Here is a 57,548-nt window from a genome sequence, read left to right on the forward strand (position 1 = left end):
GCGGTAATGCCCGCCCCGGTCTCGACAGCCACCGTGGCCCCGAGGGCAATGAACTTCTTCACGGTTTCCGGCGATGCCGAAACCCTGCTCTCCCCCGTCGCCCGTTCCCGAAGGACGGCGATCTTCACGGACAAAGCCATCATGAACTCCTGCGAACTATACGCGCGAAAGCTAGCTGCTCTGTACATTATCCAGCGCGCAGATCCGGGACACGCGAAGCCCTAGGCCCAGCGGTACTCCTCTGGCACAGGCCGGGCCATCGCCTCGGCAAAGGCGTCATAGCTCCATGGCCAGGTCAGCGGCACGCCGTCCTTGTCGAGATACCAACTGGTGCAGCCCGAGCCGAAGATCGTCTGCCGCGCCGCCTCGGTGCGGCGACGGTCGTAGTCGGCATGGGCTTCGGCTGTCGGCTCTACCGTCCGCGCTTCGCCCTGCAGTATCGGTTCCATCAACTGCGCCAGATAGTCCCATTGCCTCTCGGCGATATCGATGAGCGAGAAGTTGCCGACCGGCCCCGTCGGTCCGTTGAGCATGAAGAAGTTGGGAAAGCCGGGCAGCGTCACCGCGTAATGGGCAGTCGGTCGCTCCTTCCAGAAATCGTCAAGATCGGCCCCCTCTGCGCCCTTCACCGTCGTCGGCCGGATGAAGCGGTCGGCGCGGAAGCCGGTTGCCAGGACGATCACATCGAGCGGATGGAAAGTGCCATCCTTCATGCGGATACCTTCGGGTTCGACGCGCTCGATCTGCCCAACTTCAACATCGACATCGGGCTTCTGCACCGCGTCGTAATAGCTCCACGAATAGATCAGCCGCTTGCAGGCCGCCCGATAGTTCGGGCGCAGCTTCTCCCGCAGCGCCGGGTCGCGCACCGATTCCTCGAGGTTGCGGCTGCAAAGCTCCTCGATCTCGCGCATCGCCGGGCTGTCGGGATCGACGATGGCGGAATTGAAGCGGCGGATGCCGTTCCAGTAATCGTCACCGAACCGGATTGCATCGATGCGGTCGGGATCGGCGCGAAAGGCAGCGCGGTCTTCGTCCGAATAGGCGAACTGCTGCACGGGCATCACCCATTGCGGAGACCGCTGGAAGTGCACCAGGCTCGAGGCCACGTCGGCCAGCGCCGTCACGATCTGAACGCCGGTCGAACCGTTGCCGATGATCCCGATCCGCTTCCCTTCCAGCGCCACGCTGTCGTCCCAGCGCGCGGAGTGGAACATCGCGCCAGCGAAGCTTTCCTTGCCGGGGATTGCCGGATCGTTGATGTGATGAAGCACGCCTGAAGCTGCGATGACGATGTCCGCGCTGTCCTGGGCTCCATCGGCCAGGGTCACCTGCCAGCGAGAGCCATCCCATTCGCAGGCGGTGACTTCGTGGTTCAGCCAGATGAAATCGCGCACCGCAAAATCATCGATCACCTTCTCGAAGTAGGCCTTTATCTCGGGCCCCGGTGCATAGAATGCGCTCCAGTCGGCATGGGGCGCAAAGCTGTAGGTGTAGCAGTGCGCAGGCACGTCGCAGGTCAGGCCGGGATAGCGGTTCTCACGCCAGGTGCCGCCGATTGAACTGCCCTTTTCATAGACCACGAAATCGGTCTGCCCCGCCTCCTTCAGCCGGATGGCCGCCAGAATGCCGGACATGCCCGCACCGATCACGATGAAACGACGTTTTGCAGTCATAGCGATTCAATCCGGGACTTTAGAGTGTTGAGGAAACGGATCACCGAGCCGCCGTCAAGCGCACGGTGATCGAAGGAAAGCGATGCCCGGATCACTGGCCTGACTGCCATCGCCCAGTCCTCGCCATGACGGACGGCAACGGGCGCGCGCACGATCCCGGGCAAGCCGAGCAGGGCCACCTGCGGCGGGTTGAGCAGCGCCTCGGCCCGGATGACCGGGCCGATCGAGCCTGGATTGGAGATCGTGAAGGAGCCCCCTTCCATTTCCTCGGGACGCAGCTGGCCTGCACGGGCCCTTGCGGCAAGGTCGGCGATGGCCTGAGTCAGTCCAAGCGGGCTGAGGCGTTCGGCATGGCGGATGACGGGTACGACCAATCCATCCGCTGCGTCCACCGCTATGCCGAGATGCACCGAACGGAACGCCACCATCGCATCATCGCGCCAGTGCGCGTTGAGACGGGGATGCTCGATTAGCGCCGAGGTTGCCGCGTGCGCGATCAGGCCTAAAACGGATGTCCCCGCTCCCTGTGGCGACTTGCGAAACGCCATCAGCGCGCCAAGGTCGATCTCCATGTCCGCCGTCAGCGTCGGGATCGACGCGGCAAGCGACATGCGCTGGGCAATCGTGCGACGGCGCATCGTGTGCGGCACAAGCTCGCCGTCCTCGGCGACCGGTGCCGAAACGGCCGGCGGCAGTGGCGGCACCGCCGGAGCAGCGAGCGGCGCTTTCACCTGACCCGCATCGCGCGCGGCCAGCACGTCGCTGCCACCGATCTTTCCGCCAAGGCCTGTCCCGTTGACCTGAGCCAGATCGACACCGAACTGCGCGGCAAGCCGCCGGGCCAGCGGCGAGACTTTGCGTCCCACGGCCGCAGCACGCGGAAGTGGCCGAACATCGGCGGAAGGAACTGCACCAATCGCCGGAGTGCTGACGACGTTCGTTGGCTGCGCTGCCGAGACGTCTTTGGGCGCTGCGTCTTGCCCGAGCGCCTTGGCGATGGCCGTGGGCATGGTGCCTGGCGCGGCCCAGACGCCGACCTTGTCGCCAACCTTGAACTCCTCGCCTTCGCTGGCTGTTCGTTTCGCCAGAACCCCCGCCGCATCCGCCTCGACCTCGACGGTGGTCTTGTCGGTCTCGACTTCGTAGAGAATTTGCCCAACCTCGAACGTTTCGCCCTCGGCCACGCGCCAGTTGAGCAGGCGCGCGTTCTCGACCGAGCCCATGCGAGGAATGCAAAGGTCATTCAACATGGCGCGCACCTTCAGATCGCGGCCAGTCGACGCGCTTCGGCGGCGATGGCATCGACGGAGGGAATTGCCGCCTGTTCAAGCTCGGCGATCTGGCAAAGCGGAAAGTCCTTGGCTCCCAGCCTGAGTACCGGCGCTTCGAGATCGAAGAAGGCCCGCTCTTGGATCTGCGCGGCGATTTCCGCACCCGGCCCCGCAGTCCGGAAAGCCTCATGCACGACCATCGCGCGATGCGTGCGGGTCACCGATTCAAGCGCGTGGTCCCAATCCAGCGGGACAAGGGTCCGCAGATCGACGATTTCCGCGTCAATGCCCTCGCCCGCCAACCGCTCCGCCGCTTCCAGCGCGCGCGGCACCATGGAACCGTAGGTCAGGATGGTGAGATCCTGTCCGGCCCGGCGCGTCGCCGCCTTGCCGATGGGCACGACGAAATCGGGATCGAGTGGCACGTCCGACCGCGTCCAACCGAGCCCTTGCACCGAATGGAACAGGACGGGGTTCGGTTCGCGCAGAGCGGCCTTCATCAGGCCCTTGGCATCCGCCGCCGTCGAAGGAACGACGACCTTGAGCCCGGGGAAATGCATGCCCAGCACCTCGGTGCAGGACGAATGCTCCGGCCCCGCTCCGCCCATCGCACCGATGGGGAAGATGATGACGGCGGTCATCGGCACGTCGAGCCCGTGCATGTAACGCCACTTGGCCAGCTTGTGGTAGATTTCGTCGCCCGCGATCAGCGCGAAGTCGCCGAAACCCATGTTGATCACCGGCTTCATGCCGGCAATCGCGGCGCCCGCCGCAAGGCCGGCCTCGAAGGCCTCGGCAATGCCGCAATCGAGCACGCGATCCGTTCCGAATTCGGCGACCAGCCCCTTTTCCATCCCGAACCAGCCGCCGGTAACGACGCCCTGACCCATGATGAAGATGCTGTCGTTGCGGCGCATTTCCTCGACAAGGCCCAGCCCCATCGCCGCGTTGTAGCCCATCACCTCATGCGACATGGTAGAGATCCCTCTCGATGACCGACACATCGGCCTCGGGCGCGGCCTTCGCTGCTTCGTAAGCTGCGGCAACTTCGGCATCGGCCTGCTCGATGATGCGCGCGGCGGCGTTGCCGGAAAGGCGCGCCGCAAGAATGTCCACCGGGTCGCGATAGTCTTTCAGATAATCGGGATCGCGGTAGTGCTGGGGATCGCCGGCGTAGTGACCATGCTTGCGGGTAACCTTGGCCTCGATAAGCGTCGGCCCTTCGCCTGCCCGGGCCCGGGCCGCCGCTTCGCTGGTCGCTTCATAGACGGCAATGGCATCCTGACCGTCCACCACCACGCCCGGGATGCCATAGCCCTTGGCGAGGTTGGCGATATCCGCGCTTGCCGAAACCTGTTCGGTGCGGGTGCCCACCAGCAGACCGTTGTTCTCGCAGAAATAGATCAGCGGCAGCTTCCACGCCACCGCGTGCATCATGGTTTCATGGAATGTACCGCGCGAGGCGGTGCCGTCCCCGAAATCGGCAATGCTCACCCGGCCATCCTTGCGGATTTTCGAGGCCAGCGCCGAGCCCGCCGCGAGCGGATAGACCGAACCGAGCGTTGCTCCTTCGCCCATGATGCCAAGGCTATAGTCGGCCCAGTGCGGGACCCCGCCACCCTTGCCACGCGTCGCCCCGTTCATCTTGCCAAGAAGGTCTCCCAGGATCGGCAGCGGGTCCATACCCTTGCCGATGGCCCAGGCGCAGCCGCGGCCCTGATACCAGACGTAGTCGTCATGACGCAGCGCAGCAGTCGCGCCTATCGGGGCCGCCTCCTGCCCTTCGCCCGGATGCCACCAGCCGGAAAAGCGCTCCTCGCGCGTGTGGCGCAGCATCAATCGCTCGATGGCACGCGATACCGCCATGCGATGGAACATCTGCTCCAGCAGCGCAGATTCAGGCGCGGGCATCTTCACTCTCCCAGCTTGCAATCACGAAACGGCTTTCGCCCCGTTCACATGCAGCTTGGAAATACGCATTTCGTTAAAACTGTCAACATGGACCACATTTTGCGTAGCGATTCTTCGATCATCATAGCGCTTTATGATTGAGAAAGGCGCCAGACCTCGATATGTCGTCGCAAAACACATCCGCATCACGCGGGAGAGAACGATGTCGAGGCAATTTCTGTCATGAGTCAACGCAGTTACCGCCACCTCCTGAGTCCGGGCCGAATCAACAAGCTTGAACTCAGGAACCGCATCTTCTTCTCGCCGATGGGCTCCAATCTGGCGGAAGAGGACGGCTCGGTCGGAGAGCGTCTGCGGACGTACTACGTGGCGCGTGCGAAAGGCGGCGCTGCGCTGGTAACCATGGGGTCGGTCTCTGTCGGCTTTCCGGAAGGGGCGAGCAACTGGCGGCAGGAAGCGATCAGCGACGACCGTTTCCTTCCCGGCTTGAAGCAATTGGCCAACGAAGTGCACGAACATGGCGCAAAGCTCTGCGTCCAGCTCCATCACGGCGGGCTCGTGGCGATGACCGACATGCTCGACGGGCGTCCGGTTGCCTGCCCCAATCCGCCGCCAGCATCGAAAGACTCGGGCGATTTCCTCGATGTCATGCTGCCCGAGGAGCAGGCGAAGTTCTTCGAACCCTACGCCAAGATGGGCGAAGTCCGGTACAATTCGCTGGACGAGGCGGGCATCGACCACATCGTCGATCTCTTCGCCCGCGCAGCCGATCGAGCGGTGCGCGCCGGGATCGACGCGGTCGAGATCCACGCCGGCCATGGCTACATCTTCTCGACGTTCCTTTCGCCGGCTTACAACCATCGCACTGACGCCTATGGTGGCTCGGTCGAGAACCGTGCGCGCCTGCTGATCAGGACCATCCGGGCCGTGCGCGCCGCAGTGGGCCCCGACTATCCAGTGTGGATGCGGTTCGACAGTCAGGAATTCCTGATGGACTACGGGATCACGCTGCAGGACGCCGTCACCGTGGCCCGTCTTGCCGAGGAAGCGGGGCTCGACGCCATCCACGTTTCGGCGCACGGCGATGGCAATTACGGCCGGACCTATTCGACCGGCCACGCGACCGACATGCCCAACGGCTTTGTCGTCAACGCCGAAGCGATCAAGGCTGCCGTCTCGATCCCGGTGATCTGCCCCGGCCGGATCGAACCGGAGGACGCCGACCGCTTCATCGCGCAGGGCAAGCTCGATTTCGTCACGATGGGCCGCAAGCTGCTTGCCGATCCCGAGCTGCCCAACAAGCTCGCTGCGGGCAAGCCGGACACCGTACGCCCCTGCGTCTATTGCTACACCTGCATCAGCGCCATCTTCAATTCGAGCCACATCATGTGTGCGGTCAACCCGCTGACCGGACACGAGACCGAGCGCCAGCCGGTGCCGTCGCCGCGTCGCAAGACCGTGCTCGTCGTGGGCGGCGGGCCCGGCGGCATGGCGGCCGCGCGGGACCTGGCCGACAAGGGGCACAAGGTCATCCTGTGCGAGGCGACCGACCGTCTTGGCGGAACCGCGCAATTCGCCTCGGTGGCCTACGCCCCGAACCAGCGCATCGTGGACTGGCTCAAGCGCGAGATCGCCTCACGCGACATTGAAGTCCGCCTGGATACCCGCGCCACGCCTGATCTTGCCCGTTCGCTCCAGGCCGATGAAGTCGTCGTCGCCACTGGCGCGAGGCGCGACATGCCGCCCATTCCCGGAGCGGAGCGCAACTTCGTGTTTTCGGGCGATGACATGCGCAATCTTGTTCTCGGCCAGAACCTTGATGCTCTCGCTGCCAAGACCAGCCCGGGCACCCGTCTTGCGATGAAGCTGGGGAAGTTGACCGGCCTGACCAAGCGCCTGCCGCTGCTCCGCCTCGGTTCGAAGGCATGGATGCCGCTGGGCGAGCACGTCGTCATCATTGGCGGCGAACTGGTCGGGCTGGAACTGGCCGAATTTCTCGCCCATCGCGGCCGCAAGGTGACCGTGCTCGAGGAATCTCCCCGCGTCGGCAAGGGCATACCGCTCGTTCGCCGCTTCCGCGCGGTTGACGACTGCCACGACCTCGGCGTCGCAATGCTGACCGAGACGAACAACTTCCGGATTGGCGACAATGCCGTAACCTACAGCAACGCCCACGGACAGGAGCGGACCTTGCGCGCCGACACCGTCATCGTCGCAATGGGTGCCACCGGGGACGAAAGTCTTGCCGACCAGATGAAGGCCGCCGGGCTGCCGGTCCACGCCATCGGCGATTGCACGGGCGTCGGCTACATCGAAGGCGCGATGCGCGACGCGGCCTTGGCCACGCGGACAATATGACCGTGGACGCACCTCAGTCTTCTGATCGAAACGGCGGCGCTCTCGTCGCTGCGGTCTGCGTGGCGGGACCTGCACTCGTCGCGCTCATCCCGATGGCAGCGGCGCCCGCCCTTGTCGCCATGGCCGCGCATTTCGGGCAGAGTGCAGGCAGCGAGCTGTTCTCGCAGATCGTGATGACCTTGCCCGCCGCAATGCTGATCCTTGCCGCGCCGCTGGCTGGGATCCTGGCCAACCGCATCGGCCAGCGTGCGGTTCTGCTGGGTTCGCTTGTCCTCTATGTGATCGGCGGCGCCGGCGTACTTGCGATCACCAGCGAAACGGCGCTTCTCGCCTTGCGGCTGCTGCTGGGGATCGCAGGCGGGGGCGTACTGACGTCGAGCCTCGGACTGATCGGCGACCATTTCTCGGGCCATGCCCGTGAAAAGGTGCTGGGATGGGCCACCTCCTTGTCGTCGCTGCTCGCGGCGCTGGCGCTCGTCTTCGGCGGTTTTCTGGTGGACTTGGGCGGATGGCAGGCGCCGTTCGCTCTCTATCTGCTTGGCTTACCGACGTTGCTGATCGCCTTGCTGGTCATCCGCAACGTTCCCCGCCAAGTCCACCCAAAGGAAGAGAAAGGCGCGCTGGCAGAACTGGCGCGCATCTGGCCCTATTACCTGCTTCTGATCCTCCTCACGCTAGGCATGTTCACGCCTGCGATCCAGGCTGGCTTCCTGCTGGCTGAGCGCGGCATGGCCAGCGCGCAGATGATCGGCACGGTGATTGCCGCCACGTCGATCGTCGCGATGATCACAGCATGGTCCTTCGGCTACTTGCGCAGCCGCATCGGCCTTCACGGATTCCTCGTGATCGACGCCACCTCGATGGGCCTTGGCATCCTCATCATCGGCCTTGCAACACAGACATGGCAGGTCTTTGCCGGGTGTTGCCTTGTCGGCATCGGCGCAGGCATGTCGGAACCGGCCATCGCCTCGCTGATCTTTCGCAAGGCACCGCCCTTCGTCCACGCGGTGGCCATGGGCGTGATCGTCAGCGCGCTCAATGCCGGACAGTTCCTGAACCCCCTGGCTTTCGACGTTCTGCGCAACCTCGGCGGCCTGTCCAGCGCCTTCGTCGGCTTTGCCGTAGTACTCCTCGCCGCTGCGGCCTTTGTCGCACTGCGCAATCGCGGCGATCTCGTTGAAAGGACACCACAGCCATGACCCCTCGTTTCACCGGAAAGCGCGTGCTGCTTAGCGGCGGCGCATCCGGCATCGGCCGGGCCACCGCAGAGCGCTTCGCCGCAGAAGGCGCGCGGCTTGCCATCGGCGATGTCGACCTGGCGGGCGCGAATGCAGTGGCGGACACACTCGGCGGGGTGGCCTTTGCCTACGACGCGCGCGACCCTGCCGCCGCAGTGAAACTCGTCGATGATGCCACAGGTGCTCTTGGCGGCATCGATATCCTGCTCAACGTCGCAGGCATCATGGCGTGGGGACGGTTCGAGGAGACCGCGCCGGAAGTCTGGCAACGCACGCTCGACATCAACCTGTCCGGCCCATTCTATCTGATCCAGGCCGCAATCGGCCAGCTGAAGCATAGCAAGGGCAATATCGTCAGCGTGGCGTCGGCAGGCGGCCTGCATCCGGTCTATGGCACATCGGCATATGGCGTCAGCAAGGCCGGGGTCATTGCCGTCACCCAGGCGGCCAGCCTCGAGTTTGCCCGCTATGGCGTGCGGGTCAACGCCGTAGCGCCCGGGGGCGTCGCCACGCCCATGCACGAAAAATCGACCGCAGGCGGCGGCGTCGATCCGGCGATCTTCGCGGAAGCTGCGGGACGCAACATGCCCAAGCTTACCGACCGGCCCGCCTGCACGCCCGAGGAAGTGGCAGCGGCCATCGCCTACCTCGCAAGTGACGAGGCGCGCTACGCCACCGGCACCGTTCTGGTGCTGGATGGCGGGCAGATCACCGGCTGAGTCCGCATATGGACACGCGTCACCTCGTCGACCCCGAACTGCTGCCAGCCTTGGCACTGTTCCCGCCCTTCGACATCGCCGAACCGGGTCTTGAGAACCTGCGGTCAATGATGGATGGCCTTGCCCCAACGCCGGAATCCCTGGTCTGCGACGATATTGCCCTGCAGCGCATCACAGTCCCGGCATCCCCGGCCGGACCGGAGCTTGGCATCATCCTCCACCGACCGGTCGGCCAGACCGGCAGCCTGCCGTTATACTTCCACATACACGGCGGCGGCTTTGTCCTGGGCAGCGCGATCATGTCCTCGCCCGCAAACATCGTGCTGGCACGAGAGGTCGGCTGCGTCGTGGCGTCAGTGGACTATCGGCTGTCACCCGAAGTGACCGGGCAACAGCCGGTAGAGGACTGCTACCGCGCACTTTGCTGGCTGGCCGGGAACGCGCAGAGCCACGGCATCGATCCATCGCGAATTGCCATCGGCGGCGAAAGCGCTGGCGGCGGCCTCGCCGCATCGCTGGCCCTGATGGTGCGAGACAGAGGCACGATTGCGCTCGCTATGCAGATGCTGATCTGTCCGATGCTCGACGATCGCACGCAGGGGGACCATCCCCATTGCGGCGAGTTCGTCTGGACGGCCGAGGCCAATGCGGCAGCATGGGCGCTGCGCATTGGCAACGAGGACGTGGTGCAGGATCGACGGGGGTATATTGCCGCCGCTCGCGCCGACGATCTGCAGGGCGTGGCTCCCGCTTACATCGCTGTAGGATCACTTGACCTCTTTCTTGAAGAGGACATCGCCTACGCGCGGCGACTGGCTCGGGCGGGTGTCCCCGTCGATCTGCATGTCTATGCCGGCGGCTACCACGGTTTTGAGCTGGCAGCCGATGCCAGCGCCACCCGCAGGACGATGGAAGACCGTTTTTCCGTCCTGCGCCGTACATTTCAAGGAGATGGATCGTGACCGTTTTCGGGGCTGACTTGTGGGACCGCTTTACCCGCCGCATCGGCGAGGCCCAGGCAACGCTTGTCGCAGAAGGTGCGCCTCTCTCCCTGTTGGATCAGGCCGAAGGTGCGCGCTACCTCAGCCGCATCGTCAGGCTCGGCCTCGAAATGTACCTGGAGGGTGGTGATCCCGATTTCCCCTCCTTTGTTCTACCCAGCCACGAAACTGCCAAGTTGGGCGGCGACAACCCTGACAATCTCTACCTCTCGGCAACGATCCTCGGCGATCGCACCTATCGGCTCACAGGCAACATCGGCACGGTCCATTACCTGTCGATCGGGTCCAAGGCCAACCGCTATGCCATCGACGGCACCATGGCTTCTACCGGCGAACTGCAGAAGGAAGCGTTCGGCGCCGATGCCAACGGCGATTTCACCATTATCGCCAGCGCGACCAAGCCAGAGGGTGACGTTCCCTGGCTGCAGCTCGCGCCCGATTCCAACATTTTGCAGGTTCGGCAAACCTTTCTCCACCGCTCGGCCGAAGCGCCCGCCCGCTTTGCGATAGAGCGCATCAGCGAAGGCCCCGCGTTTCCGCCGCCGACAGATCCCCAGGCTATCGAACGGCGGATGATGGCTGCGGCAGATTTTGTGGTGAACGCCACGCGCATGTTCGCAAACTGGACGGCGATGTTCATGCCCTATCCCAACGAAATGCGCGATTGGGGCCAGGACATGTTCCACAAGGCCGGCGGCGATCCCGCCATCTTTTACGTTCACGGCTACTGGAAGCTGGCGCCGGGTGAGCGCCTCGTGATCGAGACCGCGGTGCCGGATTGCGAACACTGGAACATCCAGGTCGACAACTGGTGGATGGAGTCGCTCGACTACCGCTACCTGCCCGCCTGCATCAATGCCGGCAACGCAGTGCTCAATACCGACGGCAGCGTGCGCATTGTCCTGTCAGCGGAGGACCCGGGCGAGCCCAATTGGCTGACGACCCACGGCCATGGCGAAGGCCACCTGCTGCTCCGCTGGGTCCGTGCTACCAGCCATCCCATCCCGCGGCTGCACGTCGAGCGCGGGTGACGCCCGAGCGTTCGGGGGGACTTGCATCCCCCCACCTATGTTCAAAGTGGCAGGTAATCGCCCCCGTTGATGTCCAGCGTGGCACCGGTAACCGCCGACAGCGTGTCCGAGAGAAAGACCAGAATGCCCCTTGCGCATTCCGCATCGCTCGGCACCCGGCCCAGCGCCATGGTCGCGGAGATTTCCGCCTCGGCTTCGGCCACGCTTGGGCCGCCCCGCGCGGCCTCGCTCTCAAGCCAGGCGCGCGCGGGCGCGCTCATCGTCCAGCCGATGGCCGGCGTGTTGAACCGGATGCCCTTCGCTCCCAGTTCTGCCGCCAGGTAGCGCGTCAGCGAGGCCTGCGCCGCCTTGGTGGCCGCGTAACCGCCCTGATTGGGCACCACCTTGCGCGCCACCTGGCTGCCGACGTTGACGATCGAGCCTCCGCCTTGGGTCTCCATCTGCGGCACGACGGCTCGGATCATCCGGATCATGCCCATCACCGTCACCTCGAAGGCGCGCGACAGCGCATCGAGGTCGAGGTCGAGCACGGGGGCAAGGGTGCCCGGAAAATAGGCGCTGTTGACCAGCCCGTCGATGCGCCCGAACGCCGCAACCGTCTCCGCAGCGGCCCGGTCGCAATCGTTCTGCGACGTTATATCCGCACAGATTCTGATCGATTTCCGGCCCAGAGCGGCAATCTCGTCGGCCACTTCCGCCATGATTGCGTCCGTCCGCGAGACCATGGCCACGTTCGCGCCCGACCGCGCCGCCTCGACGGCAATGGTACGCCCCAAACCCGGGCCAATGCCCGTTACGATCACGATCTTCTCGGTCAGCACGCTCAGAATCTCCCATTGCCATATTCTGTGGGCAACAAATCGCAGGGACGCCAAGCAATGTCGACACGCAAAAAAGATATTTTTCTCTATACTTTGTCGTTTTGCGTATTTTTTCATCGGCAAAAGCCGGCCGCGCCGTGTTGATTCTCCAACAGGCATCGCATAGCGCTAGCTCAAGCAAAGGGAGCACCGGCCATTTCCAAAGTGCGGCTAGACGAACACGATGAAGCCATCATCGCCCTGCTCCGCGTCGATGGACGCATGGCGGTCCGTGATCTCGCGCGCGAAGTCGGTCTCAACGAGGCGACCGTCCGCGCCCGCATCCGCCGTCTCGAGCAATCACAGACGATGCGCGTGGTCGCGCGGCTTGATCTACCGTCGATCGGCTTTCCGTTCACGGCGCTGGTCGGCGTGCGCATCAGGGGGCGGTCGCTCGAAGATGTCTGCGCAGACCTGCTGAAGCTTGAACAGGTCCTTTCGGTCCTTTCCGTGATCGGTCGCAATGACCTTGAAATCCAGGTCATTGCCAAGACGATGGACGATCTCGACCACCAGTTGACCGACGTCATTCCGGCCATCGAAGGCATTGTCTCGCTGGAATCGGCGCTGGCGATGAAGGTCTACAAGTACATTCAGCCGTGGGGCCGTTTCGATGAAGCCGATTGAGCTCAACTCTCTCGACCAGCGCATTCTCGAACGCCTTTCGAGCGATGCCCGCGTCAGCAATCGCGAACTCGCGCGCGAACTGGGGGTTACCGAAGGCACGATCCGCGTGCGCCTCAAGCGGCTGACCGACGAGAACGCCATCCAGGTGGTCGCGATCACCAATTACGACCACATGATCGATCCCGTGGTCGCCTATCTGTGGATCGAACTCGATGCGAACTACCCCGCACGGCCGGTGATCGACGCACTCGTGGCAGAGCCCCAGATCACCTACGTTACCTCGCTGCTGGGCCGTGCCGATCTCATGGCCATCACGTGGGTTCGGGATTCCAGCCAGCTGGTCGAATACCTGCACAACCGAATCGACACGATCCCGGGCATCGCGCGCATTCACTACGAGCTGACCCACAAGCTCATAAAGCACGACTTCCGCACCACCAACATCGTCAAGTGATTACGCAAAACGTCGCTATATAGATGAATTTTGACGTTTTGCGTTGACATTCACGCCCGTCTGCCGACAATCGCTTCCGATAACGGAGAGATTGCATGACCGATGAGGCCAGCCGCCGCGCGCACCTGAAAGCCCAGTTCACGCGCCTGATAACCGCCTATGGCGAAAAGGATTTTGCCACCTTCGCCACCGGCGTTCATCCCGATGCCGAGTTCGACTGGCCTTACCTGCCCATTGCCGACTTCCCCGAACGCATGATCGGCCGCGACAACTTCATTGCCGCCTCGCGCGCCGGGATGGCCGATTGCGATGGCTATCATCACAAGATCGACCGCTTCTACGACATGGCCGATCCGGACATGATGCTGGTTGAATACCATTCCGGCACGGTGCTGCGCTCATCCGGTCGCCCTTATGCCAACAAGTACCTTGGCATCCTGCGGTTCGAGGGTGACCTCGTCGTCTACTGGCGCGAATACGTCAATCCGCTGCCGATCATAGACGCCTTCGGGCTGGGCTTCCGCAATGAAGCCGTGTCGGAAATGGGCGCATGACTGGTCCGGCGATCCCGACACAATGGGACAAGGAAGTCGACGTTCTGGTCGTCGGATCCGGTGCCGGAGCCATGGCGTCGGCACTGTTCGCATCGGATCGCGGGGCGCGGACGCTGATCGTCGAGAAGAGCGATCTCTACGGCGGCACAAGCGCGACATCAGGCGGCGGCGTGTGGATACCCGCCAGCGATTCCGCGCTTGAGCAGGGCCAGCAGGACAGTCCGGACGAGGCCTTCACCTACATCAAGGAACTGGTCGGCAACACCGTCGCCGATGGCCGCATCCGGGCCTTCGTCGAAAACGCCCGCGTGATGAAGCGCGAAATCGAGGCGCGCTCTGACCTGCGCTTCACCGCCATTCCCTATACCGACTATCAGGCCGAGAAGCCCGGCGGCAAGATGGGCTACCGCAGCCACGCCTGCAACACGATCCACGCCGATGACCTGTCGCCCGAGGATTTCGCCACGCTGCGCACCACGCACAAGTCGGCCATGCTGTTCGGCAAGATTCCGTGGACGATCATGGAATCTGCCCCGATGATCACGCGCGGCCCGGGCTGGAAAGGCACCATGGCGCGCGTGCTCTGGCGCTACTACGGCGACATCGCGCAGCGCCTGAAGAGCCCGCGCAGCCGCTTCATCGTGTTCGGCTCGGCCATCGCCGCCCATCTCAAGAATGCCCTCAACCGCAGTGGCGGCGAACTGTGGCTTCGCACCGCCCTCGTCGAACTGCTGCGCGGCCCGGACGGCGCCATTGAAGGCGCGATCGTCGCGCGCGAGGGCAAGCAGATGCGCATCCGCACACGCAAGGGCGTGATCCTCGGCGCAGGCGGCTTCGAGCGCAATCAGGCGATGCGCGACAAGTACCTTCCCGGCGACAGCCGCGAAACCTTCTCGGCCAGTCAGGAGAACAACACCGGCGATGCCATACAGGCGGGCATGCGCATCGGTGCTGCCACCGATCTGATGGACGAGGCCTGGTGGGCACCCACCGTCCGCGTTCCGGGCGAGGACACTGCGCGACCGCTGTTCTACGAGCGCGCCCTGCCCGGCTGCATCATCGTCAATCAGGCGGGCGAACGCTACATGAACGAGGCCCGCAGCTACGACATCGCAGGCAAGGCCATGATCGATGCCGACCGCCCGGATGCACGCTCGATCCCTTCGTGGATCATTTTCGATGCCCGCTTCCGCAAGAAGTATCCGATGGGCCCGATCATCCCGCTCCTGCCCGATTTCCTGCAATCGCCCGCCGCCCGCAAGGCGTGGCGCAAGGCGTCAACCGTCGCCGGCCTCGCCCGCAAGATCGGTGTCGATCCGGAACGGCTCGAACGCACCATCTCGCGCGTCAACCGCTTTGCCAATACGGGGCTCGACGAGGATTTCGGACGCGGCTCGGCGCCCTACGACCGCTACTATGGCGACCAGTCGGTCCAGCCCAACCCCAATCTTGCCCCGCTCGACCAGCCACCCTTCTATGCACTGGAGGTCTATCCCGGCGACATCGGCACCAAGGGCGGTCTGGCGACGGACGAGGCCGCGCGCGTGCTTGACATGACAGGCCAGCCCATTGCCGGCCTCTATGCCATCGGCAATACCGCCGCTTCGGTCATGGGGCCGTCCTATCCCGGAGCCGGCTCCACACTGGCGCCGGCCATGACCTTCGGCATGCTCGCCGTGCAGGACATGCTCGAGGCGAAGCCATGAGTCAGACGCTTCTGGTGACCGGCGCTTCGACCGGCTTCGGCGCGGACGTGGCATTGGCAATGGCGGCAAAGGGCTGGACGGTCTTTGCCTCGATGCGCAATCCCGACAAGGCAGGGCCGCTAGTCGACCGCGCGGGCGAGGCCGGGTGTGCGGGCAATCTGGTGCCGGTTCAGATCGATGTGACGGATGCCGCCTCGGTCGCGTCAGGTGTGGCATCCGTCCTTGAAAAGACCGGCGGCGGGCTTGACGCACTGCTCAACAATGCCGGCTTTTCGGTCATCGCTCCCTTCGAGGAGATGAGCGATGCTGATGTCCGCGCGCAGATGGAGACCAACTTCTTCGGCGCGCTTGCCGTTACCCGCGCGGTGCTCCCCGCCATGCGCGCGGCGCAACGCGGGCGGATTCTCACCGTAACCAGCAATGCAGTGAACACGCCCCACCCGATGCTGTCGCTCTATGCCGCATCGAAGTGGGCGCTCGAGGGCTGGGCCGAGGGGCTGGCGATGGAAGTCGCGCCCTACGGCATAGAGGTCGGCGTGGTCCAACCCGGCGCGCACCGCACTCCGTTTGCCAGCAATGTCCAGTTTGCCATGCCCGCAGGCAGTGCCTACGCGGCGTGGCTGGAAGAAGCAGGACCGAGCCTCGGCGAGCTTGACGCCTGGGGTCGTGATCCGGCGCTGGCTGTGGCAGCGATCGCCGACCTGCTCGTTGCCACAAAGCTGCCTTTCCGCACGCTGGTGGGCGAAGACACGCAGATCTTCGCAGCACTCAAGGGGGTGGCTCCATTCGAGGTGCGCGCCATGGCCCTGCGGGCAATCACCGGTGCTCCTGCCGCAGGAGCCTTCACGACCCGCCTCCACGAAGCCAGCGCAAACGAATGGCCCGTCGCATCGCAGATCGCGAAACGCGTTGCTGACAGGCTCGCGGTCGATCCCGAACTTGCGCCCGTGCTGGCGCAGACGTTTCGCCTTTCCTGAAATGGCCGGGAGCAGGCTGCTCCCGGCGTCACGTTCAGTGCGTCTCGCCGGGGGCCGATGCTTGCGCGGCGGGCGCAATTCCCTGGTTCATGCTGTCGATGATGCGGCGTTTCATCGGGGCCACCCAGTCACGCTCGAGCACGGGATCGAGCAGGCCAGCTTCCTTCAGCTCGTCGCAGAGCTTCATCTGGTGGCCAATGTCGAACAGGTCCAGCTGCGAGCTGAACTTGCCGTCGCCGCCATAAGTGATGAAGCTGACGCCCTCGGTCTCGTAGAACGAACCGTCCGGCCGCTTGCCCGGTCCGCGATTGACCCAGCGGCTGAAGATGCGATCGCCGTTGACTGCGAATTCGAGGATCGGAAAGCTCCACCCCGCCCAGCCCGAGCCGACGTCCATGTCGCGGCCATAGTGCGTGGCGCGGATCTCGTCGCGATTGCGCGCAAAGACGGGCATCGAGCCGCCATAGGGGCAATAATAGGTGGCGTTCTCGTGATAGAACTCGTCGGCGATCCACGCCCAGTGGTTGCGTCGTTCAGCCTCGACGAAGGCCTCGCGAAGGCCCTGGATCGCAGCTTCGACTTCCTCGCGCGGATATGACACGTCACGTCTCCTCTCATCACGGCACGCGCCGTTTGTTTGTATGCACATTGGCATTGCATATTGCGTCGCCCTAATCCATAGATAATTACGCAAAATGAGATTTTTGAGAGGCTTTTATACGCAATGCGTTTTCTTGACCAACTCGACGCCGATGCGCTGATCAGCCGCGCCCGCACCTCGACCGGCCTCGTCGACCTCGGCCCCGACCACTTCCGTGAACCTCTCGATGTACTCCTGCGCTCGATGCGGGACGAGGCTCGGCTGAACGAGGCTGGCGCCAACACACACGCCGCGCGCATTGCAAACGCGCTCGAAAATCGCCTGCGCCGGGTGGACCTGGTCAAACGCCATCCCGAAATCCTCGACGAGCAGGTCGATGTCGGCGTGATCATCGTCGGGCTACCCCGCACCGGCAGCACGATGCTCCAGCGCCTGCTTGCCGCGAGCCCCAGGGCGACGGCCATGGTCTGGTGGGAAACCATCTTCCCGCTGCCGCGCGACAATAGCGGTGAGGCCGACATTGCCACCCGCAAGGCTGACGCAAAGCAGCTTTCAGACGATCTGGTGGCAGCCTCGGCCGGCTTTGAATCGATCCATCCGATGGACGCCTTCGCCCATGACGAGGAACTGCCCCTGATCGAGCAGTCCTTCATCTCCAACATTCCCGAAGCGATGCTCTACCTGCCAAGCTACGGCGAATGGTTGCTCGATGCCGACCAGACCGCCGCCTACGGCGAACTGCTCGAATGGCTCAAGATCCTGCAGTGGCAGGATCCGTCGCGGCGCGGGCGCAAGTGGATTCTCAAGGCGCCCCATCACCTCACCGCGGTCAGCACCACGCTTGACACGTTCCCGGGCGCGATCATCGCGATGACCCACCGCCGCGTCGATCACGTCATGGGCAGCTATTATTCGATGGTCGCCTCGCTCACCAGCGGCAACACCGATACCGATCTGTCGAAGGAGCAGGCCGCGCACTGGACTCGCCGCCTGCGACGCAATCTCGTCGACATGCTCCCGGTGCGCGAAGCCCGGCCGGAACGCTTCTTCGACATCCAGTATCGCGACCTTCTGTCCGATCCGGTCGGCAGCGCGCAGGCAATCTTTGCCGCTGCCGGCATGGCCGCAGACGACGACGACATCGCTGCCTGGCAGACCTGGCTCGGCGGCAACCAGCGCGATAGCCGCCCGTCGCACAAGTACGACCTCGCCGACTACGGCGTGGATCGCGAAGCGCTGATGCAGGACTTTGCCTTCTATTCCGACGTCTATGTACCGGAGGCCTGAGCCATGGAGATCAAGGGGGAGGAAGCAGCCTATCTCAAGGGCTCAGCAGAGCCTGTGGCAGGCTCGATCCTGACCAGCACTTCGCGTTATCTCAACAATCCGCGCTTTCGCGATGTCTATGCGCAAATGGGCCTCAAGCGCGATGGATACGATCTCCCGGCGGCCTACCTGATCCCCGAGGTCAATCGCGCAGTCTCCGAGGAAATGGACTACCCGCGCTTGCATGTCCTGCTTGCGGCCGAGCGCGAGCGCCTGCCTGAATTCGCCCGGTGGCTCGACGAGCGCTTCACGTCCGACTGGAGCGCCGAGAAGGTGGCGCATTGCGCACCGGACACGGTCGGCGCGCTGATCCATGATTTCATCGTGACCAGCGGCATGGAGATCGACTTCATGTTCCGCGGCGAGCCAGCCGACGACTTTGCCTACCTGATCAAGCGTCGTGTCCAGAACCACGACATCGAACACACGGTGACCGGCCTCGATACGAGCCCGGTTGGCGAGATCGCACTGATCGTGGCCAACACCGTTGCCGTGTTCAATTACTTCGAACCCGAATTTGCCAGCATGCTGTCGTTCCAGCCGATGTTCCTGGCATCGACCAGCCTGATGCGCGCAGCCTGCCATTATCCCACGGTAACCCCGGCGATGATCGAGGGCTTTGCGCTGGGCCATGCCTTGGGCGCGAAGCAGAAGCTGCCGCTGTTCATGCTGCGCTGGGAAGACTGGATCGACGTGCCCGTTGCGAACGTGCGCGAGCAGTTGGGCTTTCAGGACGGTCCTGCACCTGGACATTGGACATGGACATACGAGGCTTCGCATGGATGACTTTTCGATCGGCGACTACCTGGCCATCCAGGCGCTTGTGCACCGCTACCCCCGCCATCTCGACAGCGGCGACCTCGTCGGCCTTGGCCAGCTCTTTGCCCACGCCGCCGTACATTTCGAAGGGCGGCCCGATCCGGTCATCGCTGATCCCGCCGAAGTCACGCGGATGTTTGCGGATTTCGTCAGGCTTTATGACGGTATCCCGCGCACCAGGCACATGATCTGCAACCTGATCGTCGAACCGGACGGCGCAGGCCGGGCGCGCGCGACGAGCTCGGTCTTCGTGCTGCAGGACGCACCGGGCGTTCCGCTTCAGCCGATCATCACCGGCGACTATGCCGACCGCTTTGCGAAAGTCGAAGGAATCTGGCGCTTTAGCGAACGCTTCATCACCAATGACCTGTTCGGCAACCTGACTGCCCACGGCAAGTACGCATTGGGATGACACGGCTGCTGCCGTCAAATTTCGCGCAGAACAAGAATACGAGATTTATAAAATCTCTTTTGCGCATCTCCTAGCTTTGTGCAGATGCTTGAATATCCCGGGCACCCTGTTCAACACGGACCACTCAGTGGGGGCCGGTCAGACCATTCATCGTTCACGTCGTACCGCGCCCCACTCCCGACGTGTCCTTGGGATCGCACCCGAAGATCTTGCGGCCATAGGCGACTGCAGCATCCAGATCACGAACGATCAGATCGATAACGTAGATTTGCTTGAGCATGCCCTTCTCCCTTGGGCGCGCGGTCAGGCCAGGTAACCGCCATCAGCCATGATCGTCGCACCGTTGATGTAGTCCGCCTGATCCGACAGCAGCCAGAGCACTGCCCTGGCGATGTCCTCCGGCGTCGCAAACCGCTTCAAGGGAATCGGCGCGAGCAGCATGTCCCTATACTCGGGCGCGTGGATCACGCCGTTCGTCAGGGGCGTGTCGACAACCCCGGGCGATACCGAATTGCAGCGGATGCCCTGCTCGCCATATTCCTTGGCAATCGCCTTGGTCAGCCCGAGCACGCCGTGCTTGGCAGCCGTGTAGGCAGCCGTGCGCGGATAGCTTATGTGCGCCTGCAGCGAGGTCGTGTTGACGATCGCACCGCCACCGCTCTTCAACATCAAGGGCAATTCGGCACGCAGGCAGAAAAACACGCCATCAAGATCGACGTTCAGGACCTTGCGCCAGACGTCCAGCGGCAAGGCATGGCTTTCCGGCATTGGCGCGCCGTTCAGCACAGAAACCTCGGTAATCCCGGCATTGTTGAATGCCCCGTCGAGCTTGCCGTAGCGCTCCGCAATGGCGGCAATCATGCGCTCACAGTCGCCCGCATCGCTTACGTCGACAACCAGCGACATGGCATCCGGAAGCTCTGCGGCGACGCCCTTGGCACGCGCTTCGTTGCAATCGGCCACGACGACGCTCGCCCCGGCCGCGGCCAGCAGGCGGCATGTCGCAGCGCCGATCCCGCTCGCGCCCCCGGTCACGAGTATGACCTCCCCGCACATGTCGATGGATATGCCGCTACCGCTCATTGCCCCGCCGCCTCCCGCAGAGACGCAGGGCCTATAAGGTCACCATCGCTCCGAAGCCCACGTGTCAGTGACGCCGTCCCTGTCTCACCAAAAGCAATTCTCACGTTCCGCCTCCAAGGCACGAAACCGTGCCAACCGCTGGACGACGCCGGTCGGGTGCCCATCTCGCGAACTCCCCCGCCGTAGCGACATCGTCTTCCTGCTTCACGGACACCCCCCGGGCCGAGCCATTGCATCGGCCAAAGCCTGATCGGTCTCGCGAAGCCAGTCCGCCCTTCCTGATACAGATTACGCAAAACGTCAATCTTTGGCATTAATTTTTCGCTTTGCTCACTTTCATGATTGATCATCGCGCATTTTGTCGCCATGTACTCAAAAAAATGCAAACGCCACGCGGTGACACACACCGCCTTCGAAACACGATCTCTTGGAGGGGATGGATGAAACTTCGCGTTCTAGCGCTCGCCGGCACTGCGCTGGTCATGGTCAACCCGGGCACCAGCTTTGCTGCGGATGCTGCAACTTCAGCCGAACCGCAGGCAGAGGCCACGCAGTCGGCGGGAATCGCCGACATCGTCGTGACGGCGCGCCGCACCCAGGAGCGCCTGCAGGACGTTCCGGTCGCCGTCACCGGCTACGACCAGACCCAGCTCAAGGCTCTCGACATCAAGGGCTTCGGCGACATCGGCAAAACCGTCCCGAACCTCGACGTGCAGCGTCAGTTCGGTTCGGCCAACGCGCCGCAGTATTACCTGCGCGGCGTTTCGACCGGCACGCTCAAGTTCGAAGCCGATGCGGGCATCGGCCTCTACATCGATGGCATCTATCTCGGACGTCCGGCCGGCACGGCATTCTCGCTCGCTGATATCGAGCGCGTCGAAGTCCTGCGCGGCCCGCAAGGCACCCTGTTCGGCCGCAACTCGACCGGCGGCGCCATCAACTTCATCACCTCGGCGCCGAAGGGTGAATTCGGGGTGAAGGCAGAGGGCACCGTCGGCAACTACGATCGCTACAAGGGCCAGATCGTGGTCAATCTTCCGTCCTTCGGCCCGTTCAGCGCCCGCGTCTCCTATCTGCACGACGAGAACACCGGTTACGTCAAGAACCTGACGCCGGGTCGCACGTTCAATTTCGCCGCGCCGTTCGGCTCGATCACCTCGGCCAAGACCTTCGGCGCCGAAAACACCGATGCTGTTGCCTTCGCATTGCGCTTCCAGGACGGCAGCCTGACTGCTGACTACAAGTTCGACTATACCGACAAGGTCAGCACGCAGCTCGGCCAACAGCTCCTCGGCTACGATCCGGGTTATGCCGCAGGTGTAGGCAATCCGCCGTTCTATGCAGCGTCGCCGAGCATCTACGTGCCCGCATCGACAGTTCGCCAGAAAGCTCTTGCCCTCGACTTCACGTCACCCTCGCACATGAAGATCCAGGGCCACAGCTTCACCCTCGCTTATGAAGCAAGCGACGCCATCACGCTGAAGTCGATCACCGGCTATCGCAAGCTCGACGAATTCGTCGGCGGCAACGACATCGATGGCGGAGCCTACGTCGTCGGCGGCCTGCCGTTCACCAACATCTCATCGGTGCAGGACCGCCACCAGAAGCAGTTCACCCAGGAAGTCCAGGTGCTGGGCAAGACGGGCAATCTCGACTGGGTACTGGGCGGCTTCTACTTCCGCGAAACCGGTAGCGACAACAACCCGGTGTTTATCGGCACGCTGTTCCCGACCTTTGCCCCGCAGATCGTGCCCAAGCTGGATGCGACCACGGGCAACACCATCAATATCTTCGGCGTTCCGTCCGACTATCTTGCCGGTTCGAACGCAAAGGTCCGCAACAAGTCGATCGCCGGCTATGCCCACCTCGGCTACAAGACCGACCAGTTCGAACTGGCTGGCGGCCTTCGCTATACCAAGGATGATCGCTTCGAGAATCTTTTGGCCGGCGGCATCATCCCGATCTTCGCCCCGACCATCCAGTCGAACGTCAGCTTCGACCGCTGGGATTTCGATGCGACGGCGACCTACATCGCCAACCAGGACGTGCGCGCCTATGCTCGCTTCGCCACCGGCTATCTTTCGGGCGGCGTTCTGGGCGGCACCGTGTTCAAGCCCGAGACGGTCAACAGCTACGAAGTGGGCGTGAAGGCAGACCTGCTCGACAAGACCTTGCGGATCAACGCCGCAGGCTTCGTCACCCGGCGCAAGAACGTCCAGACGCTGAGCTTCAGCGCTGCCAGCGGCACGTTCCTGTTCTCCTCTCCCTTTGGCAACGAAGAGGGTTTCGAGGTCGAACTGACCGCCAAGCCGTCCGCGAATTTCACTTTCAACGCAAGCTACGGCTATCTGCACCAGAAGCTGGCCGCAGACCCGGTCAACGGTCCGGTCAACTCGCTCGCCCCGAAGAACACGCTGAGCGTCGGCGCGCAGTATGACAGTCCGGCGTTGAACAACGATGGCACTTACGCCAGCTTCCGCATCGACGGTTTCTTCAAGGACAAGCGTCTTTCCGATCCGATCCAGAATGCGGCGACGCTGAACCTGACCACTTTGCCCTCGCGCTTCGACATCAACGCGCGCCTGTCGTTGATGGAAATCCCGGTCGGCGGCAGCAAGGTCAACGCCTCGGTCTGGGTTCAGAACCTGACGAACAACCAGAAGCTCGACTTCGCACGCAACCTGACGACCAACGTCATCGGCGTGTTCCAGGTGCCGCGCACCTGGGGGGTCGACCTTGGCTTCGCGTTCTGATCAACGCACACATTCTCTCCCTCGGTGCGGCAGGTCAGCCTGCCGCACCACTTTTTCGAGAAGACATCGCAACCTGTCGGGAGCACAAGCGGGCATGACACTGGCAGCATCAGCTGATCGCCCGCATTGGGGCCAGGTAGCCATTGCCGCGCTGGCACAGAATTTCGCGTCCGGCTTGTGCTTCGGCAGCTTCGGCACGATGATCCTCGCGATCGAGCGCGAGTACGCAGCCTCCCGATCGCAGTCCTCGATGGCTCTGTCGCTCGCCGTGGTTTCCCTGTGCGTGACGGCGATGCTGGTGGGTCGCATCATCCATCGCGTCGATCTGCGCAACCTGCTCATTGCAGGCGCACTTACCTCGGCAGCAGGATTTGGCGCAGCCTCCGTGGCAACCGGCCCGGTCCAGCTGCTCCTGTCCTACCTCCTGCTGATCGGTCCCGGCACGGCAATGCTCGGGGTACTCCCGGCCATGACGCTGGCCACCCGCTGGGTTCCGGAGACATTGCGCGGACGCGCACTCGGAATCGTTAACATGCCGCTGCTGGTGATGATCGTTCCGCTGGTCACCGCGCCGGTGTTGACGGTCTATGGCGTGCGCACGGCGTTTCAGGCCCTTGCCCTCGCCGATCTTGCTCTCGTCCCGCTTCTGCTTGGCACACGCAACGGCACCTCGAGCGCTGGCGCGACCCAAGCCGCCAGCGTGCCTGCGCGCGCAATCCTGTCGCAGCCTGCGTTCTGGGTCCTGAGCCTTGCGGTCGGGCTGATCACCGGCGCAGGCACAATGAAGCTCGCGCATTTCATCCCGCTGCTTGTGGGCCAGGGCCGCAGCTTCGGCGAAGCGAACTCGCTGTTGGCTCTCTCGGGTGGTTCGGGTCTCTTGGGCTCGATGGCGTTCGGCTATCTGGCCGATCGCATAGGCGGCCCCCGCGCGCTCGCCGTCAACGCCGCCGTGCAGGCCGTCGTATGGACGATCTTCCTGTTCCCGGTCAGCCTGCCCATCCTGACCGTCGATGCAATTCTCGTCGGAGCCTGCGGAGGCGGGGTGCAAGGCGCGTTTGGCGTCGCCGTCGCCGCCCGCTTCGGCCCCACCGCCTTCGGCAGGGCCTTCAGCCTGTTCCAGCTCAGCACCCTGCCCTTCCTTTTTGCCATGACGCCGATCGCCAGCATGCTGTTCGAACGTACCGGCAGCTATTACCTGCCGATGGGGCTTACCGTGGGGCTGCTCGCCTTCTGCGCCGTGATCCTGCAGTTGCTGGGACGGCATCCCGCCAATCCGGAGAACCACATTGCGTAGCGCCGACTTCACCCGTCCCGGCGAGATTCACTTCCGCAACGATGCCACCGCGCCTCAGCCAGGCCCCGGCGAAGTCCTTGTCGCGGTCAGGGCCTGCGGCATCTGCGGCTCGGACCTCCACATGTTCCGCGACAATTCCTACCGCGACAAGCTCGTCCGCGAGACGCCTGAAGGCTACGCCGTCCCCGGTCACGAATTTGCCGGCGAGATCGCAGCACTGGGCGATGGCGTCGAGGGTTGGCACGTCGGAGACCGTGTTGTCGGCGTCACCGGGATGGGTGGCGGCATGGCCGATCTCGTCGCCGTCCCTGTCAACCCCTGGCAACTCGTCCGCATACCCGATGGCCTGTCCTTCGAGGAGGCCGCCACCACCGAACCCCTCGCCGACGGGTTGCAGATGGTGCGCAAGGGCGCACCCGCGGATGGCGAGAATGTGGTCGTCTTCGGCGTCGGCATCATCGGTCTCGGCGTGATCCAGTCAATCCGCGCGCGCGGGATTTCCCCGTCGCGCATCATTGCCGTGGACGTGCACGATGCGCGATTGGCCAAGGCGCTCGAAGTCGGCGCAACTCATGCCGTCAACGCTCGCGACGCAGACGTGTTCGAACTGATCGGCGAGATCTGCGGAGTCTCCGAAAGCTACGCTGGCGTTTCCTGCAACATCGCTCTCGTGTTCGATTGCGCGGGCTACATCCGCCACATGAAGGGCCCGCCGCCGCTGGAAACAGCGTTGAAGATCGTGAATCCAGGCGGCAGGATCGTGTGCTTCGGCGGCTTCGAAGGCCCCGTGACGATCGACATGAGCCCGCTGATCGAGAAGCAGCCGACAATCTTCGGCTCCAACGGCTATGCTCCTGAAGAACTCGTAGAGGCGCTCGATCTTATGAACAGCGGTCAGGTGGACCGGGCAACCCTGCTTTCGGCCAGCTTCCCGCTCGAACAGATCGCGCAGGCATTCAGCGCCCAAATGCAGCCGAACGCGGTAAAGGTGATGCTGAACGTCTGAGGGGCCCTGTCAAAGCCAACGCTCCGGTTGGAGCTGGGCAAACCAGCGGCTCGAGATCAGCCCTTGCCCTGCCGTTTGGCTTCAGACTGACAGTTCCGCGGAACGAGCTTTCCGCGGACTCCGCCCAAAGGTTGCGCCATGCCAGCGGGTGAATGCCCCGATAGAACTGTAGCCCAGCAACTCCGCAACATCTGTTATCCGCATGCGCGGGTTCGCCAGATACTGCACGGCGAGATTCATGCGAACGCTGTTGAGGAGCGTGCTGAAACTCGTTCCTTCGGCGTCGAGTGCCCGCTGGAGGGTCCGGACGGTCATGCCCAATGCGGCTGCACACCCCTGGATGCTCGCGCGGCCAGAGGGCATCAGGAGCTGGATCAACTGGCTGACGTCCTGTGCAACCGTGCGGTCGACCGGGCTCATCACCGCTTCGAGCAATTGTCGCGCATGGCGGGCAAGCTGGTCGTCGGCCTTCAGGTTGGGCCGATCGAGGTCGGCCAAGGGCAGGACAATGCCGTTGAACTCGCTCCCGAATTGCGGCCTGCAGTGAAACACGCGGCTGAAGATCGGCAGCTCTGCCGCTGGGGGAGCCTCGTGCGTAAAGCAGACCATGCTCGGAGCCCACAGATCGCCCAGGACGCTGCTGCACAGTCGCGCCAGCACGCCAAGCGCCAGATCGTTTGACTGGCGCGATGGTTCCGGACGGCGAAGCTGGAAGTCCTCGCGCAGGATCACGTCCCCTTCGTGCTCTTCGAAATGGAGCACCAGCGTCGAATTGATGCGCGAACGGAATTCGGCCAAGGCGGAGAGGGCATGGCGCAGCGTGGGCTGGTGGGCGATCAGCAGGCTCGTCGCACCAAGGTTCGCCAGCGATCGGCACTCGGCCATGCGCAGCCCCCCGTCGCGCCGCTTGCTGTGGCGTCGAATGGGAAAACAATGTCATGAAATGTGAAAAAGGCAAGCGCGAGCCGCACTAACTCAAGGGCAACTGCAAAGGGCAGACGCATTGGGGAGAGACATCGCGATGGCCAAGGCTGTCCGCTTTTACGAAACCGGTGGACCCGAAGTCCTCAAGCTTGAGGATGTCCATGTCGGCGAGCCGGGGCCGGGCGAGGTCCGCATCCGCCACGCGGCGGTCGGGTGCAACTTTGCCGATACCTACTTCCGCTCGGGCTACTATCCGGTGCAGCCCCCCTGCGGCATCGGCGTCGAAGGCGCCGGCACGATCGTCGCTCTCGGCGCTGGCGTTACCGGCTTCGCTGTCGGTGATCGCGTTGCCTACAACGGCAGTCCGCTCGGCGCCTACAGCACCGAGCGCGTGATGCCGGCAGCCCCGCTGTTCAAGCTGCCCGACACGATCACCTTCGAGCAAGCCGCCGCCTCGACCATGCGCGGCCTTTCGGCAACCTACTGGCTGGTCAAGGCCAACCCCTCGATCAAGGCGGGCAACACGATCCTGCTTCATGCCGCAGCAGGCGGCGTCGGTCTCCTCGCAGTCCAGCTCGCCAAGCTGCTCGGCCTGCGGGTGATTGGCACTGTATCGAGCGAGGAGAAGGCCGAAAAGGCCCGCGCCATGGGCTGCGACGAAATCATCTTCTACCGCCGCGAGGACGTGGCCGCGCGGGTCAGGGAGCTGACCGATGGCCAGGGCGTCAGCACCGTGTTCGACAGCGTCGGCAAGGACACGTTCGAAGGTTCGCTCAAGTCGCTGAAGCGGCGCGGCGTGCTGGTCGGATGCGGCACGGCGTCAGGCCCCTTCCCGCCGATCGATGCCTTCCAGATGATGCTGCAGGGCTCGGTTTACTTCACCCGCCCCGCCTTCGCCGACTACTACGCCGATCCCGCCGAGCGCGCCGAACTGGCAGCGCTGTGGTTCGGCCACCTCGCCGCCGGGCGGATCAATGTCGAGATCGGCCAGCGCTATGGCCTCGCCGATTGCGTCGAGGCGCACCGCGACCTTGAAGCCGGCCGCACCATCGGCTCGTCGATCTTCGTGGTCTGAGGAGAACATCCGTGCGGATCGAGAAGCTTACCACCCATATCGGTGCCGAACTGGTCGGCGTGAACCTTGCCGACGCGGTCCATGACGACGCCCTGTTCCGCGTGATCCGCGTGGCGCTGCTCGAACACAAGGTCCTGTTCCTGCGCGATCAGGATTTCGACCGTGCTACCCATGTCGCCTTTGCCGAGCGTTTCGGGTCGCTCGAGGACCACCCGGTGGCCGGGAGCGATCCCGACCACCCCGGTCTGGTCAGGATCTACAAGGACGAGAATTCGCCGCCCGACTTCTACGAAAACGCCTGGCACTGCGACGTTACCTGGCGCGAAGCCCCGCCCCTGGGCTGCGTGCTGCGCTGCGTGGCCTGCCCGCCCGTAGGTGGCGACACGATGTGGGCGAACATGGCCAAGGCCTATGACGATCTGCCCGCCCACGTGAAGCAGACCATCGCCCCGCTCAAGGCACGCCACTCGATCGAGGCATCCTTCGGCGCGCGCATGACCGAGGCGGAGCGGCATGCCCTGAAGGCACGCTTCCCCGATGCCGAGCACCCGGTGGTCCGCACCCATCCCGAAACGGGCGAGAAGGTGCTGTTCGTCAACGGCTTCACCACCCACTTCACCAATTACCACACGGCGGAGAACGTCCGCTACGGGCAGGACTACGCCCCCGGCGGTGCCAACCTGCTGCAGTACCTGATCAGGCGCGCGAGCATTCCGGAATACCAAGTGCGCTGGCGCTGGCAGCCCAATTCGGTCGCGATCTGGGACAATCGTTCCACCCAGCACTACGCGCCCACGGTGCGCCGCATGGAACGCGCCGGGATCATCGGCGACCGCCCCTTCTGAACCCTCATCAACGACAAGAATTCCAAGGAGAGATCCGATGCAGTTCCTCGACGACTCCCTGCTCCCCCGCAATCAGGAAAAGCTGGTCATCACCGTGGCACCCTATGGCCCGGAATGGACGCCCGAGGACTTCCTCGAGGACATTCCGGTGACGATGGACGAGCAGGTCCAGAAGGCGGTCGATTGCTACAATGCCGGCGCTACCGTCCTCCACCTGCACTGCCGCGAGCCCGACGGCCACGGCTCGAAGCGCCTGTCGATGTTCAACGAGATGATCGGCAAGATCCGTGACGCCTTGCCCGAGATGATCATCCAGGTCGGCGGCTCGATCTCCTTCGCGCCCGAAAGCGAGGAAGAAGGCGCCGAGGCCAAGTGGCTGTCGGACGAGGTCCGCCACATGCTCGCCGAACTCACGCCCGCCCCCGAACAGGTCACCATCGCCGTCAACACGACACAGATGAACATCATGGACCTGATGCACGAGGAGGAATACGCGCAGACCTCCATCGCCAATCCGGCGCTCTACCACGCCTATCGCGAGATGGTCGTGCCCGCAGGTCCGCAGTGGGTGGAAGAGCACCTGCGCCGCCTGACCGGCGCGGGCATCCAGCCCCACTTCCAGCTGACCTGCATGCCCGACATGGAAACGGTCGAGCGCCTGATCCGTCGCGGGCACTACAAGGGGCCACTCAACCTCACCTGGGTCGGCATCGGCGGCGGTTTTGACGGGCCGAACCCTGCAAACTTCATGGAGTTCATCCGCCGCGCGCCCGATGGCTCGACCGTGACGCTCGAAAGCGTGATGGGCAACGTCCTGCCGATCAACACCATCGCCATCGCGCTCGGTATGCATGCCCGTTGCGGCATCGAGGACACGATCTACGATCCGCACGGCAACAAGATGGGTTCGGTCGCACAGGTCGAACAGCTTGTCCGCATCAGCCGCGAACTCGGCCGCGAAGTGGCCAACGGTGACGAGGCACGCGCGATCTACAAGATCGGCACGCAGTACAACTCGACCGAGGAAACGCTCGCCCGTCTCGGCATGGCGCCCAATCGCGAACGCGGCCAGCTCGCCGTGCCGATCCGCGAAGTCGCATGACGAAGACAGTCCTCTTCGTTCCGGGCCTTCGCGACCACGTGGAGGACCACTGGCAGACGCACGCGGCACGGGCCATTCCGGGCTCGGTCACGGTTGAGCCGCTGACCGAAGACCGTCTGAGCCTTGCCGCGCGCATCGCCGCACTCGATGCCGCACTCAACGCGATCGAGGGCGAAGTGGTGATCGCTGCTCACAGCGCCGGGTGCCTGATGGTGGCGGCATGGGCACGTAACCCGACGCGCGCAGTGCGCGGCGCGCTGCTGGCAACGCCCGCCGATGTCGAGAACCCGCTGCCACCGGGCTATCCCTCGCTGGAGGACCTGACCGCCCATGGCTGGTGCCCGATCTCCCGCGAACGCCTGCCGTTCCCGGCCATCGTCGTGGCCAGCAACAACGATCCGCTGGGGCCTTTCGACCGCGTGGCTGAACTGGCGCATAGCTGGGGCGCTCGGCTCCACGATGCGGGCGATGTCGGGCATCTCAATCCGCCCGCAGGGCGCTGCTGGCAGCGATCGTCCTGACGATCCTGCATCTCCACCTCGTGTGACACGAAATGCAAAATCGCTGTCGTCTATTGTGAAATATCGCGCAGGTCTCCCGGCTAACAGGGCGACAACAAAGGAAGTTTGGGGAGGATACTGAAATGACCACTGGACACCTGCGCCTTTGCGCCAGCGCGCTTGCCATCCTTGCTTCGGGCACGACCATCGCCCACGCGCAGGACAGCGCCGCAGACACCGCCAGCGCAGCACCTGCCAACGGCGAAATCATCGTGACCGCACAGAAGCGCGCCGAAAGCGTGCAGAGCGTGCCGATCTCGATCGCCGCCTTCAGCGGTGCCAGCCTCGACAAGCAGAACGTCGTGACCGTGCTCGATCTCGGCAAGGTGGCGACCAACTTCCAGACCGTGCGCTCGTCCAACATCGGCTCGACCCGCATCGGCATCCGCGGCGTCGGCTCGCTCGCCAACACCCTGATCGAACCCAGCGTCGCGGTCTTCGTCGACGGCGTATACGTGCCGCGCTCGCGCTCGGTGCTCGGCGCGTTCCTCGACATCGAGGGCGTCGAAGTGCTGCGCGGGCCGCAGGGCACGCTGTTCGGCCGCAACGCCAGCGTCGGCGCGCTCTCGCTGCGCAGCGCTCTGCCCAAGGGCGAGTTCAGCGGCGAAGTCAGCGGCGAGGTCGGCTCGTTCGACCGCTACAAGATCGCCGGCAACGTCAACCTGCCGCTGACCGAGAACGTCGCCCTGCGCGTCGCCGGCATGGGCCAGTGGTTCAAAGGCCCGTGGTTCAACAAGCTCGACGGCAAGCACTACGGCGGCTCGGACGACGTCTCGTTCCGCGGCACGCTCAAGGCCGACCTCGGCAATGTCGAATGGATCCTGCGCGGCGACTACACCCGCCTCGATGGCGATGGCGTGGCCAATTTCGACTTCGATCCCGCATCGGTAAGCCCCGCCCGTCTCGCCTTCATCCAGGCCGCGTTCAATGGCGGGCCTGATACCAACCTCAACGACCGCGTGATGAACCAGTCGATGGCGACAGGCCTGATCGACGAGAACTGGGGCGTCTCCAGCACCGCCTCGCTCGACCTCGCGGGCGGCAGCACCCTCAAGCTGATCAACAGCTACCGCGTCTGGACCAACGACCAACTCGATGGCGACATCGTCTACTTCCCGGTCAGTCTCGCCTCGCGCCGGAGCCTGTTCGATTCCAAGAGCCAGAACCACGAACTGCAGTTCATCTCGCCCGAGAAGGAATGGCTCGGCGGCAAGTTCGACATGGTGGCGGGCGTCTACTACTTCGAGGAAGACTTCGCGCTTGCCGAAGAGCTCAACATGGGCACCGCTTTCTGCGGCGTGCTCGTCCCGGCTGGCCCTGCTCGCACCGCTTGCGCCAACTGCTACGCCGTGAACAACGGCGTTGCAGCCACCGACCAGGACGTCTTCCAGAACGTCAAGAGCTTCGCCGCCTACGGTCAGGGCAATCTGCACCTTGCGCCAGCAGGGCGTTGAAATGGACCTGACCATCGCGCCCAGCCGTGACTTCTCGGTCTCCGGCTCGGTCGCCTACCTCGACTCCAAGTTCACCGACTTCAAGACGGCCTCGAACCTGCCCGGCCTGCCCGGTACGCAGGACCTGACCGGCAAGCCCAACACCTTCTCGCCGAAGTGGTCGGGCAACGTCGCGGTCGACTGGGGCACAGACCTCGGCCAGAGCGGGATGCGCCTCGCGGTCAACGGCACGATGTCCTTCATCTCCAGCCAGTTCGTCGGCACGGTCAACGACAACAACCCGCAGTCGCTGGCCGCGCCCTATGCGCTGCTGGGCGGACGCATCTCGCTGAGCGGCAACGACGATCGCTGGACCCTCTCGGTCTTCGCCCGCAACCTCGCCAACAAGCACTACCGCCCGCTGACGGTGTACCAGCCGCTCGGCGCCGCGCTTGGCCTCAACAACACGGTTTTCCCGGGCAGCACCGCAAACCGCGTCTCGGCCAGCGAACCGCGCATGTTCGGAGCGGCTGCGACGTATCGGTTCTGAACCGGGCCAACTGCGTCTGCAGGTTGTTCAGGGAAGCCTCCCGGCCATTGCGGTCGGGGGGCTTCGCCAATTCTCCAGAACCGGGACATCGGCAACGGCGGCCGATCTTCTGGGATGACACGTGCCGGCAAGGCGCGAGTAATATGTCCTGACCCTAGAGCAGCGTCTGCATCATGCGCAGGCTGTCGGCCTTGTGTCCGGTAATGATCTCGAACGCGCGCGCGGCCTGGCCCACGACCATGCCGACCCCATTGATGGCCGGGCAGCCCTTTTCCCGTGCGACCCGAAGAAGCTCGGTCTCCGGCGGGAAATAGATGATATCGGCAACCCAGTGCGAGGGTTGCAGCAGCGCTGCAGCGATCGGCATGCCGGGCTTGCCGTTCATGCCGATGGGCGTCGCGTTGACGATGCCGTCGACATCGCGGGTATCGACTTCGCCGGGATGGCGGACCGATACTGCGGCATCGGGATAACGAACGGCGAGATCGTCTCTCAAACGCGCTGCGCGGCGCTCGTCCACATCGACCAGATCGAGCCTGCGCACACCCAGCGAAAGCAAGGCATTGGCAACCGCAGCGCCGGCACCACCAGCGCCCAGCTGGACCACACGATCGATTCCGGCACCAGGCAAGCCATCAAGGAACGAGCCGCGAAAGCCCGCCATGTCGGTGTTGTAACCGATCAGCCGTCCCTCGGTAACCGCAACGGTATTGACTGCTCCTACCGCCAACGCACTCTCATCCAGCGCGTCCAGCAGGGGAACGACTGTCTGCTTGAACGGATAAGTGACGTTGAACCCGCTGAAGCCTTCAGCAACCATTCTCGCCAGCACGGCGGCGAGATCTTCGTCGGCCCAGCCCCGGTCGGAAAAGTCGAAAAGTTCATAGCGCAGCTCCAGGCCCAGCGCTTGCGCTTCCTTCTCGTGCAACTCGGGCGACCGGGATGCGAGAATGGAGCGTCCGAGTAGACCTGAGCGGATCATTCGTTCCTGCTTCAAAAGATCCCGACGCCGCCCGAGGGCAGCGCCGGGACATAGGGTGGATCAGAAGTTGGCCTTGAAGCCCATGTAGAACGAGCGGCCGACTGGATCATAGAGCGCAACGTCAGTACCGTTCTGCGAGCTGCTGACGAATGGCAGACCGCGATCGAACAGGTTGTTGACGCCTGCGCGCAGTTCGAACGACTTGGCGACCTTCACCGAACCGAACAGGTCCCACAACGAATAGGCACCCACACCGACCTGCGCCGTGGCAGGCGTCAGGACCGAGGTCGTGTCCTTCATCGCGCTCTGGTAGCGCCAGCGCATGCCCAGCGTCGCAGCGTCGGAGCGGTAGCCGAACGAGGTCAGCGCCTTCCACTTCGGGGTGGCGCGCGGCGGCAGGCTGCTGACGCCGGCCGCGCCGTTGCTGATGCCGGTGTAATCCAGTGTTGCCGCTCCGGGCAGGAGCTGCAGCTTGTAACTGTGCAGCCAGCCGATCGCCTCGTTCAGGAACAGGCGTCCGCTCTCGTCGCCGAGGAAACGCGCCGGGACCGTCCAGTTGAGCTGCGCCTCGACGCCATCGGTCTTGACCGAACCGAGGTTCAGATAAGGCGTGGCAACGGTGGTGAGCTGGCCGCCAGCATCGCGCACCAGCAGGCCGCAGTAAAGGTTGTTCTTGTCGTAGCTCGGGTTCGAACCGTCGAGGTTGAAGCACTTCGACAGCACGGTCAGGCCCGGCACGGTCGAGATCACGTTCTTGACCGCGATGTTGTAGTAATCGACCGAAAGCGTGAGGTCGGCGAAGAGGCCGCTCTGCGCAGGCGAATTGATCACCAGACCGATATTGTAGGTATCGGCGCGCTCGGGCGTCAGGTTGGTGTTGCCCGAAACCAGCTGGCCGGTCGCGGTGGTCGGGAAGGTGTAGCTCGAAATCGCGGCCTGCGGGATGCCCTGCGCCACGCAGAGTGCGGCAACTTGCGCGCCATTCGCACCGGTGCGCGCGGTCGAGCGCACGTCGCACGGATCGCCCAGTGCGCCCGGAGGGGTGCCGATCACTAGCTGCGTGCCGGTCTGCGGCGAGAACAATTCGCCGATGTTCGGAGCACGCACGGCGCGCTGGTAGCTGCCGCGCAGCAGGATCTGGTCAACCGGCTTCCAGCGGGCGTCCAACTCGTAGCTGGTCACGCCACCGGTCACCGAGTAGTCCGAATAGCGGATCGCGCCACCGATGCCGAGCTCGCGCACGAAGGGCTTGTCGGCCAGAAGCGGCACGTCGACCTGGGCGGCGAATTCCTTGACGCTGATGCGGCCCGAGGCAGGCTGCGAAGCGATCACCGCCTCGATGTTCTGCGTGCGCAGGTCGCTGTCGGGAGTGTAGCGGAAGGTATTCTTGCGGTAGCCTGCCACCAGCGCGATCTGTGCAGGACCAGCCCCCAGATCGAACAGCTTGCCGTTGACCTGCAGCTGCGCCTGGGTCTGCTGCAGCTTCTCCTGCGAAAACGCGGTCTTGGTGATGTAGTCGACGCAGGCTTGGGACAATGAGCGGGCATTGGCATCGCCGAACGGATTGAAGCCGCCCGCACAGATCGATGCCCCGCCATCGGCCGCGTTGAGCAGCGTCTGGACGCGGCTCTTGACCACGGCGTCGTTGAGCTGCTGGTCGTGGACCGACTGGTCGTAGGCGCCCCACAGGTCGAATGACCAGCCACTGGCGATATCGCCCTTCACGCCGGCCATGTACTGCTGGACGGTGTAGTTCTCGTCCCAGTTCTTGTAGGGTACGCCAACGTAGCGGCCGTTCCAGGTGAACGGAGCGTTGGGATTGGGACGCGACGCCAGGATCGTGCGCAGGTCCTGCGGGATGAACGGATTGCTGACCGGAACGCTGGTCAGCGTGCCGAACTGCGTCAGGCTGCCGCCCGAAGCGGTCTTCACCGTCAGGTCGACGTACATGAACTGGCCGTAGGCGGTCAGCGAGGGCGTCAGGTCGTAGTCTGCCTTCATGAAGGCGGTCTTGCGCTCGAGCCCGTTGGCGAAATCGACCTGCTGGCCGACCGGCATGCGCACGTTGCTGCCGACGACCAGATAACCGTTGGTGCCGTTCGCGCCCTTGTAGTTGCGCGCGCCGGTCTGGGTGAACAGCGTCCCGTCGTTGTTGAAGCCGAGGTTCAGCAGGTTCACGTTGCCCGGCAGGCCACTGATGCCATAGCCACCGAAGACACCCGTAAGTGCATCGACCGTCGGGGCGTTGGTGGCGCTGGGCACGAAGGTGCCGGTGCCGATGAACGACGACGGCGTCTTGTCGAAGAAGAAGTCGCGGCTGCTGCCGTTGATCGAATCCTGCTTGGCATAGCTGAATGCCGCGATCACATGGCCGCGATCCTGGGCAAAGCCGCTGCCGAAGGCGAGCGAGCCGTTGAACTTGTAGCCGTCGCCCTTTTCGCTGATCGAGTTCTGCATGTCGACGCGCACGCCGTCGAAAGCGCGCAGGGTCTTGAAGTTGACCACGCCCGAGATTGCGTCCGAACCGTAGATCGCCGATGCGCCGCCGGTGATCACGTCCACACCGCCCATGATGGAATCGGGCAGGATGTTGATGTCGACGTTGCCGTTGATGTCCGACAGCGGCAGGCGCTTGCCATCAAGCAGCACGAGGTTGCGGTTGGTGCCGAGGCCATGAAGATTGACCGAGGCGCGGCCGCCGGTGCCCTGCCCGCCGGTGTTGGCATTGCCTGCGGTGGTGAAGCTCGGGAACTGGTTGAGCGCGTCCTGCAGGTTGACCTGGCCGGTCTCCTTGAGCGCGGTCTCGCTCACCGAAACGATCGGGCTGACGGCAGTGTTGTTCGGGCGCTGGATCAGCGAGCCGGTTACGATGATTTCCTTGGTATCGACCGGCGCTTCCGCAGCCTGATCCGACGCTGAGTCCTGAGCCGCATCCTGAGCGAGCGCGGGCGCGGAGAGCGCGGCAGCAACAGTCAGCAGGGACGCGGAAAACGCAAGGCGAGTGCCCCTCAAAGTCATGGTCATCCTCCTCCAGGGGCGGCTGGATTCGCCGCCCTTCACCGGGGGTTCATTTATGTGACGAACTAGTCCCTGTCAAACAACTTGTGACTGGTTAGTTACACTTTGTATCGCTCGACCAGGAACGCCGCGGCTGCGCAGATCAGCAACGGTACGCAATAGGCTGCAAAGAGAGCGGGCAGCGGCGCATTGGCGGCCATGAGATAGCCGCCGAGCATCGGTCCAATCACAGCGCCACCGCGGCCCACGCCGATGGCCCAGCCCACGCCGGTGGCACGCACTTCGCCCGGATAGGCGCCCGCCGCGATCGGCCAGACACCGTTGTAGCCACCCTGTAGCAGCACCCCGATCAGGAAGGCGACGACCAGCGTCAGCCACACCGGCATCGCGATGGACCCGAACAAGACCATCGCCACGCCCGCGCCGGTCAGCATCGTCGGAACCAGCTTTCCAAGCGGCACGCGCAGGGCAAGGACGCTCATCGCCATCGTCCCGACGAACGCGCCGAGGTTGTAGAGAGCGCCCGCGTAAATGCCGTTGGTTTCCGACAGGCCCGCAGCGATCGACAGCTTCGGAATCCAGCTGACGATGAAATAGAGCACCATCAGCCCGAAGAACACCGCGGACCACAGCGCAATGGTCCGCGCGCGCAGTTGTGGAGCGAACAACTGGCCCACTTTCCCTGCAGCTTTGGCCCCTTCCGCCGCCGTCGGTCTTCCGTGCGGCAGGACCAGCCACGCCACCGGAAGCAGGATCAAGGTCAGCAGCGCCGCCCCGAGCAGCATCGACTGCCAGCCATGGATCGGCAGTGCGTGCGCCACGATCAGACCGGTGAACACGGCTGCGAACGGGTAACCAGCCTGGACGACACCCACTGCCAGATTGCGTTGCGCGGGCGGCGCACTTTCGGCTGCCAGAGCAGCCATCGCCGCGAGCACTGTGCCGATGCCCGAGCCGACGATCACGCGCATCGCGAACAGCACTGGCACGCTGCCCGCAAAGCTGCTGGCAAACATCCCCACCGACATCAGGCATAACGCCGCAAGGATCACCGCGCGCCTCCCCAGCCGGTCGGCCAGTGGCGCAATGAACATGCCGCCGATCGCCATGCCGATCAGTCCTGCGCTGAAGAGGTTGCCCATAGTGGCCGAGCCGATGTCCCATTCCGCCTGCAGGCGCGGCGCGATGAACGACAGGATCGTGACGTCTACGCCATCAGCCATGTTGATCGCAAAGCACAGCGCAACGATACCAAGCCCCTTGCGCGTCCACTCAGCGGGACCCTCGGCAATCGAGCCGGGTGCGGGAAGTGCCATTCGTCCTCTCCTTTAGGCGCAAGGCAGACGTCCGGCCGATCCATGGGCGAGCAGCAGCGTGCCGCCGACCCGGTCAGTCCTTCTTCGTCACCCAGGCCAGAATGATGTCCGCCACCTGCCCGGCCCGGCGCTCGATCGCTTCGGGGCTGGTCATGTCCACCCCGAAGTTGTGCGCGAAGGTGAACTGGTTGGAGACGTTGTAGAAACTCAATGCAGTAAGGTTCAGGTGCAGGTCGACCGGGTCGATGCCGTCGCGAAACGTCCCCTCTGCCTGCCCCCTTGCGATAATGCTCTCGAGTATGCCGATCACCTTGCGGTTGCCCTGCGGCAGTCCCTCGATCTGCTTGAGATGTTCGGCGCGGTGGATGTTCTCGTTCATCACCAGCCGCACCAGCTCGGGGTGACGCGCGTGGTAGCGCACGTCATGCTCGATCAGGCGGCGCAGCGCATCGGCCGCACTGCCGCTTGCGATGTCGACTTCCGCCTCGCTCTCGCGCACGCGAGCGTAGGCCCGCTGCAGCACTGCGCGGTACAGTTCGTCCTTGCCTTCGAAATAGTAGTAGATCTTGCGCTTGGTCGCCTTGCCCGCGATCTCGTCGATCCGCGCGCCGGCCAGCCCCTTCTCCACGAACTCGTTGGTCGCGATGTCGATGATCTGGTTGATCGCCTGCTCGCGGCTTTCGGCCCGGCTTCGGCGCGCGGGCTTTGCTGCAGATGCCGTCTCCGGCCCGGAAGTGTCAGACAAGGTCGCAATCTCCGCAACTGGCACGACGGTCCGCCGCTCCACCAGAAGCGCACTCCCCGTCAGGTTCGGTCCTAGCGCCTTTTCTCCGTGCGGTCTGCCCGCGTGACAGGACGAAGACGGGTTTTCCCCGCCCATCGCCGCCACTCCGGCCACCGCATCGGAATTACCCTTCACAATCCTCCCCTTGCGCCCAAACCGAATTTATGTAACGAACTAGTCCCTAACATTTAGACGTGTCAACCTCGCAAGAGCCGAGGCGACGGAGAGCCTGAAGCCGACATGAAAACGTCCATCGCCACGGTTTCGATCAGCGGTACGCTCGATGCCAAGCTGCAGGCCATCGCTGCTGCCGGATACGATGGGGCCGAAATTTTCGAGAACGACCTGCTCTCCACGCACCTCTCGGCGCGTCAGATTGCCGCGATGATGGCCGACCTTGGCCTCGCCTGCACGATGTTCCAGCCGTTCCGCGATCTCGATGGCTTGCCCGAACCGCAGCGTACCCGCGCGTTTGACCGGCTCGAACGCAAGTTCGACGTGATGCAGGAACTGGGCACCGACCTGCTCCTGCTCTGCTCCAGCTGCTCCCCGCTCGCCTCTTCCGACCGGGCCCACACCATCGCCGACCTCCACGAAGCCGGCGAGCGTGCCGCAGCACGGGGCCTGCGCATCGGCTACGAAGCGCTCGCCTGGGGCCGCCACGTCAATGACCACCGCGATGCCTGGAGCATCGTCCGCGATGTCGACCACCCCTCGATCGGCCTGGTTCTCGACAGCTTCCACTCGCTGTCGCGCCGCATACCCTCCTCCAGCATCGGCGATATCCGTGCCGACAAGCTGTTCATCGTGCAAGTGGCCGATGCTCCCGTGCTCGACATGGACCTGCTGCAATGGAGCCGCCATTTCCGCTCGATGCCGGGGCAGGGCGATTTCCCCCTCGATGACTGGGCGCAGGCCATCCGCAAGATCGGCTACGACGGTTACTGGAGCCTCGAAATCTTCAACGACCGCTTCCGCGCCGGTTCCGCCAGCGGCGTCGCGCTCGATGGCTACCGTTCGCTGCGCCTGCTCGAAGGCGGCATCGGCAAGCCCTCGCCAGCCGCGCCGAGCCTCCCCTCGCGCGCTGCCACAACGGGTGTCGAATTCATCGAATTCGCGGCCAGCCACGAAGAGGCCGAAACCCTCGGTGCCATGCTCCGCCCACTGGGCTTCCGCCCCACCGCGCGCCACCGCACCAAGGACGTCACCCGCTGGACGCAAGGCGCGGCGAGCATCGTGGTCAATTGCGAACCCGAGGGCCTCGCCCACAGCTTCGACATGGTTCACGGCGCCGCCGTCTGCGCGCTGGGACTCACCGTGCCCGATGTTCCCGCCGCGCTTGCCCGCGCCGATTTCCTGCGCATCCCCCGCTTCGAACAGGCAGTCGGCCCCGATGAGTGGCCGATCCCGAGCGTGCGCGGTGTCGGTGGCAGCCTGATCTACCTCGTCGACCAGGTCAGTCGCGAAGCGATGTGGGCGCACGAATTTCCTCACGCGCTCGAACCCGAAGTCGCGCCACTCCTCACCGGCGTCGACCACATCGCGCAGACCATGCAGTACGAGGAGTTTCTCAGCTGGCTGCTGTTCTACGTGGCACTGCTCGATGTGGAGAAGACACCCCAGCTCGAAATCGCCGACCCGATGGGCCTCGTGCAGAGCCAGGCGGTCGAGAATGTCGATCGTTCGGTGCGCTTCACGCTCAACGGCTCGCTCGCCAGCCAGTCGCTCACCTCGCGGTTCGTGCAGAACTACTTCGGCGCCGGCGTGCAGCACATCGCCTTTGCCACGCCCGATGTCTTCGCCGTTGCCGAAGCCGCCCGCGCCGATGGCCTGCCGATCCTCGACATCCCGCGCAATTACTATGACGATCTCGAAGCGCGCTGGGGCCTCGACCCTGACCTGATCGAGCGCATGGCCCGCCTCGGCATCCTCTACGATTGCGATGGCGAGGCGGAGTACTTCCAGTTCTACAGCCGCGCCTTTGCCCGCCGCGTGTTCTTCGAAGTGGTCGAGAGGCGCGGCTACACCGGCTACGGCGCTGCCAACGCTCCGATCCGCCTTGCCGCACAGGCCCGGCACAAGCCCGAATATCTCGATTGAGGAAACCGATGCGCTTCACCACCGCTCTCGCCGCGCTCGCGCTGGCCGCCCCCGTCGCAACACCGGTTGCCGCTCAAGCCGCAGAGCCCACGCTTGAGTTCGCCTTCGAGGAAACCGTCACGCTAGATGCCGATGTGCCCGTCGGCGCAACCTCGCTCGGCACCCGCAACATCGTGCCGATCACCGGCGGCACGTTCGAGGGGCCGGGCATTCGCGGCACGATCATGGGCGGCGGGTGGGACTGGCAATTGCGCCGGGCCGACGGATGCATGCAGATCAAGGCCGACTACATGCTGCGCACCGATGACGGGGCAGTGATCAATGTCGTCAACACCGGCGTCAGCTGCCGCGCCAAGAACCCCAAGGCCGTCGTCCGCACCCACCCCGTCTTCGAAGCGCCACAGGGCAAGTATGACTGGCTCTCGCAAGGCTGCTTCATCGGCACGCTCGATCCGGTGAGCCTGCCCGGTGGCAAGCGCGCCGTGCGCATCCGCTTCTACCGCGTCACCTGAGCGCCCAACGAAAAACAGATCAAGGAGAGGACAAGATGGCCCGTTTCACCCCGCTGCTGGCGCTCGCCTGCGCTACCTTCCTCGTCGCCCCCGCCAGTGCCAAGGCACCAACAGAGCGCACGGTCCCGGTCAACCCGGAACCTTCGATGGCTGACAAGTTCCCGCAAGTGCCCGTCGCCTTCCCCGGCGGGGTCAAGGCGTGGCGTGACGTGACCTACCAGGTCAACCCCGGCTACCGCCCGCAGATCGTCGACATCTATGTGCCCGCAGGCAAGGGACCGCATCCGCTGGTGCTCTATATCCACGGCGGCGGCTGGATGGGCGGCCATACCCGCCAGTCCGGCGCGTTCGACAATTTCCCGAAGATGCTCGCCGCCTTCGCCGCCGAAGGCTTTACCGTCGCCAGCGTCGAATACCGCCTCTCGGGCGAGGCGACCTTTCCGGCGCAGGCGAAAGACGTCTTCGCCGCCCTGCGCTTCCTGCGCCAGAATGCCGCGCAGTATCACATCGACCCGGCCCGCGTCGGCGTCTTCGGCGGCTCGGCCGGTGGACATCTCGCCGCACTGGCAGGCCTTGCCTGCACGAACGGCAAGATCGACGCCACGCTTGATCCCGCCTCGGCCAATGACGCCTGCATTCAGGCCACCGCCGCATGGTACGGCATCCACGATTTCGCCACGATGCCGCGCATCACGCAGAAGGATTCTGCCGAACAGCGCCTTCTGGGCTGCAAGGACGGCACCTGCTCCCCCGAAGCGATCCGCGCCGCCAGCCCGATCACCTATGTCGATGCCAAGGACTCACCGGTCCTGCTTCTGCACGGCGTGGACGACAAGGTCGTGCCCGTCGCGCAATCGCACCAACTTGAAGCCGCACTCAAGGCCGCGGGCGTCCCGGTCAGCGCCACCTACTACTCCGCCACCGACCACAGCTTCATGGGCCAGACGCCCGACGACACCCGCCGCACCTCGCTGAAGGCGATGAACGCCACTTTCGACTTCTTCCACGACAAGCTGGGCGTGCCGCGCAAATGATCCGCAAGCTGATAGCGGCGCTGCTCCTTGCCGCCACGCCGCCCGCCTTCGCCGAACCCGTTGCGGTCGATGGTGGTCAGATCGAGGGCGTTACTCTCCCGTCCGGTGTCAGTGCATGGCTCGGTGTTCCGTTCGCTGCGCCGCCGTTGCGCGATCTGCGCTGGAAGGCACCGCAGCCGGTGCAACCATGGCAGGGCGTGCTCCATGCTGATCGCTTCGCGCCCGAATGCCTGCAGCCCCTGCGCGGTTCGCTGCAGAACCACTACTTCGGCAACGAAGCGACCAGCGAGGACTGCCTCTACCTCAACATCTGGGCACCGAAGAGCGCCGCCAAGGCTCCCGTCGTGGTGTGGATCTACGGCGGCGGCTTCAACATCGGCTCGGCCTCGATGGCCAACTACTCCGGCGAACCGTTTGCACGAGACGGCGTGGTCCGCGTCAATCTCGCCTACCGCGTTGGCGCGTTGGGCTTCCTTGCCCACCCGGAGCTGACCGCCGAAGCAGGCGCTTCCGGCAATTACGGCCTGATGGACCAGATCGCTGCGCTGCAATGGGTCCAGCGCAACATCGCCAGGTTCGGCGGCGATCCCGCCATTGTCACGATCGTCGGCCAGTCAGCAGGGGCAATGTCGGTCTCGCTGCTGCAGGCCTCGCCGCTTGCCAAGGGCCTGTTCGCCAAAGCCGTGGCCATGAGCGGCAGCGCCTTTGGCGGCATGCTCGGCCCCGCTCCGCTGGCCAAAGCCGAGGAACAGGGCCTCGCCCTGCAAAAGGAGCTTGGCGCCACCTCGCTTGCCGAAATGCGCGCCTTGCCCGGTGACCGCATCGCCGCCGCCGCGAGCCGGCGCGACCCCATCGTCCGCGACGGCAAAGTCGTCACCGGGTCGCTGGAAGAAGTCTTCGCCGCACACCAGCAGTCCGACGTACCGGTGCTGATCGGTTACACTCGGGACGAGAGCTTCCGCCCCTTCGCACCGGCCGACAACCTCGCTGCTGCCGTGCGCGAGCGTTACCCCGCAAACGCCGATGCCATCCTCAAGGCCTATGCGTCCGATGGCGCCCACGCCGCTGCAAGCATCGCCCGCGATGGCACGGTCGGCCTGCAGATGGCGACATGGGCCCGGGCGCAGAACCGCCATGGCAGGGCACCGGTCCTCCACGCGCCGAGGTCTGGACACCCACGTAGCCGGTTTGTGGGCACGGGACGCTTCGCTTGGACTGACAGCTTCCTTTGACCATCCGCACCGTAGTGCTGCACGATCTTGAACCGTGGTCAAGCGACGGCCTTAGCACCAGTCGTGGCAAGCTTATGAACAACGCGTAGTTCCGCAGGCAACGACCCTCACCTAACGGCAAACCACAAACTTGCGACGTTCGCGTTGCGGGCGAGCTGCAGCGTGCGGCCAGGGAACACGAGGGATTGATGATTTCGCATTGGCTCGCGGAGCTGCAATACAGGCTGGGTGCGACGATTGACGCTTCGGGCAAGATCGTTCCAGACACATCCTGGAGTGCGCAGCTGCTGTCGTCCGAACGGCTGTGGATGCTGCTTGAAGGCACGCATGTGCTGACACTGATGCTGTTTGCCGGGACGATCCTGTTCGTCGACTTGCGCCTGCTTGGCATTGCTTTCCGCAACGTGCCCGTCTCGCGAGTGGCGGATGAGGTTCTGCCATGGACGGTGGGCGGATTTGCCGTGCTTCTGCTGACGGGCAGCCTGCTGTTCTTCTCCAATCCGCTGGAATACTGGCACAACTTCGCCTTCCGCCTGAAACTGGGCTTCCTTGTCGTGGCGGCCATCAACATCTTCTGGTTCCACTATCGCGTGCAGGCCAACCGCCCGCAGTGGGATGAAGCGCCTGTGCCGCCGAATGCCGTGCGCGCCTCGGGAGCGACCTCCATCGCGCTGTGGTTCGTGGTGATCTTTGCCGGTCGCTACATGGCGTACGACTGGACCAAGTGCATGAACCCCGGTCCGCTGGTCGGCGCGGTGGCGCAGTGCGAAGTCTACGACCAGACGATTGAAAAGATTGACGAGGAGATCGCGCAATGAGCGTCAACTTCCGGGACACCCTGCCGACGCTGCAGGCTCCGCTCGACAGCTTTGCCCAGATCGAATGGATCAAGGACCTGAACCAGACGACCTGGCTCTTCGCTATTGTCGAAACCGCGCACCTGCTCTCGATGGTCATCCTTGGCGGTGCAGTACTGGTGCTGAACCTGCGTTTGCTTGGCGCGATCCTCAAGGATGTACCTGCCAGCACGGTCGAGGCTGCGACCCGGCCGTGGCTGCGGATAGGCATTATCGGAACGATTGCCACCGGCATCTACATGGGCGTTGCAACGATCGTGACGCTGCTGCCGAACGGTGCGTTCTTCGTGAAGATGATCGCGCTGATCGCAGCCATCCTGCTCAGCTTGGCCGTCTCGCGGCAGGTGCGCGAGAATGCCGCAGCCGACGGCCCGCCGCCGCTGGTTCTGGCCTTTGCCGCAGGTACGCTGTGGCTGGTCGCACTGGTACTGTTCACCGCAACGAGCGAACTTTCATCGGGCTCGCTGATCGTGGCCTTTGCCGGTTTCGTGCTCTTTGCCGCAAGCCTTGCCCGCTATCGCACAGCCTACCTTGCAACGCTTGGCGGCGTGGTGGTGCTGGCCGTCCTGCTCTCGCTGAAGTTTGCCCCCGAAGGCAGCGCAATGCCCGGCCTTGTTGCGGTGGTGCTGGCGCTTGGTGCGGCCGTGGCAGCGGGCTGGTTCGAGAACCGCAGCAATGCGGCGCCTGTTATGGGACGAATTCAGGTCGCTGCGCTGTCATCATCACTCGCATGGATCACGGTTGCGGCAGCGGGACGATGGATCGGCTTTAGCTGATAGAATTTTCTCGATTTAATAAAAGCCTCTTCTTCCGACTTTATTGGAAGAAGAGGCTCTTTCGCGTTCGTCCGAGATCTTTTTATTGGTATAATAAGCATATTCCGATTACTTCGTTTTTACCTTAGCTGCCACTGACTAAGCGGCTCCCATCGAGATCAATTTCTGATGGGGGCCATAATGCCGAACGAAATCTTCCAGTCCGCGCGCAAGAGCAGCACGATCGTCCTTCTCGCGCTCGGCGCATCGCTGATTGCGATGGTTCCTGCACAACCAGCGCTGGCCCAAGCCGCCGCGCCCGCAGCGCAAGCCCCTGCGGCACCCAAGCTGGACAAGGCAAGGATCGACGCCCTGCTCGCCACACCCGACAAGGTGGTGTTCATCGACGTGCGCCGCGCTGACGAGATCAGCCAGCTCGGCGGTCTGCCGGTGTTCCTCAACATCCAGATCAGCGAACTCGACCGCTTTCTGTCCTATATCCCGCGTGATCGCCAGATCGTGACCGTATCGAACCATGCGGGACGGGCGCAGAAAGCTGCTGGCCTCCTTGCAGCGAAGGGCTTCAACGTGGTTGGCGCCGTCGGCGTCGAGGACTACGCGGCCGAGGGCGGTTTCCTCTACGGCCAGAAAATCGTCACCCCCGAGATTGCAGGCGTGGTCGCTGCCGGAACCCGCGTCGAAGTGGTGCGCGAGGGCTTCGAGGGCACCGAAGGGCCGATCGCGCTCGCCGATGGTTCGATCCTGTTCACCGAAAACCGCGCCGACCGCATCGTCCAGCTCGGCCTCGACGGCTCGGTCTCGACCTACCTCGAGAAGACCGGCGGTGCCAACGCGCTGGCGCTTTCGGCCAAGGGCGAACTGCTCGCCGTGCAGACCGCGCCTTCGGGCATCGCCGTGCTGCAGCCGACACCCAAGGTTCTGGCCAGCAAGTTCGACGGCAAGCCGCTGGGCCGCCCGAATGACTTTGCGCTCGCCCGTAACGGCAACATCTATTTCTCCGATCCGGGTGCCAACCCCGCGCCGGGCGCTGCCGCTCCGGCAACGCCGCCCAAGACCGGGTTCTACTGGCTCGACAGGAAGGGCAAGGTCCACCTCGTTGCCGATGACATCCGTCGCCCCAACGGCGTTGCCCTGAGCCAGGACGAAAAGACCGTCTATGTCGCCAACACGCAGGGCGAATACCTGCTCGCCTGGACCGTCAACGCCGACGGCAGCCTGACCGGACGCCGCGACTTCGCCAAGCTTGCGGGCTTCAAGACCACGCCGACCGGCCCGACCAGCGGCGCGGACGGCATAGTCGTCGACAAGGACGGGCGCGTCTTCGTCACCAGCACGCTCGGCATCGAGGTGTTCTCGCCCGAGGGCCAGCCGCTCGGCGTGATCAAGCTGCCCAAGCAGCCGCAAAACCTTGCCTTTGGCGGCAAGGAGCACGCGCACCTCTACGCCGTGGGCCGTGGCTCGGCCTACCGCATCGCCACGCTGACCAAGAGCGTCGACCGCCCCGGCAAGTGATCAGAACATAAAGATTTCAGGGAATTACCAGAATGCGCATCCTCTCCACGCGCGCGCAGGCGTTCACCGCCGCGCTTCTCCTGTCCACCGCTTCCACTGCCTATGCGCAGGAAGCGCCCGCTGCTGCTGTTGATGCGGCAGACGCTGCAGCATTCGATGAGGCCGGGGGCATCGTCGTCACCGCGCGCAACCGCGAAGAAGACATCAACGATGTGCCAATCCCGATCACCGTGCTCAGCGGTGATACGGTGGCCCAGCAGCGCGTCTTCACCATTGCCGACCTGACGCAGCGCGCGCCGGGCCTGACCGCAACGACGCCGAACGCCCGCCGCACCGGCGTGTCGTTGCGTGGCATCGGCAAGACCAGCGGCAACGACAACATGGAAGCCGCCGTCGGCACCATCGTCGATGACGTGTTCCTCGGCCATGTCGGCATGACCTATCAGGACTTTACCGATCTCCAGCAGGTGGAAATCCTGCGCGGCCCCCAAGGCACGCTGCTCGGCAAGAATACTTCGCTTGGCGTGATCAAGTACACCACCAAGGCGCCGACCTTCGATCCCGAGGGCACGCTGGAACTGGAAAAGGGCTTCACCCGCAAGGCGTTCAAGGCGCGCGGCAGCTACTCGGCGGGCATCGTCGAAGATCTGCTGGCGTTCCGCGCCTCGTTCTTCCTCGACAAGCAGGATGGCGACATCCTCAACGTCAATCCCGCGCGTGGCGGACGCTGGCATGAACGCAACCGTTGGGGTGGCCGCGTGCAACTGCTGTTCAAGCCGGCCGACAACTTCTCGGTGAAGATCAACGCGGATAGCGCCGAAACCAACGAGAATTCGAATACCAAGCCTTGGATCGTCGACCCCGCAAAGCTCGACGATGGCTCGGTGCGAGGCACGACCTTCTCCACCCGCCTCGCCCGCAGCTATTTCGGTGGCTACACCCCGATCATCGGATCCACCACGACCATCGACATGGATCAGGCCGAGCCGCTGATCACGCGCAACAGCGGCGTTTCGCTGGTGGCCGATTGGGATGCAGGGCCGGTTCAGATCAAGTCGATCTCGGCATACCGCAAGCTGCACTTCGACGCGAAGAACGACAGCGAGCAGACGCGCTTTGCCATCGCCCGCGGCGGCACTCTGGTCGACAGCGAGCAGCTTTCGCAGGAACTGCGCGTCAGCGGCGATCTGACCGATGCCCTGCACATCCAGGCCGGGCTCTACCTGTTCAAGATCGACACCGAGACGACCAGCCGCAACCTGTTCGGCCGCGATGCCGGTGCGTTCTACGCCACGAATGGGCAGTACAACACGCTGAACACCGCGACGAACCTGCCTTTCCTGCGCGCTTCGCTGGAGAACGTGTTCTCCACGACCTACCAGAACCCCGTTTCGAAGAGCCAGGCGGTGTTCGCGCAAGGTGACTGGAAGCTGACCGAACGGCTGGCCGTGACGGGCGGCCTGCGTTACACCTGGGAGCAGAAGGACAGCATTACCACGCGCGGCGCGACGTTCATCGATGGGCGCGCTCTGGTTTCGGCCGGCAATGCAACTGCCGACGCGATCCGCAGCGCCCAGCTTGGCGCCGCTTACACCGACGTGCTCGGCACCCCGATCCGGGACGGTTCGTTCTCCTGGCTGATCAACCCGAGCTACAAACTGGCGGATGACGTACTGCTCTATGCCTCGGCCAGCGGCGGCGGCAAGTCGGGCGCTGTGGCGTTCCTCAACGACGGGACGCGTGCCAACGTCCTGCCCGAGCGTACGACCGACTTCGAACTGGGCGTGAAGGGCGCGTTCTTCGACAACGTGCTGCAGCTCAACGTGAACCTCTATCACACCAAGGTTCGCGACTATCAGAATGTCACGAGCTTTGCCGATGCGGCGTCGCCGACCGGCTTCAGCTCTCGCCTTGGCAACGTACCGGCGCTGCGGGCCCGTGGCGTGGAAGTCGATGGTCACCTGCGGGTCAGCGACGCGCTTTCGTTCAACTTTGGCGGGGCCTACAACGACGCCATCTATACCGACTGGTCGACGGCCACCTGCCCACGCAACGTACCCTCCTCGACCCCGGTCTGCAACAATACCGGCAAGCAGATCGTCGGCGCGCCCAAGTGGAACGTGATCCTCGGTTTCAACTATGACCAGCCGATCGGTGACAGCGGCTTCACGTTGCGCCTGTTTGCCAACGACACGTGGCGCTCGTCGCACAATCTGGAGCAGCTGCTTTCGCCCTATGGCTTCCAGAAAGGCTATCACCTGACTGATGCCGGGATCGGCGTTTCGAAGGAGCTGAACGGGGTCGAGACCGAGTTCAGCATCGTGGCCAAGAACCTGTTCGACACGCAGTACACCACCAGCGTCAACGATTTCAGCAACACCGCCCCGGTCGGCTACGATGGCGTCGGCCCTCGTCGTTACGTCGGCGCGCTGCTGCGCGTGAAATACTGAAGGAGGCCAATGAGATGAACCGCAAGTCGCTTCTGATCGCAGGCGCTGTGGGCGTGGCGGGGCTGGTCGCCCTGCCCGCCGCCAGCCTTGCCCACCACGCCTTTGCCGCCGAGTTCGATTCCAGCAAGCCGCTGGTAATCGACGGCGTGGTGACCAAGGTACGCTTCGTCAATCCGCACAGCTGGATCTACCTCGACGTCAGGAACAAGGACGGCTCGGTGACCAACTGGGGCTTCGAGTTCGGCACGCCGACTTCGCTGCGTTCCAGCAACATCACGCGCGACAACGTCCATGCCGGGGTGCCGATCCGCCTTGCCGGATACAAGGCCAAGAATGGCGGTCCGTTCGGCTATGCCACGACCGTAGTCCTGCCCGGCGGGCGGAAGGTCCAGACCGGCAGCGCACCCGATGCTCCGCCGCCGCCCGTGGGGAAGTGAGATGACCGCCAAGGCAGCGATCCTGCTGGCGGCATCGACCGCACTTCTCATGCCGACACTGGCCGGGGCGGCTCCGGCCAAGCCTGCGGTTGCGGCAGTGCCTGCAGCCCCTGCGATCCCGCGTCAGGCTGATGGCAAGCCCGACTTCTCCGGTATCTGGCAAGTGCTGGGCGAGGCGGACTACGACCTTGAACCGCACGCCGGTCGTCGTGATGCCCCGCCGGGGCCGGGCGTGGTCGAGGGCGGCCGGATCCCCTACACGGCGGAGGCGCTGGAACGGCGGGCCAGCAACTTCGCCACCCGCGCGAAGGACGATCCACGTCTCAAGTGTTGGGTGCTGGGCGTGCCGCGCGGGGTCTATTACCCGGCGCCGTTCCAGGTGTTCCAGCGCGCGCAGGACCTGACGCTGGTCCACCAGTTCGGCAACCAGGTGCGCACGATCCACACCGATGGCTCGGACCATCCGCAGGAGAAGCATCAGGAGTTCTGGCTGGGCGACAGCCGCGGCCAGTGGGAAGGCGATACGCTGGTCGTCGACGTGACGGACTTCAACGAGGAAACCTGGCTCGACCGTGCAGGCAACTTCCACGGTCCCGATCTGCATGTGGTAGAGCGCTGGACCTTCGTCGACCCCAACACGATTTCCTACAGCGCTACCCTTGATGAACCCGGCATCTACACGAGGCCGTGGACAATCAACGTCCTCCTCCATCGCCGCCGGGACAAGGGTTTCCAGCTGATCGAGGACTACTGCTACGCGCTCGAATACGAGCAGTTCTATCCGCACAAGGACGGACAGTGATGAACCGCAAGACCTTTTGCGCCGCCGCAGCGCTGCTGCTCGCAGGGACCTCGCCCATGGCTTCGGCGCAGGACGCAACGCCTGCACCGCAGCCCACGGCACCGGGCATTCGCTGGCAGAAGGAAGTGCCCGCCATCGCCTCGGCTGAATGGACCGGCGCGCGTCTCGCCGATGGCCAGCCTGATGTCAGCGGGTTCTGGTCGAACACGATCTCGAACCACAGCAACTTCACCGATCCACAGGCTGGTCCTCCGGGCGAACCTTCGGCAGCGGCCAAGCTTCCGCGTGACCAGCGCGCGCCGAGCCGCGTGTCCGATCCGGGCGACGGGCAGATCCCCTATCTTCCCGCCGCGCGTGCGCTGCAGGAGGACTTTGCCAAGAATTTCCCTAATCCGGTGAAGCCCCGCTACATTGAGCCGCTCGCGCGCTGCGCTCCGGCGGGCGTGCCCAAGTCGTTCATGTGGCACGGCTATGAGGTGCGGCAGTATCCCGGATACGTGGTGTTCCTGTTCGATTCCGGCACGCGGATCATCCGGCTTGACGGATCGCCGCACCTTTCGCCCGAAATCAAGCTGTGGAACGGGGATTCACGCGGCCATTGGGAGGGCAACACGCTGGTCGTCGATACCCGCAACAACAACGGCAAGGCGCTGTTCGGCCGCTATGGCGATTTCATGAGCGAGAACGCCACGGTGGCGGAGCGTTTCATCTTCGATGCCGATGGCAAGCGCTTCAACTATGTCGCGACCTTCACCGATCCAACGGTCTACTCACGCCCATGGACGGCGACGATCCCGGCACGGCGCTATACCGTGGCGGATAAGCCCGATGGCTGGCACTTCGACGTGAAGCCGGTCAACGCGCCGGGCAGGCCGCTGCAATACGAGCACTACGAGCGCATTTGCGCCGAGAACAACGGTCCGTTCGGCGGTGGCGCGGTTGGCGTGCCTTCAGATGGGGCGGTCATCGACCGCTAACGTCGACTTCGTCATTGCGACCCCGGCGTAAGCCGGGGGAAGCAATCCAGAGCGGTTCTGCGCCGACTCTGGATTGCTTCGTTGGCTTCGCCGCCTCGCAAAGACAAAGAGAATGGCGGTACCTCAGCCGAACTTCCTTGCCAGCGCCGCCGCCACCGCGTCGGCGTCGGCAGGCTCGACTGGTGCCTTGTAGACGTTCACCATCTTGGCGACCGAGTCCTTCCAGAACTGCGCACCCTTCCCGCGTGGCTGGGTGACGATGTATTCGAGCGAGTGGCAGGTCGAGCAGGCGTTGACCACCAGTTCGCCCTCGGCATCGGCCAGTTCTGCCGGGGTGGTTTCCGCAGGGGCCGAATAAGTCAGGGGCCTGGCGGCAATCGCCGCCGGAACCAGAGCCGCTGCCGCGATCAGGACAAGTGGTTCCCTCCGCATCACGCGACCTCCAGCCTGATCGTCTCGACCACATTGCGCATGTAGCCAGCAGGCTGCCAGCGCTGTTCGAGCGGCTGTGCCTCGCCATCGGCGGTGACGGCGCGGACCTTGATCCGATGGGCCCCTGCTTGCAGCGCCAGCCCCAGTCGCCATTCGCGGAACGAGTAGCGTCCAAGGTCTTCACCCAGCCGCGCTTCCTGCCAGCTCTGCCCATCGTCTGTTGAGAGCAACACGCGCGCGATGTTCGATCCGCCCGCAAATGCAATGCCGCGCAGTTCCACCGTCTGCCTTGCCGCAACCCGCGCCCCATCGGCGTGGCTGGTCACGAACGAGCGCACGTTGAAGCGCCCGATCGGCTTGGTCTTGTCGGGCTTCTGGCCGGGGACCAGGCAGTTGCAGTCGTTGTCCGGAATGCGATAGGCGGTCTTCATCCAGTAGCCATCGAACTGCGCATTGACGACGTTGATCTCGTCGAGGTGCTTGACCCAAGATGTGCCGTAGTGCCCCGGCACGATCAGGCGCAACGGATAGCCGTTGAGAAACGGCAGATCCTGCCCGTTCATCTGGTAGGCGACCATCACCTCACCATCGCGGGCATGATCGATATCCAGCGCCTTCACGAAATCCGGGATGCCATCGAGCGGCGGATTGTCGAGCCCGTTGAAGGTAACCTGCCGCGCCCCTTCGCGCAGGCCGGCCTTGTCGAGCAGCGCCTTGAGCGGCACCCCGCGCCAGCGGGCATTGCCCATCGCACCGTTGCCAAGCTGCCCGCCGCCCACGCGCGGTTCGACGAAACCCCGGCTGTTGCCCGAGCACTGATTGACTGCCACGATCTCCTGAACGGGAAAATCACGCTTCAGGCTGGCGAGGGAGAGTTCGAGCGGCTTGCCGACATGCCCGCCGATCTTCAGGCGGAACGTCGCCGGGTTGATCGCATCGGGCAGGCCGGACAGATGATAGCGCACGAAAAACGCATCGTTCGGCGTGATCAGCCCATGGTTGAACACCTCGAACGGCGTTTCGAGCTGCGGCGGACGGGTGGTCAGCAGGATCAACTCCCGCTTCTGCGGAAAGCGCACCAGCGGCCGCGTGCCATTGCCGAACGGCAATTGCACGGTCTTCGCCACGCCAGCCACGGGTGCTGTTGCAAGCGCGAGGCCGGAGACTCTGAGGAACTCCCGACGTCTCCAGTTTCGCACATCCACTTCGTTCATCTGTAGTCCTGTCAGTGATGCAGTTGCGGCATGGCGGAGGGTGCAATGGCAAATGGAGCGGTGGCCATGTCGCCCACTTCGGCAACATGAAGGTCGCGCCGTTCGGTAAATGGCGCAATTTCGGGTGCCTGCGCAAGGCGCGGCGCACGCTTCGTACCGCTCAGGACATCGGCATCGAGATGCGGAGCGAGCATGGCGACGAACTGATAGGCATAGTTGCGCAGCAAGGTGCCTTTCTGAAGCGCAATCTTGGTCGTGCCCGTGCCGAACAAGGCATCGGACCCCTGCACCACGCGCAGCTCGCCATCGTTCCCGCCTTCCACCGCCATCTGCGCAACGATGCCGACACCCGCGCCAAGACGAACATAGGTCTTGATCACATCTGCATCCATCGCTCGCAGCCGCAAGTCGACTTCGACCCCGGCCTGTTCGAAAGCGTCGAGCACGCGCGAGCCACCGGAGAACTCGGAGTTGTAGGTGATGATCGGATAGCGGGCGATGTCTGCTAGCGTGGGGGTGTTCAAGCCCAGCAGGGGATGGCCCTTCGGCGCGATGACCACGTGACGCCAGGTGAAGCAGGGGTGCGTTTCCAGGTGCGGGTTGCCGTCGACTGCCTCGGTCGCAACGCCGATGTCCGCCTCGCCGCGCACCAGCGCATCAACGACATAGCTCGGGCTGCCCTGCAGCAGTTCGACCTCGACCTTTGGAAACAGCTGCCCGAATTGCAGCAGAAGGCGCGGCAGGACATAGTTGGCCTGGTTGTGCGTAGCAGCGATGATGAGGCGACCTTTGTCGGCCTGTGCAAACTGGTCCGACAGGCGCTTGAGGTTGTCTGCCTCCTGCAGCAGGCGGTCGATCACCCTCGCCGCGTTCTCCCCGGCAGGGGTCAGGCCCACCAGGCGCTTGCCCCGGCGCACGAAGATGTCCACGCGCAGTTCCTGTTCCAGTTCGCGGATCTGCTTGCTGACGCCCGATTGCGAGGTGAACAGTTCGTTCGCCACCTTGGTCAGGTTGAGGTCGTTCTTCACCGCCGCGCGGATATAGCGCAACTGCTGGAAGTTCATGTCCGCCCCCGCAGTCCAGCACAGGGCCGACCGGCAGAAGGCGAGACGCGGGTATCTTGTGAAATCGGCATGATGCGCGTTCCCTCGCTCGCTTTGGCGAAGCATCCTGCGCAGGGTAGCAGCCGTCTCTACTCATTTAGTAGAGATTCGCGCAATACTCAAGTCGGATCATCTATCTTGACGGCTGTGACAGGCAGTTGAACCGACAAATTGTTCTATCGAAAGTGCAATTTCACCTTGGGTCGAACTCTGCACCCGCCTTGGAACGGGGTGGCATGAGCATATGAGAAACGGTGCCTTAGACCTCCATATGACCGGCGGTAAGGACCCGCCAAAGGGCGTGCGGATGGCGCATGGCCCGCACATGAGGGCCCCCTGTGAAGCATCGCACCATTCTTCTTCTGGCAGCCAGCCTTGCCGGCAGCGCCATCGCATCGACCACGATCTTCGCGCAGACCAACGGTCTCGAGCCGCTCCCCCTGCCCGAACTGATGGGTCACGTAATGCAGCGCAATGCCTACCAGCTCTGGGCCTGGACTGCGCTCGAGGCCGATGCGACCGGCAACCATTCGGGCGAGCCGAAGACGGAAGAGGACTGGGAGAATGCCGAAAGCGATGCGCTGACCTTGCGCCAGCTCGCGGTCGTGCTGCGTGGCGCGCCGTACAGGCAGGAAGACCCGCGCTGGGACAAACTTGCAGGTGATCTTGAAGCTGCCGCAACCGCCAGCGCGCAGTCTGCCGAACGCAAGGACTTAGCAGGCCTGACCGCTGCCGGGGAAGCGATCAACGCCCGCTGCGTTGCGTGCCACTGGGCCTTTGCGCCGACGCTTGAGGAAGTACCGCCGCCTGTCCCCGTCTCATAAATCGAAGCGCAGTTCCGCCAGCACGCGGCGACCGACCGAATACTGGAACGCGCCGTTGGACGCGACCTGCCAGCCATAATCGTCGAACACGTTGGCCAGCTGCAGCCTGAGCAATGCGCGCTTCGATCCGATCGGGAAACGATAGCGCATCCCCAGATCGATCATCTCGCGTGGCGGAGCGTAGAGGCTGTTCAACGGATTGCCGACGCGCGCTGACAAGCTTTCGACCGCGATATCAAATGAAAGCGGACTCTTGCCCCCACCAAGCCGCCAGTCGGCATTGGCGATGGAGCGCCGGCGGATCGTGCCCACCGGGCGCGGGCCGATGCGGCCTTCGTCAACCAGTTCGCCCGAAATGCGGGAATCGATCAGTACGTTGCCCAGCACCACGGACAGGCCGGGACGCACCGTCCCGGTCAGCGACACTTCGACCCCTCGATTGGAGGACGATCCGAGATCGCGATAGAGCAGTTGGTCGTCGAGGTTGTAGTAGGGCTTGGTGATCTCGAATACCCCGGCGACCAGACTGAGGTTCTTCGTCACCGCATAGCGAAAGCCAAGGTCGGTCTGGCGGGTCCGGATCGCGGGCGGCACCGCGCCGCGATTGGTAGCGTTCTGCGGCGCGACCGAGACTTCTTCGAACCCGCGCACATACCCGCCATAGAGCGAGAACGAGGGGCTGATCGTATAGCTGGCCGTCAGGCTGCCGGTGACCGGACGGTCGCGGTTGGACGTGACCAGCCCCGCGCTGACGAAGCGGATGGTCTTGCTGTAGCGCGATCCGGCAATCGCAGCGTCGATCAGGAACCTGCCGGGCCGGGTCAGCGAGTAGGACAGCCCAAGCGTACCTTGCGAGGAATCGTCCGTGTCATCGACGCCCAGTGCAATGGTGGGCCTGGGGCGCTCGTCGGCGAAGTTCAGGCTGCTGGGGCCAAGCGATATGCGCTGGACCCCGCCGAAGCGGCGATCCCCGGTCCGCCCTCGGAAGCTGAAGGTCAGCCGGTGAGCCAGCGGGCCGTCGGCAAAAGTGCGCACGACCTTGGCCTCGCCTGACAGCGTCCGGTCGATGTTGTTGCCATCGACCACCATGACACGGTTGGCCACGGTGCCGTCGGGCCGCAAGTTGGCAAAGATATCGGTGAAGTTTGAGTCCACACGTCGTTCGGCCCGAAACAAACCCGCTTCCACGCGCCAGTCGCCCAACGGTAGCTTGGCCAGCGCGCCATAGATCTGGTGCGTATTGTCGCGGTCGCTCCAGCTCTGGCCAATCATCTCGCGCCGCTTGATCTGTGGCGGCAGGTAGTCTCCGCCGGGAAAGATCGCCGGTGCCGCTTCGTCATCATAAGTGCGGGTGCGGCCCCAGAACGCTATGACGCTGGCCCCGGCATAGGGCCGCCATGCCAGTCCGCCCGATGCGATCCACGACTTGAAGTTGCCGCCCTCGTGCCGGTTCTGCCGCCGCACCGTGCCGCCGAGGTAGACGCGCAGATCATTCCCCACCGCGAAATTGCTGTCCACGCTGCCCAGAACCGAGCCGAACTGCGCCCGCTCCAGACCCACGGTGAACTGGTCGGCATCGGCCGAAGCCGAAAGATCGAAATCGACGATCCCGGTCGGTGCGGGGAAGGCATAGCCCATCGCCGCGATGCCCACACGCACCCGGCTTCCCCGTGTCAGCCGGTTGGGCAGGCGATCGACGGGCGCAAAGTACAGCCCTTCGATCCGCGCATTGCCGGCATCGACAGGATTGAAGCCGCGCACGTCATCGGTGCCGTAAAGTCCCACGCGCTCGTTGCCGACGGACTGGCCGAAAGCGTCGTTGGCATTGGTGATCACGTTGTCGTCAACGCGCTGCGCAAAGGCCACGCGCGGCAGGGGTAGCCCGAGAATCGCCGCTGCAAGGACGCAGGTCAGCCTCCCGCCGATCCGGTATGTGCCTCTATTCCCGTGCATTTCGCCCCCTCAGGCACCGCAGCCAGCCCTACGGGCCGCGCTGCGCCACGCGCGTTAGGAATGGAGGAATGGCCGGGGAACGAACGCTTCGCCACATCCTTGTTCCATAATGTCACAAAGGGTTGCGCGACGAGGCAAGAAGGCGCCAGAGTCACACGTGTCTTGCGCCCGGCAAGCGTGCAGGTTCAAGCCCCGCGGGGGACGAACAGCCACTCGGGGGGCTAGCAAACCTTGCGCCCGCGCGTTGAACGATCACTTCGGCGCAGCGGCGGCGGCATCTGCCGCGTTCAAAGCTGAACCGGGACAGCGCGACACCAACAATCCGCCGAGCTCAGGCAGTCAGTGCGCCTAGGTGGGTTTCCCAGGCAATGGTATCGTTGTGCGAATGGGTGAAGCCGATCGAGCGCTCGAAATCGACGCACGCCTTCGAGCGGAACGCGACAATATAGGTGCGCCGCCAGCGGTCCTGCGACAGATTGCCGCCGGAGCCATGCACAATCAGTTCGTCATGCACGGTGATGTCGCCGCGGCTCAGCGGAAGGTCGACGACCGAGTCGTGCTCCGAAAGCTCGACGCTGAGGATGTGGGACTTGCTGCGATCCTCCCCCATCAGCGGACGGTGCGGGCGAAGGCCCTGCTTCTGCGAACCCGGCACGACCTTGAGGCAACCGTTCTCGGTATCCGCGTCGTCGAGCGCCAAGCTGCATGTTGCCGTCAGCGGCTCAGGGGTTCCGGTGGGCCAGTAACCGAGGTCCTGATGCATCGTGAACACCGCATCGGGCTTTGCGGGGCGCTTTGCCAGGAACTGGTCGTAGTCCAGCGTCGCACTCTCCCCTAGCAACTGACGGGAGATCGAGGCGGCGCGCCGCTCGTAGAGGTTATCACGGAGGCTTGGTTCGTAACGACGCGGCAGCACCGCATTGACGAGGCTGAAGTTCTCGAACTCGCGGTCAAAGGGCCCCGACATGTCGCAGAAATCCTTGCCCATCCCGCTGACTTCACCACGGATGAAGCGGTCGAACTCGGCTTCGAGTGGCAGAAGCTCCTCTTCGGTCATCACGCTGCGC

General features: G+C 64.1%; 52 protein-coding genes and 1 pseudogene (1 of these 53 running past the window's edge). 34 read left to right on the top strand and 19 right to left on the bottom strand.

Annotated elements, in window-relative coordinates:
- The 5 genes and pseudogenes from I2488_RS14790 to I2488_RS14810 all read right to left on the bottom strand — a co-directional run.
- A pseudogene (locus I2488_RS14790) lies at nt 1–128 on the bottom strand (NAD(P)(+) transhydrogenase (Re/Si-specific) subunit alpha); the annotation flags it as partial.
- 93 nt (nt 129–221) lie between these two features.
- Nucleotides 222–1,676: a flavin-containing monooxygenase gene (locus tag I2488_RS14795; RefSeq protein WP_196276591.1), complete on the bottom strand. Its 1,455-nt coding sequence runs from the start codon at nt 1,674–1,676 to the stop codon at nt 222–224.
- The gene (locus tag I2488_RS14800) at nt 1,673–2,926 is read right to left on the bottom strand and encodes a dihydrolipoamide acetyltransferase family protein (protein ID WP_196276592.1); all 1,254 of its coding nucleotides are present in this window, start codon (nt 2,924–2,926) and stop codon (nt 1,673–1,675) included. Before I2488_RS14800 ends, I2488_RS14795 begins: the two co-directional genes overlap by 4 nt.
- Nucleotides 2,927–2,937: 11 nt before the next feature.
- Entirely contained in the window at nt 2,938–3,921 is a 984-nt protein-coding gene (locus I2488_RS14805) for an alpha-ketoacid dehydrogenase subunit beta (RefSeq protein WP_196276593.1), read from the bottom strand.
- Nucleotides 3,911–4,858 (bottom strand): thiamine pyrophosphate-dependent dehydrogenase E1 component subunit alpha, encoded by a 948-nt coding sequence (locus tag I2488_RS14810; protein ID WP_196276594.1) that lies wholly within the window; start codon nt 4,856–4,858, stop codon nt 3,911–3,913. Before I2488_RS14810 ends, I2488_RS14805 begins: the two co-directional genes overlap by 11 nt.
- A 222-nt stretch (nt 4,859–5,080) precedes the next feature.
- Between I2488_RS14810 and I2488_RS14815 the strand changes: the two genes are divergently transcribed.
- From I2488_RS14815 to I2488_RS14835, 5 genes are read left to right on the top strand one after another with little or no spacing between them, the layout of a single operon-like run.
- On the top strand, nt 5,081–7,216 hold the full coding sequence (locus I2488_RS14815) for an oxidoreductase (RefSeq protein WP_196276595.1): 2,136 nt from the start codon (nt 5,081–5,083) through the stop codon (nt 7,214–7,216).
- Between the two features lie 59 nt (nt 7,217–7,275).
- Nucleotides 7,276–8,415, top strand: coding sequence for an MFS transporter (locus tag I2488_RS14820; RefSeq protein WP_343071082.1), 1,140 nt, complete (start codon nt 7,276–7,278; stop codon nt 8,413–8,415).
- A complete protein-coding gene (locus I2488_RS14825) occupies nt 8,412–9,173 on the top strand; it encodes an SDR family NAD(P)-dependent oxidoreductase (RefSeq protein WP_196276597.1) in 762 nt (253 codons plus the stop codon). The genes I2488_RS14820 and I2488_RS14825 overlap by 4 nt, the downstream gene beginning before the upstream one ends.
- A gap of 8 nt (nt 9,174–9,181) precedes the next feature.
- Nucleotides 9,182–10,135: an alpha/beta hydrolase gene (locus I2488_RS14830; RefSeq protein WP_196276598.1), complete on the top strand. Its 954-nt coding sequence runs from the start codon at nt 9,182–9,184 to the stop codon at nt 10,133–10,135.
- Complete coding sequence (locus I2488_RS14835; RefSeq protein WP_196276599.1) at nt 10,132–11,205, top strand: DUF1214 domain-containing protein; 1,074 nt, start codon at nt 10,132–10,134, stop codon at nt 11,203–11,205. The genes I2488_RS14830 and I2488_RS14835 overlap by 4 nt, the downstream gene beginning before the upstream one ends.
- Before the next feature lie 41 nt (nt 11,206–11,246).
- Here the strand turns inward: I2488_RS14835 and I2488_RS14840 are convergent, their stop codons facing one another.
- Nucleotides 11,247–12,026 (bottom strand): SDR family oxidoreductase, encoded by a 780-nt coding sequence (locus tag I2488_RS14840; protein ID WP_196276600.1) that lies wholly within the window; start codon nt 12,024–12,026, stop codon nt 11,247–11,249.
- Between the two features lie 204 nt (nt 12,027–12,230).
- Here I2488_RS14840 and I2488_RS14845 point away from each other — a divergent pair, with 204 nt between their 5' ends.
- The 5 genes from I2488_RS14845 (at nt 12,231) to I2488_RS14865 (ending at nt 16,383) form a co-directional block, all read left to right on the top strand.
- A complete protein-coding gene (locus tag I2488_RS14845; RefSeq protein WP_343071083.1) occupies nt 12,231–12,692 on the top strand; it encodes an Lrp/AsnC family transcriptional regulator in 462 nt (153 codons plus the stop codon).
- Nucleotides 12,679–13,146, top strand: coding sequence for an Lrp/AsnC family transcriptional regulator (locus I2488_RS14850; RefSeq protein WP_196276601.1), 468 nt, complete (start codon nt 12,679–12,681; stop codon nt 13,144–13,146). Before I2488_RS14845 ends, I2488_RS14850 begins: the two co-directional genes overlap by 14 nt.
- A gap of 95 nt (nt 13,147–13,241) precedes the next feature.
- Entirely contained in the window at nt 13,242–13,700 is a 459-nt protein-coding gene (locus tag I2488_RS14855; RefSeq protein WP_196276602.1) for a nuclear transport factor 2 family protein, read from the top strand.
- Nucleotides 13,697–15,406 carry an FAD-binding protein gene (locus tag I2488_RS14860; protein ID WP_196276603.1) on the top strand — a complete coding sequence of 570 codons (1,710 nt, stop codon included), beginning with the start codon at nt 13,697–13,699 and terminating at the stop codon, nt 15,404–15,406. The genes I2488_RS14855 and I2488_RS14860 overlap by 4 nt, the downstream gene beginning before the upstream one ends.
- Nucleotides 15,403–16,383, top strand: coding sequence for an SDR family oxidoreductase (locus I2488_RS14865; RefSeq protein ID WP_196276604.1), 981 nt, complete (start codon nt 15,403–15,405; stop codon nt 16,381–16,383). The genes I2488_RS14860 and I2488_RS14865 overlap by 4 nt, the downstream gene beginning before the upstream one ends.
- 34 nt (nt 16,384–16,417) lie before the next feature.
- Here the strand turns inward: I2488_RS14865 and I2488_RS14870 are convergent, their stop codons facing one another.
- The gene (locus I2488_RS14870) at nt 16,418–16,984 is read right to left on the bottom strand and encodes a nuclear transport factor 2 family protein (protein WP_196276605.1); all 567 of its coding nucleotides are present in this window, start codon (nt 16,982–16,984) and stop codon (nt 16,418–16,420) included.
- 123 nt (nt 16,985–17,107) lie between these two features.
- Between I2488_RS14870 and I2488_RS14875 the strand changes: the two genes are divergently transcribed.
- Genes I2488_RS14875 through I2488_RS14885 form a run of 3 tightly spaced genes read left to right on the top strand, consistent with a single transcriptional unit; the run spans nt 17,108 to nt 19,541 of the window.
- Nucleotides 17,108–18,271, top strand: a complete 1,164-nt coding sequence (locus tag I2488_RS14875) for a sulfotransferase family protein (protein WP_196276606.1) — start codon at nt 17,108–17,110, stop codon at nt 18,269–18,271.
- Between the two features lie 3 nt (nt 18,272–18,274).
- A complete protein-coding gene (locus I2488_RS14880) occupies nt 18,275–19,096 on the top strand; it encodes a Coq4 family protein (protein WP_196276607.1) in 822 nt (273 codons plus the stop codon).
- A complete protein-coding gene (locus I2488_RS14885; RefSeq protein WP_196276608.1) occupies nt 19,089–19,541 on the top strand; it encodes a nuclear transport factor 2 family protein in 453 nt (150 codons plus the stop codon). The genes I2488_RS14880 and I2488_RS14885 overlap by 8 nt, the downstream gene beginning before the upstream one ends.
- A 154-nt stretch (nt 19,542–19,695) precedes the next feature.
- Here the strand turns inward: I2488_RS14885 and I2488_RS19735 are convergent, their stop codons facing one another.
- Both I2488_RS19735 and I2488_RS14890 read right to left on the bottom strand, forming a co-directional pair.
- Nucleotides 19,696–19,821: a hypothetical protein gene (locus I2488_RS19735; protein WP_281390088.1), complete on the bottom strand. Its 126-nt coding sequence runs from the start codon at nt 19,819–19,821 to the stop codon at nt 19,696–19,698.
- Between the two features lie 23 nt (nt 19,822–19,844).
- A complete protein-coding gene (locus I2488_RS14890) occupies nt 19,845–20,624 on the bottom strand; it encodes an SDR family NAD(P)-dependent oxidoreductase (RefSeq protein WP_214652404.1) in 780 nt (259 codons plus the stop codon).
- Between the two features lie 440 nt (nt 20,625–21,064).
- On the opposite strand from I2488_RS14890, the gene I2488_RS14895 reads away from it, so the two are divergent.
- From I2488_RS14895 to I2488_RS14905, 3 genes are all read left to right on the top strand, one after another.
- Nucleotides 21,065–23,377 carry a TonB-dependent receptor gene (locus I2488_RS14895; protein WP_196276609.1) on the top strand — a complete coding sequence of 771 codons (2,313 nt, stop codon included), beginning with the start codon at nt 21,065–21,067 and terminating at the stop codon, nt 23,375–23,377.
- A gap of 94 nt (nt 23,378–23,471) precedes the next feature.
- Nucleotides 23,472–24,671 carry an MFS transporter gene (locus tag I2488_RS14900; protein WP_196276610.1) on the top strand — a complete coding sequence of 400 codons (1,200 nt, stop codon included), beginning with the start codon at nt 23,472–23,474 and terminating at the stop codon, nt 24,669–24,671.
- Nucleotides 24,664–25,677, top strand: coding sequence for a zinc-dependent alcohol dehydrogenase (locus I2488_RS14905; RefSeq protein WP_196276611.1), 1,014 nt, complete (start codon nt 24,664–24,666; stop codon nt 25,675–25,677). The genes I2488_RS14900 and I2488_RS14905 overlap by 8 nt, the downstream gene beginning before the upstream one ends.
- Nucleotides 25,678–25,758: 81 nt before the next feature.
- On the opposite strand, the gene I2488_RS19820 is transcribed toward I2488_RS14905, so the two are convergent.
- On the bottom strand, nt 25,759–26,601 hold the full coding sequence (locus tag I2488_RS19820; RefSeq protein ID WP_343071089.1) for an AraC family transcriptional regulator: 843 nt from the start codon (nt 26,599–26,601) through the stop codon (nt 25,759–25,761).
- A 97-nt stretch (nt 26,602–26,698) separates the two neighbouring features.
- On the opposite strand from I2488_RS19820, the gene I2488_RS14915 reads away from it, so the two are divergent.
- From I2488_RS14915 to I2488_RS14940, 6 genes are all read left to right on the top strand, one after another.
- A complete protein-coding gene (locus I2488_RS14915; protein ID WP_196276613.1) occupies nt 26,699–27,676 on the top strand; it encodes a quinone oxidoreductase family protein in 978 nt (325 codons plus the stop codon).
- A gap of 11 nt (nt 27,677–27,687) precedes the next feature.
- On the top strand, nt 27,688–28,521 hold the full coding sequence (locus tag I2488_RS14920; protein ID WP_196276614.1) for a TauD/TfdA family dioxygenase: 834 nt from the start codon (nt 27,688–27,690) through the stop codon (nt 28,519–28,521).
- Between the two features lie 37 nt (nt 28,522–28,558).
- Nucleotides 28,559–29,623, top strand: coding sequence for a beta-keto acid cleavage family enzyme (locus I2488_RS14925; protein WP_196276615.1), 1,065 nt, complete (start codon nt 28,559–28,561; stop codon nt 29,621–29,623).
- Complete coding sequence (locus I2488_RS14930; RefSeq protein ID WP_196276616.1) at nt 29,620–30,144, top strand: RBBP9/YdeN family alpha/beta hydrolase; 525 nt, start codon at nt 29,620–29,622, stop codon at nt 30,142–30,144. The genes I2488_RS14925 and I2488_RS14930 overlap by 4 nt, the downstream gene beginning before the upstream one ends.
- A 122-nt stretch (nt 30,145–30,266) precedes the next feature.
- The gene (locus I2488_RS14935; protein ID WP_196276617.1) at nt 30,267–31,637 is read left to right on the top strand and encodes a TonB-dependent receptor; all 1,371 of its coding nucleotides are present in this window, start codon (nt 30,267–30,269) and stop codon (nt 31,635–31,637) included.
- 1 nt (nt 31,638) lies between these two features.
- Entirely contained in the window at nt 31,639–32,166 is a 528-nt protein-coding gene (locus tag I2488_RS14940) for a TonB-dependent receptor domain-containing protein (protein WP_196276618.1), read from the top strand.
- A 154-nt stretch (nt 32,167–32,320) separates the two neighbouring features.
- On the opposite strand, the gene I2488_RS14945 is transcribed toward I2488_RS14940, so the two are convergent.
- The 4 genes from I2488_RS14945 to I2488_RS14960 form a co-directional block, all read right to left on the bottom strand.
- Entirely contained in the window at nt 32,321–33,148 is an 828-nt protein-coding gene (locus I2488_RS14945; RefSeq protein WP_196276619.1) for a shikimate dehydrogenase, read from the bottom strand.
- Nucleotides 33,149–33,208: 60 nt separating this feature from the next.
- Nucleotides 33,209–36,166, bottom strand: a complete 2,958-nt coding sequence (locus tag I2488_RS14950) for a TonB-dependent receptor domain-containing protein (protein ID WP_246465692.1) — start codon at nt 36,164–36,166, stop codon at nt 33,209–33,211.
- Nucleotides 36,167–36,264: 98 nt separating this feature from the next.
- Entirely contained in the window at nt 36,265–37,482 is a 1,218-nt protein-coding gene (locus I2488_RS14955) for an MFS transporter (RefSeq protein ID WP_196276621.1), read from the bottom strand.
- 73 nt (nt 37,483–37,555) lie between these two features.
- A complete protein-coding gene (locus I2488_RS14960; RefSeq protein ID WP_246465693.1) occupies nt 37,556–38,227 on the bottom strand; it encodes a TetR/AcrR family transcriptional regulator in 672 nt (223 codons plus the stop codon).
- 279 nt (nt 38,228–38,506) lie between these two features.
- Between I2488_RS14960 and I2488_RS14965 the strand changes: the two genes are divergently transcribed.
- The 11 genes from I2488_RS14965 to I2488_RS15015 all read left to right on the top strand — a co-directional run bounded on the left by I2488_RS14965 (nt 38,507) and on the right by I2488_RS15015 (nt 50,955).
- The gene (locus tag I2488_RS14965) at nt 38,507–40,366 is read left to right on the top strand and encodes a bifunctional sugar phosphate isomerase/epimerase/4-hydroxyphenylpyruvate dioxygenase family protein (RefSeq protein ID WP_196276622.1); all 1,860 of its coding nucleotides are present in this window, start codon (nt 38,507–38,509) and stop codon (nt 40,364–40,366) included.
- Nucleotides 40,363–40,878 (top strand): DUF3237 domain-containing protein, encoded by a 516-nt coding sequence (locus tag I2488_RS14970; protein WP_246465694.1) that lies wholly within the window; start codon nt 40,363–40,365, stop codon nt 40,876–40,878. Before I2488_RS14965 ends, I2488_RS14970 begins: the two co-directional genes overlap by 4 nt.
- A gap of 35 nt (nt 40,879–40,913) precedes the next feature.
- Nucleotides 40,914–41,912 carry an alpha/beta hydrolase gene (locus I2488_RS14975; protein ID WP_196276623.1) on the top strand — a complete coding sequence of 333 codons (999 nt, stop codon included), beginning with the start codon at nt 40,914–40,916 and terminating at the stop codon, nt 41,910–41,912.
- Nucleotides 41,909–43,144, top strand: a complete 1,236-nt coding sequence (locus I2488_RS14980) for a carboxylesterase/lipase family protein (RefSeq protein ID WP_246465695.1) — start codon at nt 41,909–41,911, stop codon at nt 43,142–43,144. The genes I2488_RS14975 and I2488_RS14980 overlap by 4 nt, the downstream gene beginning before the upstream one ends.
- A gap of 188 nt (nt 43,145–43,332) precedes the next feature.
- Nucleotides 43,333–43,962, top strand: a complete 630-nt coding sequence (locus I2488_RS14985; protein ID WP_196276624.1) for a DUF6644 family protein — start codon at nt 43,333–43,335, stop codon at nt 43,960–43,962.
- Nucleotides 43,959–44,777, top strand: coding sequence for a DUF6644 family protein (locus I2488_RS14990; RefSeq protein ID WP_196276625.1), 819 nt, complete (start codon nt 43,959–43,961; stop codon nt 44,775–44,777). The genes I2488_RS14985 and I2488_RS14990 overlap by 4 nt, the downstream gene beginning before the upstream one ends.
- Before the next feature lie 180 nt (nt 44,778–44,957).
- Entirely contained in the window at nt 44,958–46,289 is a 1,332-nt protein-coding gene (locus I2488_RS14995; RefSeq protein ID WP_196276626.1) for an SMP-30/gluconolactonase/LRE family protein, read from the top strand.
- Nucleotides 46,290–46,321: 32 nt separating this feature from the next.
- Entirely contained in the window at nt 46,322–48,739 is a 2,418-nt protein-coding gene (locus I2488_RS15000; RefSeq protein ID WP_196276627.1) for a TonB-dependent receptor, read from the top strand.
- Nucleotides 48,740–48,753: 14 nt separating this feature from the next.
- Nucleotides 48,754–49,176 (top strand): DUF6152 family protein, encoded by a 423-nt coding sequence (locus I2488_RS15005; protein ID WP_196276628.1) that lies wholly within the window; start codon nt 48,754–48,756, stop codon nt 49,174–49,176.
- A gap of 1 nt (nt 49,177) precedes the next feature.
- The gene (locus I2488_RS15010; RefSeq protein WP_214652405.1) at nt 49,178–49,978 is read left to right on the top strand and encodes a hypothetical protein; all 801 of its coding nucleotides are present in this window, start codon (nt 49,178–49,180) and stop codon (nt 49,976–49,978) included.
- Complete coding sequence (locus tag I2488_RS15015; protein WP_196276629.1) at nt 49,978–50,955, top strand: hypothetical protein; 978 nt, start codon at nt 49,978–49,980, stop codon at nt 50,953–50,955. Before I2488_RS15010 ends, I2488_RS15015 begins: the two co-directional genes overlap by 1 nt.
- 123 nt (nt 50,956–51,078) lie before the next feature.
- Here the strand turns inward: I2488_RS15015 and sorB are convergent, their stop codons facing one another.
- The 3 genes from sorB to I2488_RS15030 are packed head-to-tail and all read right to left on the bottom strand — an operon-like array spanning nt 51,079 to nt 53,665.
- Nucleotides 51,079–51,387: a SorB family sulfite dehydrogenase c-type cytochrome subunit gene (gene sorB, locus I2488_RS15020; protein WP_196276630.1), complete on the bottom strand. Its 309-nt coding sequence runs from the start codon at nt 51,385–51,387 to the stop codon at nt 51,079–51,081.
- Nucleotides 51,387–52,601, bottom strand: coding sequence for a SorA family sulfite dehydrogenase catalytic subunit (sorA, locus tag I2488_RS15025; protein ID WP_196276631.1), 1,215 nt, complete (start codon nt 52,599–52,601; stop codon nt 51,387–51,389). Before sorA ends, sorB begins: the two co-directional genes overlap by 1 nt.
- An 11-nt stretch (nt 52,602–52,612) precedes the next feature.
- Nucleotides 52,613–53,665 carry a LysR substrate-binding domain-containing protein gene (locus I2488_RS15030; protein ID WP_196276632.1) on the bottom strand — a complete coding sequence of 351 codons (1,053 nt, stop codon included), beginning with the start codon at nt 53,663–53,665 and terminating at the stop codon, nt 52,613–52,615.
- Between the two features lie 377 nt (nt 53,666–54,042).
- On the opposite strand from I2488_RS15030, the gene I2488_RS15035 reads away from it, so the two are divergent.
- Nucleotides 54,043–54,528 (top strand): hypothetical protein, encoded by a 486-nt coding sequence (locus tag I2488_RS15035; RefSeq protein WP_196276633.1) that lies wholly within the window; start codon nt 54,043–54,045, stop codon nt 54,526–54,528.
- Here the strand turns inward: I2488_RS15035 and I2488_RS15040 are convergent.
- Entirely contained in the window at nt 54,523–56,481 is a 1,959-nt protein-coding gene (locus I2488_RS15040) for a TonB-dependent receptor domain-containing protein (protein WP_196276634.1), read from the bottom strand. The two genes, I2488_RS15035 and I2488_RS15040, sit on opposite strands and share 6 nt — an antisense overlap.
- Nucleotides 56,482–56,812: 331 nt before the next feature.
- On the bottom strand, nt 56,813–57,548 hold the 3' portion of the coding sequence (locus I2488_RS15045) for a phytanoyl-CoA dioxygenase family protein (protein ID WP_196276635.1). It continues 89 nt past the right edge of the window; the window shows 736 of its 825 coding nt (coding positions 90–825); its start codon lies off the right edge, out of view; its stop codon occupies nt 56,813–56,815.

It is taken from the genome of Novosphingobium jiangmenense (assembly GCF_015694345.1).
In the GTDB taxonomy this organism is placed as follows: Bacteria; Pseudomonadota; Alphaproteobacteria; order Sphingomonadales; family Sphingomonadaceae; genus Novosphingobium; species Novosphingobium jiangmenense.

Coding starts and splice junctions, on each gene's coding strand:
- I2488_RS14795 (WP_196276591.1), bottom strand. CDS start 1,676: ATGACTGCAAAACGTCGTTTCATCGTGATCGGTGCGGGCATGTCCGGC.
- I2488_RS14800 (WP_196276592.1), bottom strand. CDS start 2,926: ATGTTGAATGACCTTTGCATTCCTCGCATGGGCTCGGTCGAGAACGCG.
- I2488_RS14805 (WP_196276593.1), bottom strand. CDS start 3,921: ATGTCGCATGAGGTGATGGGCTACAACGCGGCGATGGGGCTGGGCCTT.
- I2488_RS14810 (WP_196276594.1), bottom strand. CDS start 4,858: ATGCCCGCGCCTGAATCTGCGCTGCTGGAGCAGATGTTCCATCGCATG.
- I2488_RS14815 (WP_196276595.1), top strand. CDS start 5,081: ATGAGTCAACGCAGTTACCGCCACCTCCTGAGTCCGGGCCGAATCAAC.
- I2488_RS14825 (WP_196276597.1), top strand. CDS start 8,412: ATGACCCCTCGTTTCACCGGAAAGCGCGTGCTGCTTAGCGGCGGCGCA.
- I2488_RS14830 (WP_196276598.1), top strand. CDS start 9,182: ATGGACACGCGTCACCTCGTCGACCCCGAACTGCTGCCAGCCTTGGCA.
- I2488_RS14850 (WP_196276601.1), top strand. CDS start 12,679: ATGAAGCCGATTGAGCTCAACTCTCTCGACCAGCGCATTCTCGAACGC.
- I2488_RS14855 (WP_196276602.1), top strand. CDS start 13,242: ATGACCGATGAGGCCAGCCGCCGCGCGCACCTGAAAGCCCAGTTCACG.
- I2488_RS14860 (WP_196276603.1), top strand. CDS start 13,697: ATGACTGGTCCGGCGATCCCGACACAATGGGACAAGGAAGTCGACGTT.
- I2488_RS14865 (WP_196276604.1), top strand. CDS start 15,403: ATGAGTCAGACGCTTCTGGTGACCGGCGCTTCGACCGGCTTCGGCGCG.
- I2488_RS14875 (WP_196276606.1), top strand. CDS start 17,108: ATGCGTTTTCTTGACCAACTCGACGCCGATGCGCTGATCAGCCGCGCC.
- I2488_RS14880 (WP_196276607.1), top strand. CDS start 18,275: ATGGAGATCAAGGGGGAGGAAGCAGCCTATCTCAAGGGCTCAGCAGAG.
- I2488_RS14885 (WP_196276608.1), top strand. CDS start 19,089: ATGGATGACTTTTCGATCGGCGACTACCTGGCCATCCAGGCGCTTGTG.
- I2488_RS19735 (WP_281390088.1), bottom strand. CDS start 19,821: ATGCTCAAGCAAATCTACGTTATCGATCTGATCGTTCGTGATCTGGAT.
- I2488_RS14890 (WP_214652404.1), bottom strand. CDS start 20,624: ATGAGCGGTAGCGGCATATCCATCGACATGTGCGGGGAGGTCATACTC.
- I2488_RS14895 (WP_196276609.1), top strand. CDS start 21,065: ATGAAACTTCGCGTTCTAGCGCTCGCCGGCACTGCGCTGGTCATGGTC.
- I2488_RS14900 (WP_196276610.1), top strand. CDS start 23,472: ATGACACTGGCAGCATCAGCTGATCGCCCGCATTGGGGCCAGGTAGCC.
- I2488_RS14915 (WP_196276613.1), top strand. CDS start 26,699: ATGGCCAAGGCTGTCCGCTTTTACGAAACCGGTGGACCCGAAGTCCTC.
- I2488_RS14925 (WP_196276615.1), top strand. CDS start 28,559: ATGCAGTTCCTCGACGACTCCCTGCTCCCCCGCAATCAGGAAAAGCTG.
- I2488_RS14930 (WP_196276616.1), top strand. CDS start 29,620: ATGACGAAGACAGTCCTCTTCGTTCCGGGCCTTCGCGACCACGTGGAG.
- I2488_RS14935 (WP_196276617.1), top strand. CDS start 30,267: ATGACCACTGGACACCTGCGCCTTTGCGCCAGCGCGCTTGCCATCCTT.
- I2488_RS14940 (WP_196276618.1), top strand. CDS start 31,639: ATGGACCTGACCATCGCGCCCAGCCGTGACTTCTCGGTCTCCGGCTCG.
- I2488_RS14945 (WP_196276619.1), bottom strand. CDS start 33,148: ATGATCCGCTCAGGTCTACTCGGACGCTCCATTCTCGCATCCCGGTCG.
- I2488_RS14950 (WP_246465692.1), bottom strand. CDS start 36,166: ATGACTTTGAGGGGCACTCGCCTTGCGTTTTCCGCGTCCCTGCTGACT.
- I2488_RS14955 (WP_196276621.1), bottom strand. CDS start 37,482: ATGGCACTTCCCGCACCCGGCTCGATTGCCGAGGGTCCCGCTGAGTGG.
- I2488_RS14965 (WP_196276622.1), top strand. CDS start 38,507: ATGAAAACGTCCATCGCCACGGTTTCGATCAGCGGTACGCTCGATGCC.
- I2488_RS14975 (WP_196276623.1), top strand. CDS start 40,914: ATGGCCCGTTTCACCCCGCTGCTGGCGCTCGCCTGCGCTACCTTCCTC.
- I2488_RS14980 (WP_246465695.1), top strand. CDS start 41,909: ATGATCCGCAAGCTGATAGCGGCGCTGCTCCTTGCCGCCACGCCGCCC.
- I2488_RS14985 (WP_196276624.1), top strand. CDS start 43,333: ATGATTTCGCATTGGCTCGCGGAGCTGCAATACAGGCTGGGTGCGACG.
- I2488_RS14990 (WP_196276625.1), top strand. CDS start 43,959: ATGAGCGTCAACTTCCGGGACACCCTGCCGACGCTGCAGGCTCCGCTC.
- I2488_RS14995 (WP_196276626.1), top strand. CDS start 44,958: ATGCCGAACGAAATCTTCCAGTCCGCGCGCAAGAGCAGCACGATCGTC.
- I2488_RS15000 (WP_196276627.1), top strand. CDS start 46,322: ATGCGCATCCTCTCCACGCGCGCGCAGGCGTTCACCGCCGCGCTTCTC.
- I2488_RS15005 (WP_196276628.1), top strand. CDS start 48,754: ATGAACCGCAAGTCGCTTCTGATCGCAGGCGCTGTGGGCGTGGCGGGG.
- I2488_RS15010 (WP_214652405.1), top strand. CDS start 49,178: ATGACCGCCAAGGCAGCGATCCTGCTGGCGGCATCGACCGCACTTCTC.
- I2488_RS15015 (WP_196276629.1), top strand. CDS start 49,978: ATGAACCGCAAGACCTTTTGCGCCGCCGCAGCGCTGCTGCTCGCAGGG.
- sorB (WP_196276630.1), bottom strand. CDS start 51,387: ATGCGGAGGGAACCACTTGTCCTGATCGCGGCAGCGGCTCTGGTTCCG.
- sorA (WP_196276631.1), bottom strand. CDS start 52,601: ATGAACGAAGTGGATGTGCGAAACTGGAGACGTCGGGAGTTCCTCAGA.
- I2488_RS15030 (WP_196276632.1), bottom strand. CDS start 53,665: ATGAACTTCCAGCAGTTGCGCTATATCCGCGCGGCGGTGAAGAACGAC.
- I2488_RS15040 (WP_196276634.1), bottom strand. CDS start 56,481: ATGCACGGGAATAGAGGCACATACCGGATCGGCGGGAGGCTGACCTGC.